This window comes from Pantoea sp. sgz302252 (genome assembly GCF_047713085.1).
In the GTDB taxonomy this organism is placed as follows: Bacteria; Pseudomonadota; Gammaproteobacteria; order Enterobacterales; family Enterobacteriaceae; genus Scandinavium.
In genome coordinates, this window is record NZ_JBLFJW010000024.1 from 1 (window position 1) to 57671 (window position 57671).

Annotated in this window: 46 protein-coding genes (1 of these 46 running past the window's edge); 29 read left to right on the forward strand and 17 right to left on the reverse strand. The window is 55.2% G+C overall.

The annotated features are described in order from the left end of the window. Nucleotides 1–36: 36 nt before the first annotated feature. Nucleotides 37–972, reverse strand: coding sequence for an IS110 family transposase (locus ACLW56_RS17245; protein ID WP_330984163.1), 936 nt, complete (start codon nt 970–972; stop codon nt 37–39). A gap of 383 nt (nt 973–1355) precedes the next feature. On the opposite strand from ACLW56_RS17245, the gene ACLW56_RS17250 reads away from it, so the two are divergent. The 5 genes from ACLW56_RS17250 to gntU all read left to right on the forward strand — a co-directional run bounded on the left by ACLW56_RS17250 (nt 1356) and on the right by gntU (nt 6307). After that, nucleotides 1356–2393 (forward strand): oxidoreductase, encoded by a 1038-nt coding sequence (locus tag ACLW56_RS17250; protein WP_330984967.1) that lies wholly within the window; start codon nt 1356–1358, stop codon nt 2391–2393. Nucleotides 2394–2516: 123 nt separating this feature from the next. Beyond that, nucleotides 2517–3212 carry a pirin family protein gene (locus tag ACLW56_RS17255; RefSeq protein WP_330984968.1) on the forward strand — a complete coding sequence of 232 codons (696 nt, stop codon included), beginning with the start codon at nt 2517–2519 and terminating at the stop codon, nt 3210–3212. Nucleotides 3213–3314: 102 nt separating this feature from the next. Beyond that, nucleotides 3315–4310: a gluconate operon transcriptional repressor GntR gene (gene gntR, locus ACLW56_RS17260; RefSeq protein WP_330984969.1), complete on the forward strand. Its 996-nt coding sequence runs from the start codon at nt 3315–3317 to the stop codon at nt 4308–4310. A gap of 126 nt (nt 4311–4436) precedes the next feature. After that, nucleotides 4437–4967 carry a gluconokinase gene (gntK, locus tag ACLW56_RS17265; protein ID WP_330984970.1) on the forward strand — a complete coding sequence of 177 codons (531 nt, stop codon included), beginning with the start codon at nt 4437–4439 and terminating at the stop codon, nt 4965–4967. Further along, nucleotides 4967–6307 carry a gluconate transporter gene (gene gntU / locus ACLW56_RS17270; RefSeq protein ID WP_330984971.1) on the forward strand — a complete coding sequence of 447 codons (1341 nt, stop codon included), beginning with the start codon at nt 4967–4969 and terminating at the stop codon, nt 6305–6307. Before gntK ends, gntU begins: the two co-directional genes overlap by 1 nt. A gap of 78 nt (nt 6308–6385) precedes the next feature. Here gntU and ACLW56_RS17275 read toward each other — a convergent pair whose 3' ends face one another. Then, nucleotides 6386–6979 carry a YhgN family NAAT transporter gene (locus ACLW56_RS17275; protein ID WP_330984972.1) on the reverse strand — a complete coding sequence of 198 codons (594 nt, stop codon included), beginning with the start codon at nt 6977–6979 and terminating at the stop codon, nt 6386–6388. A 198-nt stretch (nt 6980–7177) separates the two neighbouring features. Here ACLW56_RS17275 and asd point away from each other — a divergent pair, with 198 nt between their 5' ends. The 6 genes from asd to glgP all read left to right on the forward strand — a co-directional run bounded on the left by asd (nt 7178) and on the right by glgP (nt 17918). Next, complete coding sequence (gene asd, locus ACLW56_RS17280) at nt 7178–8284, forward strand: aspartate-semialdehyde dehydrogenase (RefSeq protein ID WP_330984973.1); 1107 nt, start codon at nt 7178–7180, stop codon at nt 8282–8284. A 248-nt stretch (nt 8285–8532) separates the two neighbouring features. Next, nucleotides 8533–10719: a 1,4-alpha-glucan branching enzyme gene (glgB, locus tag ACLW56_RS17285; RefSeq protein ID WP_330984974.1), complete on the forward strand. Its 2187-nt coding sequence runs from the start codon at nt 8533–8535 to the stop codon at nt 10717–10719. Continuing rightward, nucleotides 10716–12704: a glycogen debranching protein GlgX gene (gene glgX, locus ACLW56_RS17290; RefSeq protein WP_330984975.1), complete on the forward strand. Its 1989-nt coding sequence runs from the start codon at nt 10716–10718 to the stop codon at nt 12702–12704. The genes glgB and glgX overlap by 4 nt, the downstream gene beginning before the upstream one ends. Before the next feature lie 22 nt (nt 12705–12726). Beyond that, nucleotides 12727–14010 (forward strand): glucose-1-phosphate adenylyltransferase, encoded by a 1284-nt coding sequence (gene glgC, locus ACLW56_RS17295; protein ID WP_330984976.1) that lies wholly within the window; start codon nt 12727–12729, stop codon nt 14008–14010. 11 nt (nt 14011–14021) lie between these two features. Beyond that, entirely contained in the window at nt 14022–15455 is a 1434-nt protein-coding gene (glgA, locus tag ACLW56_RS17300) for a glycogen synthase GlgA (protein WP_330984977.1), read from the forward strand. Between the two features lie 15 nt (nt 15456–15470). Continuing rightward, nucleotides 15471–17918, forward strand: a complete 2448-nt coding sequence (glgP, locus tag ACLW56_RS17305) for a glycogen phosphorylase (RefSeq protein WP_330984978.1) — start codon at nt 15471–15473, stop codon at nt 17916–17918. Nucleotides 17919–18008: 90 nt separating this feature from the next. Here glgP and glpD read toward each other — a convergent pair whose 3' ends face one another. Next, on the reverse strand, nt 18009–19517 hold the full coding sequence (glpD, locus tag ACLW56_RS17310; protein ID WP_330985042.1) for a glycerol-3-phosphate dehydrogenase: 1509 nt from the start codon (nt 19515–19517) through the stop codon (nt 18009–18011). Nucleotides 19518–19850: 333 nt separating this feature from the next. On the opposite strand from glpD, the gene glpE reads away from it, so the two are divergent. The 3 genes from glpE to ACLW56_RS17325 are packed head-to-tail and all read left to right on the forward strand — an operon-like array spanning nt 19851 to nt 21829. Further along, nucleotides 19851–20177: a thiosulfate sulfurtransferase GlpE gene (gene glpE, locus ACLW56_RS17315; protein WP_330984979.1), complete on the forward strand. Its 327-nt coding sequence runs from the start codon at nt 19851–19853 to the stop codon at nt 20175–20177. Between the two features lie 44 nt (nt 20178–20221). Beyond that, nucleotides 20222–21052: a rhomboid family intramembrane serine protease GlpG gene (gene glpG / locus ACLW56_RS17320; protein WP_330984980.1), complete on the forward strand. Its 831-nt coding sequence runs from the start codon at nt 20222–20224 to the stop codon at nt 21050–21052. Nucleotides 21053–21070: 18 nt separating this feature from the next. Further along, nucleotides 21071–21829 carry a DeoR/GlpR family transcriptional regulator gene (locus tag ACLW56_RS17325; protein WP_330984981.1) on the forward strand — a complete coding sequence of 253 codons (759 nt, stop codon included), beginning with the start codon at nt 21071–21073 and terminating at the stop codon, nt 21827–21829. Between the two features lie 101 nt (nt 21830–21930). Here ACLW56_RS17325 and malT read toward each other — a convergent pair whose 3' ends face one another. Then, a complete protein-coding gene (gene malT, locus ACLW56_RS17330; RefSeq protein ID WP_330984982.1) occupies nt 21931–24636 on the reverse strand; it encodes an HTH-type transcriptional regulator MalT in 2706 nt (901 codons plus the stop codon). Nucleotides 24637–25208: 572 nt separating this feature from the next. Between malT and malP the strand changes: the two genes are divergently transcribed. Both malP and malQ read left to right on the forward strand, forming a co-directional pair. Beyond that, on the forward strand, nt 25209–27599 hold the full coding sequence (malP, locus tag ACLW56_RS17335) for a maltodextrin phosphorylase (RefSeq protein WP_330984983.1): 2391 nt from the start codon (nt 25209–25211) through the stop codon (nt 27597–27599). Nucleotides 27600–27608: 9 nt separating this feature from the next. Continuing rightward, on the forward strand, nt 27609–29690 hold the full coding sequence (gene malQ / locus ACLW56_RS17340) for a 4-alpha-glucanotransferase (protein ID WP_330984984.1): 2082 nt from the start codon (nt 27609–27611) through the stop codon (nt 29688–29690). A gap of 117 nt (nt 29691–29807) precedes the next feature. Here the strand turns inward: malQ and nfuA are convergent, their stop codons facing one another. Then, on the reverse strand, nt 29808–30383 hold the full coding sequence (gene nfuA, locus ACLW56_RS17345) for a Fe-S biogenesis protein NfuA (protein WP_330984985.1): 576 nt from the start codon (nt 30381–30383) through the stop codon (nt 29808–29810). 58 nt (nt 30384–30441) lie between these two features. Further along, nucleotides 30442–31110 (reverse strand): DNA utilization protein GntX, encoded by a 669-nt coding sequence (gntX, locus tag ACLW56_RS17350; RefSeq protein ID WP_330984986.1) that lies wholly within the window; start codon nt 31108–31110, stop codon nt 30442–30444. Nucleotides 31111–31152: 42 nt separating this feature from the next. Here gntX and bioH point away from each other — a divergent pair, with 42 nt between their 5' ends. Both bioH and ACLW56_RS17360 read left to right on the forward strand, forming a co-directional pair. Then, the gene (bioH, locus tag ACLW56_RS17355; protein ID WP_330984987.1) at nt 31153–31926 is read left to right on the forward strand and encodes a pimeloyl-ACP methyl ester esterase BioH; all 774 of its coding nucleotides are present in this window, start codon (nt 31153–31155) and stop codon (nt 31924–31926) included. Between the two features lie 103 nt (nt 31927–32029). Further along, nucleotides 32030–32299, forward strand: coding sequence for a YdgH/BhsA/McbA-like domain containing protein (locus tag ACLW56_RS17360; protein ID WP_330984988.1), 270 nt, complete (start codon nt 32030–32032; stop codon nt 32297–32299). A 36-nt stretch (nt 32300–32335) separates the two neighbouring features. Here the strand turns inward: ACLW56_RS17360 and feoC are convergent, their stop codons facing one another. The 5 genes from feoC to greB form a co-directional block, all read right to left on the reverse strand. After that, on the reverse strand, nt 32336–32575 hold the full coding sequence (feoC, locus tag ACLW56_RS17365) for a [Fe-S]-dependent transcriptional repressor FeoC (RefSeq protein WP_330984989.1): 240 nt from the start codon (nt 32573–32575) through the stop codon (nt 32336–32338). 10 nt (nt 32576–32585) lie between these two features. After that, nucleotides 32586–34904 (reverse strand): Fe(2+) transporter permease subunit FeoB, encoded by a 2319-nt coding sequence (gene feoB / locus ACLW56_RS17370; protein ID WP_330984990.1) that lies wholly within the window; start codon nt 34902–34904, stop codon nt 32586–32588. A gap of 29 nt (nt 34905–34933) precedes the next feature. Continuing rightward, nucleotides 34934–35161, reverse strand: a complete 228-nt coding sequence (gene feoA, locus ACLW56_RS17375; protein WP_330984991.1) for a ferrous iron transporter A — start codon at nt 35159–35161, stop codon at nt 34934–34936. Nucleotides 35162–35504: 343 nt separating this feature from the next. Beyond that, a complete protein-coding gene (locus tag ACLW56_RS17380) occupies nt 35505–37832 on the reverse strand; it encodes a Tex family protein (protein WP_330984992.1) in 2328 nt (775 codons plus the stop codon). Between the two features lie 102 nt (nt 37833–37934). Beyond that, nucleotides 37935–38408, reverse strand: coding sequence for a transcription elongation factor GreB (greB, locus tag ACLW56_RS17385; protein WP_330984993.1), 474 nt, complete (start codon nt 38406–38408; stop codon nt 37935–37937). Nucleotides 38409–38634: 226 nt separating this feature from the next. On the opposite strand from greB, the gene ompR reads away from it, so the two are divergent. Beyond that, the gene (gene ompR / locus ACLW56_RS17390; RefSeq protein WP_001157751.1) at nt 38635–39354 is read left to right on the forward strand and encodes a two-component system response regulator OmpR; all 720 of its coding nucleotides are present in this window, start codon (nt 38635–38637) and stop codon (nt 39352–39354) included. Beyond that, a complete protein-coding gene (envZ, locus tag ACLW56_RS17395) occupies nt 39351–40703 on the forward strand; it encodes a two-component system sensor histidine kinase EnvZ (protein ID WP_330984994.1) in 1353 nt (450 codons plus the stop codon). Before ompR ends, envZ begins: the two co-directional genes overlap by 4 nt. 132 nt (nt 40704–40835) lie before the next feature. Here envZ and pckA read toward each other — a convergent pair whose 3' ends face one another. Next, complete coding sequence (gene pckA / locus ACLW56_RS17400) at nt 40836–42452, reverse strand: phosphoenolpyruvate carboxykinase (ATP) (RefSeq protein ID WP_330984995.1); 1617 nt, start codon at nt 42450–42452, stop codon at nt 40836–40838. Between the two features lie 374 nt (nt 42453–42826). Between pckA and ACLW56_RS17405 the strand changes: the two genes are divergently transcribed. Further along, nucleotides 42827–44575, forward strand: a complete 1749-nt coding sequence (locus ACLW56_RS17405; protein ID WP_330984996.1) for a DUF4153 domain-containing protein — start codon at nt 42827–42829, stop codon at nt 44573–44575. Between the two features lie 135 nt (nt 44576–44710). Here the strand turns inward: ACLW56_RS17405 and hslO are convergent, their stop codons facing one another. The 4 genes from hslO to ACLW56_RS17425 form a co-directional block, all read right to left on the reverse strand. Further along, on the reverse strand, nt 44711–45589 hold the full coding sequence (hslO, locus tag ACLW56_RS17410; RefSeq protein WP_330984997.1) for an Hsp33 family molecular chaperone HslO: 879 nt from the start codon (nt 45587–45589) through the stop codon (nt 44711–44713). Between the two features lie 23 nt (nt 45590–45612). Next, nucleotides 45613–46014 carry a ribosome-associated heat shock protein Hsp15 gene (gene hslR, locus ACLW56_RS17415; protein WP_330984998.1) on the reverse strand — a complete coding sequence of 134 codons (402 nt, stop codon included), beginning with the start codon at nt 46012–46014 and terminating at the stop codon, nt 45613–45615. Between the two features lie 10 nt (nt 46015–46024). Further along, nucleotides 46025–46693 (reverse strand): GMP/IMP nucleotidase, encoded by a 669-nt coding sequence (yrfG, locus tag ACLW56_RS17420; RefSeq protein ID WP_330984999.1) that lies wholly within the window; start codon nt 46691–46693, stop codon nt 46025–46027. Nucleotides 46694–46761: 68 nt separating this feature from the next. Then, nucleotides 46762–48909, reverse strand: coding sequence for an intracellular growth attenuator family protein (locus ACLW56_RS17425; protein WP_330985000.1), 2148 nt, complete (start codon nt 48907–48909; stop codon nt 46762–46764). A gap of 319 nt (nt 48910–49228) precedes the next feature. On the opposite strand from ACLW56_RS17425, the gene nudE reads away from it, so the two are divergent. Further along, nucleotides 49229–49789, forward strand: a complete 561-nt coding sequence (gene nudE / locus ACLW56_RS17430; RefSeq protein ID WP_330985001.1) for an ADP compounds hydrolase NudE — start codon at nt 49229–49231, stop codon at nt 49787–49789. Nucleotides 49790–50038: 249 nt separating this feature from the next. On the opposite strand, the gene mrcA is transcribed toward nudE, so the two are convergent. Further along, nucleotides 50039–52591: a peptidoglycan glycosyltransferase/peptidoglycan DD-transpeptidase MrcA gene (gene mrcA, locus ACLW56_RS17435; protein ID WP_330985002.1), complete on the reverse strand. Its 2553-nt coding sequence runs from the start codon at nt 52589–52591 to the stop codon at nt 50039–50041. A gap of 118 nt (nt 52592–52709) precedes the next feature. Between mrcA and ACLW56_RS17440 the strand changes: the two genes are divergently transcribed. The 7 genes from ACLW56_RS17440 to aroB all read left to right on the forward strand — a co-directional run. Next, nucleotides 52710–53432: a pilus assembly protein gene (locus tag ACLW56_RS17440; RefSeq protein WP_330985003.1), complete on the forward strand. Its 723-nt coding sequence runs from the start codon at nt 52710–52712 to the stop codon at nt 53430–53432. Next, a complete protein-coding gene (locus ACLW56_RS17445; protein ID WP_330985004.1) occupies nt 53395–53973 on the forward strand; it encodes a PilN domain-containing protein in 579 nt (192 codons plus the stop codon). Before ACLW56_RS17440 ends, ACLW56_RS17445 begins: the two co-directional genes overlap by 38 nt. Further along, a complete protein-coding gene (locus tag ACLW56_RS17450; RefSeq protein ID WP_330985005.1) occupies nt 53957–54379 on the forward strand; it encodes a hypothetical protein in 423 nt (140 codons plus the stop codon). The genes ACLW56_RS17445 and ACLW56_RS17450 overlap by 17 nt, the downstream gene beginning before the upstream one ends. Continuing rightward, nucleotides 54372–54770, forward strand: coding sequence for a HofP DNA utilization family protein (locus tag ACLW56_RS17455; protein WP_330985006.1), 399 nt, complete (start codon nt 54372–54374; stop codon nt 54768–54770). The genes ACLW56_RS17450 and ACLW56_RS17455 overlap by 8 nt, the downstream gene beginning before the upstream one ends. Further along, nucleotides 54685–55920: a DNA uptake porin HofQ gene (gene hofQ / locus ACLW56_RS17460; protein ID WP_330985007.1), complete on the forward strand. Its 1236-nt coding sequence runs from the start codon at nt 54685–54687 to the stop codon at nt 55918–55920. The genes ACLW56_RS17455 and hofQ overlap by 86 nt, the downstream gene beginning before the upstream one ends. A gap of 270 nt (nt 55921–56190) precedes the next feature. Next, complete coding sequence (gene aroK / locus ACLW56_RS17465; RefSeq protein ID WP_297196781.1) at nt 56191–56712, forward strand: shikimate kinase AroK; 522 nt, start codon at nt 56191–56193, stop codon at nt 56710–56712. Between the two features lie 172 nt (nt 56713–56884). Further along, nucleotides 56885–57671, forward strand: the 5' portion of a protein-coding gene (gene aroB / locus ACLW56_RS17470; RefSeq protein ID WP_330985008.1) for a 3-dehydroquinate synthase. It continues 302 nt past the right edge of the window; 787 of the gene's 1089 nt are visible here — the first part of the coding sequence; it begins with the start codon at nt 56885–56887; the stop codon falls past the right edge of the window.

Sequence of the window (57671 nt, forward strand, 5' to 3'; positions counted from 1 at the left end):
GGGAGAGCAGCTGTGTTTAAAGTCAACCGGTGGCAGCTAACCTGCCACCCATTTTGCATTATCTCTCAGCATTGCGTTCAGGATTGTCACCAGTTTCCTCACACATGCCGTCATCGCGACTTTAAACGCTTTCCCTTTCGCTCTCAGTCTCTCAAAGAACGCCTTTATCACCGGGTTGTGACGCACCGCTGACAGCGTCGCCATATACAGCGCTGCCCTCACTGCACTTCGACCGCCCCAGATACATCGCTTTCCTTTCATCTTTCCGCTGTCATGCGCGTACGGACACACGCCCACCAGTGCACTGATTTTTCGACGGCTCAGTTGCCCCAGCTCCGGCAGCATCGACAACAGTACCGCCATCGTTGTCTTCCCTATTCCCTTGACCTCTTCCAGTAACTTCACTTTCTCCCGCCACAGCGGCATGACCCGTATCTGCCTGTCTATGTCGTCATCCGTGCCTTTTATCTCTCCGTTGAGCCAGTCTATGTGCCGCCTGATGCCCATCCGGATAAGCTCATCATCGCAGGTACCATAGCGGTTTTGCTCCATTGTCCGGTTATCCACTAACTGGCGGCGACGTGCCACCATCATGGCCAGGCGCTGAGTCTGCTCATCCGGTGCTGGCCGGATATCCGGCTCCATCCGGCGGCCGAACTCGCAGATGACTCGCGCATCATTCGGGTCTGTTTTGTACAGCGTCCCGAGGGCCCGGGCGAAGTTTTTAACCTGTCTGGGGTTCACAACAGCAACCGGGACACCCGCGAGTTCAAGGGTGACAGCCAGCAGGTTGTGGTAGCGACTGGTGGCTTCCATCACGACAAGTTTGATGTTCAGCGGCGTCAGTTGCGCAAGAAGTTGCTGATGTCCGGCAGGCGTGTTTTCCAGATGCAGGAACTGGCCTGACGGGCTGATAAATACGTCAAAAGTCTCTTTGGCGATATCGACGCCGACGAAAGAATATTCGGTCATTTTCATGTCTCCCGGCCTTGTAAGATACGGGCTGGCATCGGCCGCCCTGGCAGCTGTTCGGGTTTACAGGAAAGCTGATGTCACGCCAGAAGCTCTCCCGCGGGCTTACAGGCCCAGAGGGTGGACAGGCTGTGACATCAGGTCAAACACAGTGACAGTGTACCCGCCTGATGACGGGTAACTGAAGTGACTTTAAACATACAAGGGTTGGGGAGAGGGCATCAGGCCGCAGGGAACCAGATGCCGGGCGGCACTGCGTTTGCCCGGCCTACAGGGGAACGTAGGCCCGGTAAGCTTGCGCCACCGGGCAATGGGTTTCACGCGACACCCAACACAAACATGCGCTATGGTAGTCGGCAGCAACCTTCAATAAGGACTGAGCCATGACCCTACACTGTGCATTTATTGGTTTTGGAAAGAGCACCACGCGCTATCACCTTCCTTACGTGCTTAACCGCAAAGACACCTGGCATGTGGCGCATATCTACCGCCGCAGCGCTAAGCCGGAAGAGCAGCATCCTCAGTATCAACATATTCATTTCACCAGCGATCTCGACGAAGTGCTGAACGATCCGCAGGTCAAACTGGTGGTGGTGTGTACTCACGCCGACAGCCATTTCGACTATGCGAAGCGCGCGCTCGAAGCGGGTAAAAACGTGCTGGTGGAAAAGCCCTTCACCCCGACGCTTGCAGAAGCGAAAACGTTGTTCGAACTGGCTAAAGCCAAAGGGCTGACGGTCATGCCGTATCAGAATCGTCGCTTTGACTCCTGCTTCCTGACGGCGAAAAAAGTGATTGAGAGCGGCAAGCTCGGCGATATCGTGGAAATCGAAAGCCATTTCGATATGTACCGTCCGGTGGCGGAAACGAAACCTGGTTTACCGCAGGATGGTGCGTTTTACGGTCTTGGCGTGCACACCATGGACCAGATTATTTCGCTGTTTGGTCGCCCTGATCATGTGTCGTATGACATTCGCAGCGTGCGCAACCCGGCCAACCCGGACGATACCTTCGAGGCGCAGCTTTTCTACGGCAACCTGAAGGCGATTGTGAAAACCAGCCATCTGGTGAAAATCGATTATCCGAAGTTTATTGTGCACGGCACCAAAGGCTCTTACTTCAAATACGGCATCGATCAGCAGGAAACCAGCCTGAAGGCCAACATCATGCCGGGTGAAGCGGGCTTTGGCGCGGATGACAGTATCGGCCAGCTGGAATATATGAACGCCGAAGGCGTTAGCGTACGTGAAGAAGTGAAACCGGAAGCGGGCGATTACGGCCGCGTGTACGATGCGCTGTACGCCACGTTCACCACTGGTGCGCCGTATTACATCAAGGAATCTGAAGTTCTGACCAATATGGAGATCCTCGAACGGGGCTTCGAACAGGCTCCTCCTGCCACCATAACCCTCGCAAAATAAGCGGATTTGGCTCCTCTGTACTTGTTCATAAATTTTGAACAGAGGAGTCAATTTTCACCCACTATCATCCTGAACGGTTCGGGTCCACACTAAGTCCATCGAAACGAACACGGGGTGAACATCATGATCTACTTACGCAAAGCAAACGAACGCGGCCACGCTAATCACGGCTGGCTGGACTCCTGGCATACTTTCTCTTTCGCCGATTACTATGACCCGAATTTCATGGGGTTTTCGGCACTGCGAGTGATTAACGATGATGTGATTGATGCCGGACAAGGCTTCGGTACTCACCCGCACAAAGACATGGAAATTCTGACCTATGTGCTGGAAGGCGCCGTTGAGCATCAGGACAGCATGGGCAACAAAGAGCAGGTGCCTGCCGGTGAATTCCAGATTATGAGCGCCGGTACCGGTGTTCGTCACTCGGAGTACAATCCGAGCAAGACGGAGAAACTGCACCTGTATCAAATCTGGATCATTCCAGAAGAAACCGGCATCACGCCTCGCTACGAACAGCGTCGCTTTGACGCCGCTCAGGGCAAACAGCTGGTGCTGTCGCCGGATGCGCGTGACGGTTCACTGAAAGTATACCAGGACATGGAGCTGTACCGCTGGGCGCTGGCAAAAGGCGAACAGTCTGTGCATCAGATTGCCGCTGACCGCCGCGTGTGGATTCAGGTGGTGAAAGGCGAAGTCTCTATCAACGGCACCAAAGCCACCACGGCCGATGGTTTGGCCATCTGGGATGAGCAGGCACTTTCTGTTCATGCTGACAGCGAAGCGGAAATTCTGCTGTTTGACCTGCCACCAGTATGATCCTGATTAAATAAATCGCGGAACCTTCCCACTAACCGGGAAGGTTCTGTCACGTCCATGATAAACTGGTGAAATGTCTCCCCCTTTATCACTCTCTGGACGATGAAAAAGAAAAGACCCGTACTTCAGGATGTGGCCGATCGCGTCGGTGTGACCAAAATGACGGTCAGCCGTTTTTTGCGTAACCCGGAACAGGTTTCCGTGGCGCTGCGTGGCAAGATTGCCGCCGCCCTTGATGAACTGGGTTATATTCCCAATCGCGCCCCCGACATTCTCTCTAATTCCACCAGTCGTGCAATTGGCGTGCTTCTCCCGTCCTTAACCAACCAGGTGTTCGCTGAAGTGCTCAAAGGCATTGAAAGCGTGACCGACGCTTACGGCTATCAGGCGATGCTCGCTCACTACGGTTATAAACCGGAGATGGAAGAAGAGCGTCTGGAATCGATGCTCTCCTGGAATATCGACGGCCTGATCCTTTCTGAACGCACGCACACTGCGCGTACCCGCAAGATGATTGAAGTCTCGGGCATTCCGGTGGTGGAGCTGATGGACAGTCAGACGCCGTGCATCGATATCGCCGTGGGTTTTGATAACTTCGAAGCCGCCCGCCAGATGACCGCCACCATTATTTCGCGCGGTCACCAGCACATCGCCTATCTCGGCGCACGTCTTGATGAACGTACCATCATCAAACAGCAGGGCTATGAGCAGGCGATGCGTGATGCTGGCCTAACGCCTTACAGCATGATGGTTGAACAATCCTCGTCTTACTCTTCCGGTATCGAGCTGATGCGTCAGGCGCGTCGTGAATATCCGCAGCTTGATGGCATCTTCTGTACCAACGATGACCTCGCGGTCGGCGCGGCGTTTGAGTGCCAGCGTCTGGGGTTAAAAATCCCGGATGATATGGCGATTGCCGGTTTCCACGGTCATGACATCGGTCAGGTCATGGAGCCCCGTCTGGCGAGCGTGCTAACGCCGCGTGAACGCATGGGGCGAATTGGTGCCGAGCGCCTGCTGGCGCGCATCCGTGGTGAAATAGTTACGCCGAAAATGTTAGATTTAGGTTTCACATTGTCACCGGGCGGATCAATCTAGACCGACAAGTTTGAAGTAGATCACACAACACAGTTTATCGTCCCACCGGTTATTGCTTATCCAGGGGCTCAGCAGGACAATGTTACCGATAACAGTTACCCGTAACAAACTCTGAGGAGCAACGCGTTGAGCACGACTAACCATGAAAACCATGTCTACGTTCTGATGGGCGTTTCTGGCAGTGGCAAATCCGCCGTTGCCAGCGAAGTGGCGTATCGGCTGCATGCCGCGTTTCTTGACGGCGACTTCCTCCATCCGCGCAGCAACATTGTCAAAATGTCTTCCGGCGAACCGCTGAATGACGACGACCGTAAACCGTGGCTGCAGGCGCTGAACGATGCCGCCTTCGCCATGCAGCGCACCAACAAAGTGTCGCTGATCGTCTGTTCTGCCCTGAAAAAAAGCTATCGCGACCTGCTGCGTGAAGGCAACCCGAACCTCTCTTTCATCTATATGAAAGGCGATTTTGAGGTTATCGAAAACCGCCTGAAAGCCCGCAAAGGCCACTTCTTCAAAACCCAAATGCTGGTCACCCAGTTCGAAACGCTGGAAGAGCCGGGCACAAATGAGCCTGACGTTCTGGTGGTCGATATCGATCAGCCGCTGGACGGCGTGGTCGCCAGCACCATTGAGTTAATCAACAAAGGCAGTCAGTAGTGAGTACATTAACGCTTGTTTTGACGGCAGTCGGCTCCGTATTGCTGCTGCTGTTTTTAGTCATGAAGGCACGTATGCACGCCTTTGTGGCTTTGATGGTGGTGTCTATTGGTGCAGGGCTGTTCTCCGGTATGCCGCTCGATAAGATTGCGGCAACCATGGAAAAAGGGATGGGTGGTACGCTGGGCTTCCTGGCGATCGTGGTCGCATTGGGCGCAATGTTCGGCAAAATTCTGCATGAAACCGGCGCTGTCGATCAGATTGCCGTGAAGATGCTGAAGTCCTTCGGCCACAGCCGTGCGCATTATGCGATTGGCCTCGCAGGGCTGATTTGTGCGCTGCCGCTGTTCTTCGAAGTGGCGATTGTGCTGCTGATTAGCGTCGCTTTCTCCATGGCACGTCACACCGGAACGAACCTGGTGAAACTGGTTATTCCTCTGTTTGCGGGCGTTGCAGCCGCCGCGGCGTTCCTGCTGCCAGGGCCTGCGCCGATGCTGTTGGCTTCGCAAATGCACGCAGACTTTGGCTGGATGATCTTGATTGGCCTGTGCGCAGCCATTCCGGGGATGATCATCGCCGGGCCGCTGTGGGGGAATTTCATCAGCCGTTACGTTGAACTGCATATTCCTGACGACGTCACCGAGCCGCATCTGGGCGAGGGCAAAATGCCGTCCTTCGGTTTCAGCCTGGCGCTGATCCTGCTGCCGCTGGTGCTGGTGGGGCTGAAAACTATCGCCGCACGTTTTGTGGCGCAAGGTTCTCCGGCGTACGAATGGTTTGAGTTTATCGGTCACCCGTTCACCGCGATTCTGGTGGCGTGTCTGGTAGCGATTTACGGCCTTGCTGTGCGTCAGGGTATGCCGAAAGACCGCGTGATGGAAATCTGCGGCGCGGCGCTGCAACCCGCGGGGATTATTCTGTTGGTGATCGGCGCGGGCGGTGTGTTCAAACAAGTGCTGGTGGATTCCGGCGTTGGCCCGGCATTGGGCGAAGCGCTGACCGGCATGGGCCTGCCAATCGCGATTACCTGTTTCGTGCTGGCTGCGGCGGTACGCATTATTCAGGGTTCCGCAACGGTTGCCTGTCTGACAGCAGTCGGTCTGGTGATGCCAGTGATTGAACAGCTGCATTACAGCGGCGCACAGATGGCAGCACTGTCAATTTGTATCGCGGGCGGGTCTATCGTGGTCAGCCACGTGAATGACGCCGGTTTCTGGCTGTTCGGTAAGTTTACCGGGGCAACAGAAGCGCAGACGCTGAAGACCTGGACGCTGATGGAAACCATTCTGGGGACCGTGGGCGCGATTGTTGGGATGATTGCGTTTTCGCTATTGAGCTAGCTTGTTGCCCGGCGGCGCAAGCTTGCCGGGCCTACAAAAAAATGTAGGCCGGGTAAGCGTCAGCGCCACCCGGCTTTTTCATCCCTTCATCCACACCCGAATTCCATCCAGGAACATTTGGGTGGCGAGCATCACCAGAATCAACCCCATCAGCCGTTCCAGCGCATTCACCCCTTTCTCCCCCAGCAGGCGTAAAAACAGCCCTGACTGCAGCAAAATCACGAATGTGCCACCCCAGGCGAGCATCAGCGCAATAATCAAATGCCCCATCTGATTCGGATACTGATGCGACAATAACATCAGCGTCGCCAATAATGACGGCCCGGCAACCAGTGGGATCGCCAGCGGCACAATAAACGGTTCTTCACCGACCGGTAAACCACTGCTGCTGCCTTCGGCACTCGGGAAAATCATCTTAATGGCAATCAGGAATAAAATGATCCCCCCGGAGATAGAAACGGTCTCCGCACTCAGGTTGAGGAACGCCAATATTTTCTCTCCGGCGAAGAGAAAAATGAGCATTATCAGCAGTGCGATAAACAGCTCACGTATCATGATCGCCCTGCGGCGCTTGGGTTCCGTGTGTTTTAACACCGACATGAAAATCGGTAAATTTCCCAGTGGATCCATAATCAGGATCAATAAAACCGCAGCAGAAAGGATGTCGCTCATTACGTTGTTCCCTGATAATTGCCCTTCAAGCTCTGCACAGACGCAGAGGGTAAATAAGTTGCTTTACTGAGTGATGACGAATCATTGAATTTTTTCACTTGCGACTTTGGCTGCATTTTGTAATGTGAGTGATGTCCCGGCTTCAAGGTTGAAAACCGGCTCAGCACAACAGCACACACCTCTGCAGGAATACACGTTATGAAAAATGTTGGTTTTATCGGCTGGCGCGGTATGGTCGGCTCTGTACTCATGCAACGCATGGTAGAAGAGCGCGATTTTGACGCCATTCGCCCCGTTTTCTTCTCCACCTCTCAGCTGGGTCAGGCTGCGCCTGCGTTCGGCACCCATAGCGGTGGCACGCTTCAGGATGCCTTTGATCTTGAGGCGTTGAAGGCACTCGACATTATTGTCACCTGTCAGGGCGGCGATTATACCAACGAAATCTATCCGAAGCTGCGTGAAAGCGGCTGGCAGGGTTACTGGATTGACGCGGCCTCTTCGCTGCGCATGAAAGATGATGCGATCATTATTCTGGACCCGGTGAATCAGGATGTCATCACCGCGGGCCTGAACAACGGCATTAAAACGTTTGTCGGCGGTAACTGTACTGTCAGCCTGATGCTGATGTCACTGGGCGGCCTGTTCGCTAACGATCTCGTTGAGTGGGTGTCTGTGGCGACCTATCAGGCAGCCTCTGGCGGCGGTGCGCGTCATATGCGTGAACTGTTAAGCCAGATGGGTGGCCTGCACAACTACGTGGCGGGCGAGCTGGCGAACCCGGCTTCCGCCATTCTCGATATCGAACGCAAAGTGACTCAACTGACTCGCAGCGGCGACCTGCCGGTCGACAACTTTGGCGTACCGCTGGCAGGCAGTCTGATCCCGTGGATCGACAAGCAGCTCGATAACGGTCAAAGCCGCGAAGAGTGGAAAGGCCAGGCGGAGACCAACAAAATTCTCGCCACTCAGAACGTTATCCCGGTGGATGGCCTCTGCGTGCGTATCGGTGCCCTGCGCTGCCACAGCCAGGCGTTCACCATTAAACTGAAGAAAGATGTGTCTATCCCGACCGTGGAAGAGCTGCTGGCAGCACACAACCCGTGGGCCAAAGTGGTGCCAAACGACAGGGATATCACCGTGCGTGAACTGACCCCTGCGGCGGTGACCGGCACGTTGAGCACGCCAGTCGGGCGTTTGCGTAAGCTGAATATGGGGCCGGAGTACCTCTCCGCCTTCACCGTTGGCGATCAGCTCCTCTGGGGCGCCGCCGAGCCGCTACGTCGCATATTGCGACAACTAGCGTAACAAAATGAAAAAAGGGGTGCTGAGTCACCCCTTTTTTACGCCTGTCGCTTTATACGTAGAATAAGGAATTAACACGTATGCAGCAATTTTACCGGGAGTCAGATAAAGCCTTGGCTATGCTTTAAGGGAGAGGTTTTTCCTGACGGTGGGATGGCGCAAAAAGGAAGCTCAATTTTGCCGCGCCATTCAGGTCATAAAAAGTCGCTACCCAGAACAGACACAGCGACACTTACAACAGGATGAATAGCATGTCCGATCGTATCGATAGAGACGTGATTAATGCTTTGATAGCCGGCCATTTTGCGGACCCGTTTTCCGTGCTTGGCATGCATAGCACCGACGCAGGACTGGAAGTCCGCGCACTGTTACCTGACGCGACCGAAGTGTGGGTCATCGAACCCAAGACCGGGCGTAAAGTGGGCATGCTCGATTGCCTCGACTCACGCGGTTTCTTCAGCGGCGTGATGCCACGCCGTAAAAATCCTTTCCGTTACCAGTTGGCGGTGCTGTGGCACGGTCAACAGAATCTGATTGATGACCCTTATCGTTTTGGCCCGCTGTTGCAGGAAATGGATGCCTGGCTGTTATCGGAAGGTACGCATTTGCGTCCTTACGAAACGTTGGGTGCGCATGCCGATACCATGGACGGCGTGACCGGCACTCGCTTTTCTGTCTGGGCACCGAACGCTCGTCGCGTGTCGGTTGTCGGGCAGTTCAACTATTGGGATGGCCGCCGTCATCCGATGCGCCTGCGTGCAGAATCAGGCATCTGGGAACTCTTTGTGCCTGGCGCGCACAACGGTCAGCTCTATAAATTTGAGATGATCGACGCACAGGGGCATTTGCGCATCAAGTCAGACCCTTATGCCTTTGAAGCGCAGATGCGCCCTGAAACGGCCTCACTGATTTGCGGCCTGCCAGAGAAAGTCGAACAGCCGGAATCCCGCAAACAGGCCAACCGTTTTGACGCGCCGATTGCTATCTATGAAGTGCATCTCGGCTCCTGGCGGCGTCATACCGATAACAACTTCTGGCTGAGCTATCGCGAACTGGCCGATCAGCTGGTGCCTTACGCCAAATGGATGGGCTTCACCCATCTTGAATTGCTGCCTATCAACGAGCATCCGTTTGACGGGAGCTGGGGTTATCAGCCAACAGGGTTGTACGCGCCTACGCGCCGATTCGGTACGCGTGACGACTTCCGCTACTTCATCAACGCGGCACACAACGCCGGGCTGAACGTGATCCTCGACTGGGTGCCGGGCCACTTCCCATCGGACGATTTCTCGCTGGCGAAATTCGATGGCACTGAACTCTATGAGCACAGCGATCCGCGTGAAGGCTTCCATCAGGACTGGAACACCCTGATTTACAACTACGGCCGCCGTGAAGTGCAGAATTTCCTGGTGGGTAACGCGCTGTACTGGATTGAGCGCTTCGGCATTGACGCGCTGCGTGTGGATGCAGTTGCCTCAATGATTTACCGCGACTACAGCCGCAAACCGGGGGAGTGGATCCCGAACGAACACGGCGGTCGTGAAAATCTCGAAGCCATCGAATTCTTGCGTAGCACCAACCGCATTATGGGCGAACAGGTGCCAGGTGCGGTGAGCATGGCGGAAGAATCGACCGACTTCGCGGGTGTCTCGCGCCCGCCGGATATGGGCGGCCTGGGCTTCTGGTACAAGTGGAATCTTGGCTGGATGCATGACACCCTGGACTATTTCAAGCTCGACCCGGTTTATCGCAAGCATCACCACGACAAGCTGACATTTGGCATGCTTTACAACAGCACCGAAAACTTCGTGCTGCCGCTCTCGCACGATGAAGTGGTGCACGGCAAGAAATCGATTCTCGACCGTATGCCGGGTGATGCGTGGCAGAAATTCGCCAACCTGCGCGCCTATTACGGCTGGCTGTATGCCTTCCCGGGTAAAAAGCTGCTGTTTATGGGCAACGAGTTTGCACAGGGGCGCGAGTGGAACCACGACAGCAGCCTCGACTGGCATCTGCTGGAAGGGGGCGACAACTGGCATCACGGCGTACAACGTCTGGTGCGGGACCTCAACCTGACCTATCGCCACCACAAAGCGATGCACGAACTGGATTACGACTCGTATGGCTTTGAGTGGCTGGTGGTGGATGACCACGAGCGTTCCGTGTTCGTGTTTGTGCGCCGCGACAAGCAAGGCAATGAAATCATTGTCGCCAGCAATTTTACGCCGGTGCCGCGCACGCACTACCGCTTTGGTATCAACCAGCCAGGGCGCTGGCGTGAAATCCTGAATACCGATTCGATGCATTATCACGGCAGCAATGCCGGGAATGGTGGAGCCGTACACAGCGATGACATCGCGAGTCACGGGCGTCCGAACTCACTGTCTGTCACGCTGCCGCCGCTGTCCACTATCTGGCTGGTTCGGGAGGGGGAATGAGCAAACTCACGGCAGGTAAACCTACACCGCTTGGCGCAAGCTATGACGGGCAGGGCGTGAACTTCACGCTCTTCTCTGCGCATGCGGAACGGGTCGAGCTGTGTGTGTTTGACAAGGAGGGCAATGAGCACCGCGAAGATTTACCAGGCCGCACGCAGGATGTGTGGCATGGTTATCTGCCCAACGCGCGGCCGGGGCTGCGCTACGGATTCCGCGTGCACGGTCCGTGGGAGCCACATCACGGGCACCGTTTCAACCCTGCGAAGTTGCTGATCGACCCTTGCGCTCTCCGCGTAGAGGGCGAAGCAAAAGACGATCCGATCCTGCACAGTGGACATGATCAACCCGACAGCCGCGATAGCGCGTCGGTAGCGCCGCGTTCCGTGGTCGTCGATCTCCATTACGACTGGGAAAACGACACGCCACCGCGGACGCCGTGGGGCAGCACCATCGTTTACGAAGCGCATGTGAAAGGGCTGACGTATCTGCATCCGGGTATCCCGAAAGAGATTGCCGGCACGTACCGCGCCCTCGCACATCCGCTGATGATTGCGTATTTCCAGAAGCTCGGCATTACCGCGCTGGAACTGCTGCCTGTCGCGCAGTTTGCCAGTGAACCGCGCCTGCAACGGCTTGGGCTCTCCAATTATTGGGGCTACAACCCGCTGGCGATGTTTGCGGTTGAACCGCGTTATGCCACGTCGCCGGAACTGGCGATTAACGAGTTTCGCGATGCGGTGAAGGCGCTGCATGCGGCGGGAATTGAAGTGATCCTCGACATTGTGCTCAACCACAGTGCGGAGATCGATCTCGACGGGCCGACCTTCTCCCTGCGCGGAATCGACAACCGTAGCTATTATTGGATAAGGGACGATGGTGATTATCACAACTGGACGGGCTGCGGAAACACCCTGAATCTCAGCTCGCCGGGTACGGTGGACTATGCCCTTCAGTGCCTGCGGTTTTGGGTCGATGAGTGCCATGTGGACGGCTTCCGTTTTGATCTGGCTTCTGTGCTGGGCAGAACCCCGGATTTCCGTCAGGACGCACCGCTGTTTGAAGCCATCAAAAACGACCCGCAGCTTTCAGCCGTGAAGCTTATCGCCGAGCCGTGGGATATCGGTGACGGCGGGTATCAGGTCGGAAATTTCCCACCGCTGTTTGCTGAATGGAACGATCACTTCCGTGACGCGGTAAGAAGCTTTTGGTTGCAGCAAAATCTGTCTCTCGGCGACTTTGCCAACCGTTTTGCGGCATCCAGCGATGTGTTTAAACGCAACGGGCGACGACCGTCTGCGTCGGTCAATCTGGTGACGGCGCACGACGGATTTACCCTGCGCGACTGCGTCTGTTTCAATCAGAAACACAATGAGGCGAACGGCGAAGAGAACCGCGACGGGACTAACAACAATCACAGTAATAACCATGGTATAGAGGGGTTAGGCGGCAGTCTTGACGTGATTGAGCGGCGGCGAGCCAGTGTTCATGCCCTGATGGCCACACTGCTTTTATCACAAGGGACACCGATGCTGCTGGCGGGCGATGAACACGGCCACAGTCAGCACGGAAACAACAATGCTTACTGTCAGGACAACGCGCTCACCTGGCTTGACTGGGAAAAAGCCAATGCTGGCCTGACGACATTTACCGCTGCACTGATTCATCTTCGCAAGCAGATCCCGGCCCTGACTGAGGATCGCTGGTGGGAAGAGGGAGACGGCAGCGTTAGCTGGTTCAACAAGGACGCGCATCCCCTGAGTGCAGAAGAGTGGCAGCACGGCAGCCCGCAGATGCAAATCCTGCTGGCAGACACGTGGCTTATCACCCTCAACGCGTCACAGGACGTTGCCGACATGGTTTTACCTGAAGGGGAGTGGCGCGCCATTCCTCCATTCGCCGGAGAGGATAATCCGGTCACCCTGGCTGTCTGGCATGGGCCCGCGCACGGAGTGTGCGCATTCGAAAAGGTCCGCTCGAACAGATAACGAGCGAAAAAAGGAGTTAATCATGGTTAGACTTGAAAAGAACGATCCTCTGATGTTAGCGCGTCAATTGCCGATCAAATCGGTGGCGCTGATCCTCGCCGGTGGGCGCGGAACCCGACTTAAAGATTTGACCACCACCCGCGCCAAACCCGCGGTGCATTTCGGTGGTAAGTTCCGCATCATCGACTTTGCTCTCTCTAACTGCATTAACTCTGGTATTCGCCGTATCGGCGTGATTACCCAGTATCAGTCGCACACGCTGGTGCAGCACATTCAGCGCGGCTGGTCTTTCTTCAGCGAAGAGATGAACGAGTTTGTTGACCTGCTGCCTGCACAGCAGCGCGTCAGCGGTGAAAACTGGTATCGCGGCACGGCGGATGCGGTGACGCAAAACCTGGATGTTATTCGTCGTTATAAGGCCGAATATATCGTTATCCTCGCCGGTGACCATATCTACAAGCAGGACTACTCACGCATGCTTATCGACCACGTCGAAAAAGGCGCGCGTTGCACCGTAGCCTGCATGCCAGTGCCCGTTGCTGAGGCAACAGCGTTCGGCGTAATGGACGTCGATAACGAAGACAAGATTATCGAGTTCGTCGAAAAACCGGCCAAGCCGCCAACCATGCCGGGTGACGACAGCAAATCACTCGCCAGCATGGGTATCTATATCTTTGATGCAGATTACCTTTATGGGCTGCTGGCGGAAGACGACGAAGATGCCAATTCCAGCCACGACTTCGGCAAAGATATCATCCCGAAAATCGTTAAAGCTGGCATGGCATATGCACATCCTTTCCCACTGTCTTGCGTGCAGTCAGATCCGGAAGCAGAACCGTACTGGCGTGATGTCGGGACGCTGGAAGCGTACTGGAAGGCGAACCTCGACCTCGCCTCCGTCACGCCTGAACTGGATATGTACGACCAGAACTGGCCGATACGTACACACATGGAATCGCTGCCGCCCGCGAAGTTTGTGCAAGACCGTTCGGGCAGCCACGGCATGACGCTGAACTCGCTGGTTTCCGGCGGGTGCATCATCTCCGGCTCCGTGGTGGTGCAATCGGTGTTGTTCCCGCGAGTGCGGATAAACTCGTTTTGTAACATTGATTCGGCAGTGTTATTGCCGGATGTCTGGGTCGGGCGTTCATGTCGCCTGCGCCGCTGTGTTATCGACCGCGCCTGCGTTATCCCGGAAGGCATGGTGATTGGAGAAAATGCGGAAGAGGACGCACGTCGTTTCTACCGTTCAGAGGAAGGCATAGTGCTGGTGACGCGTGAAATGCTGCGCAAACTGCAGGGCTGACAGGAGCGATAATGCAGGTTTTACATGTATGTTCAGAGATGTTCCCGCTGCTGAAAACGGGCGGTCTGGCGGATGTGCTTGGCGCGTTACCGGCGGCGCAAATTGCCGATGGGGTTGATACACGCGTTCTGTTGCCAGCCTTCCCGGACATTCGCCGCGGCGTGACGGATGCACAGGTAGTGACCCGTCGCGACACCTTTGCCGGACGCATTACGCTGCTGTTCGGCCATTATAACGGCGTGGGCATCTATCTGATTGATGCGCCACATTTATACGACCGCCCCGGGAGCCCGTATCACGACACCAATCAGTTTGCGTATACCGACAACGTGCAGCGTTTTGCGCTGCTGGGTTGGGTTGGCGCTGAAATGGCGAGTGGGCTGGATCCGTTCTGGCGACCTGAGATTGTCCATGCGCACGACTGGCATGCGGGGCTGGCTCCGGCGTATCTCGCCGCACGCGGTCACCCGGCAAAGTCAGTCTTCACGGTGCACAACCTGGCTTATCAGGGGATGTTTTATGCGCATCATATGAATGACATCGGCTTGCCATGGTCGTTCTACAACATGCACGGACTGGAGTTTAACGGGCAGATTTCGTTCCTGAAAGCCGGGCTGTATTACGCCGATCACATCACGGCGGTCAGCCCGACTTATGCGCGTGAAATCACCGAGCCGCAGTTTGCCTACGGGATGGAAGGGCTGCTGCGTCAGCGCCATCAGGAAGGGCGGCTGTCGGGCATTCTCAATGGCGTAGATGCCCAAATCTGGAGCCCGGAAAACGACCTGCTGCTGGCGGCGCGCTACAACCGCGATCAGCTTGAAGAGAAAGCCGAAAACAAGCGCCAGCTGCAAATTGCGATGGGCCTGAAGGTGAATGACAAAGTGCCACTGTTTGCGGTGGTCAGCCGTCTCACCAGCCAGAAAGGGCTGGATTTGGTGCTCGAAGCGCTGCCGGGTCTGCTGGAACAAGGCGGGCAACTGGCCCTGCTGGGGGCTGGCGATCCGGTGTTGCAGGAAGGTTTCCTCGCCGCCGCAGCTGAACATCCAGGGCAAGTTGGCGTGCAAATTGGTTATCACGAAGCATTCTCGCACCGCATCATGGGCGGCGCGGACGTGATTCTGGTGCCGTCGCGCTTTGAGCCTTGCGGCTTAACGCAGCTTTACGGTTTGAAATACGGCACGCTGCCGCTGGTGCGTCGCACTGGCGGGTTGGCTGATACGGTGTCCGACAGTTCGCTGGAAAACCTGGCGGACGGCATCGCCAGTGGATTTGTGTTCGAAGACAGTAATGCCTGGTCGCTGCTAAGAGCCATCAGGCGTGCTTTCGTGTTGTGGTCGCGCCCTTCGCTCTGGCGCTATGTCCAGCGCCAGGCGATGAGCATGGATTTTAGCTGGCAAGTCGCGGCGACGTCTTACCGCGAGCTTTATCAACGCTTGATGTAATCACAGGACCCTCTTATGAATGCACCTTTTACTTACGCATCGCCAACCCTCAGCGTTGAGGCACTGAAGCACTCCATTGCCTATAAGCTGATGTTCACCATCGGGAAAGATCCGGCGATAGCCAACAAACACGAATGGCTGAACGCCACGTTGTTTGCGGTTCGTGACCGTCTGGTCGAACGCTGGCTGCGCTCTAACCGCGCACAGCTTTCACAGGAAGGCCGTCAGGTTTATTACCTGTCGATGGAGTTCCTGATTGGTCGCACCCTTTCCAATGCGCTGTTGTCGCTCGGTATTTATGAGGACGTGAAAAACGCGCTGGAAGGGATGGGGCTCGATCTCGAAGAGCTGATTGGCGAAGAGAATGACCCGGGGCTGGGTAACGGTGGCCTCGGTCGTCTGGCGGCCTGTTTCCTCGATTCTCTCGCCACGTTAGGCTTGCCGGGCCGCGGCTACGGTATTCGCTACGACTACGGCATGTTCAAACAGAACATTGTCGATGGCCGACAGAAAGAATCGCCGGATTACTGGCTGGAGTACGGCAACCCTTGGGAATTCAAACGCCACAACACCCGCTATGCGGTGCGTTTCGGCGGACGTATTCAGCAGGAAGGCAAGAAATCCCGCTGGGTCGAAACCGAAGAGATTCTGGCGGTGGCCTACGACCAAATCATTCCTGGCTATGACACCGACGCGACTAACACGCTGCGCCTGTGGAACGCGCAGGCGAGCAGCGAAATTAACCTCGGTAAGTTCAACCAGGGTGACTACTTCGCGGCGGTGGAAGATAAAAACCACTCCGAGAACGTGTCTCGCGTGCTGTACCCGGATGACTCAACGTATTCCGGGCGAGAGCTGCGTCTGCGTCAGGAATATTTCCTTGTTTCGGCAACGGTGCAGGATATTCTCAGCCGCCATTATCAGTTGCACAGAACCTACAACAACCTGTCCGAAAAAATCGCCATTCACCTGAACGACACCCATCCGGTGCTGTCGATTCCGGAGCTGATGCGTCTGCTGATTGACGAGCATAAGTTCAGCTGGGATGACGCTTTCAACGTGACGTGCCAGGTGTTCTCCTACACCAACCACACGCTGATGAGCGAAGCGCTGGAAACCTGGCCGGTTGAGATGCTCGGCAAAATTCTGCCGCGCCACCTGCAAATCATCTTCGAAATTAACGACTACTTCCTGAAGACCTTGCAGGAGCAGTACCCGAACGACACCGGGCTGCTGAGCCGCACGTCTATCATCGATGAATCCAATGGCCGACGTGTCCGCATGGCGTGGCTGGCGGTGGTTATCAGCCACAAGGTTAACGGTGTGTCAGAGCTGCACTCTAACCTGATGGTGCAATCGCTGTTTGCCGACTTTGCGAAGATTTTCCCGATGCGCTTTACCAACGTCACCAATGGCGTCACACCGCGTCGCTGGCTGGCGCTGGCGAACCCGTCGCTGTCTGAAGTGCTTGATGAAAATATTGGCCGCACCTGGCGTACGGACCTGAGCCAGTTGACGGAACTGGAACAACACCTGGATTACCCGCTGGTGAATCAGGCGGTGCATCACGCCAAGCACGAGAACAAAAAGCGTTTAGCCGAGTACATCGCCCAACAGCTGAACGTTGTGGTCAGCCCGAAATCGCTGTTCGATGTGCAAATTAAGCGTATCCACGAGTACAAACGTCAGTTGATGAACGTGCTGCACGTCATTACCCGCTACAACCGCATCAAGGCCGATCCGAAGGCCGAGTGGGTGCCGCGGGTAAACATCTTCGCCGGTAAAGCGGCCTCGGCGTATTACATGGCGAAGCACATCATTCATCTGATTAACGATGTAGCGAAGGTTATCAACAACGACCCGCAGATTGGTGACAAGCTGAAGGTGGTGTTTATCCCGAACTACAGCGTCAGCCTGGCGCAGCTGATCATCCCGGCGGCCGATCTTTCCGAACAGATTTCGCTGGCGGGAACGGAAGCGTCGGGCACCAGTAATATGAAGTTTGCGCTCAACGGCGCGCTGACCATCGGCACGCTCGACGGAGCGAACGTCGAAATGCTGGAGCACGTCGGCGATGAAAACATCTTTATCTTTGGTAACACGGCGGAGGAGGTTGAAGCGCTGCGCGCCAAAGGCTACAAGCCACGTGATTACTACGATCAGGATGAAGAGTTGCATCAGGTGCTGACGCAAATCGCGACAGGTTTGTTCAGCCCTGAAGAGCCGGGCCGCTACCGTGATCTGGTGGATTCGCTGATTAACTTTGGCGATCACTATCAGGTGCTGGCGGATTTCCGCAGCTACGTGGACTGTCAGGATAAAGTGGATGAGCTGTATAAAAATCCGGAAGAGTGGACCACCAAAGCGATGCGCAACATCGCCAACATGGGCTACTTCTCGTCAGACAGAACCATTCAGGAGTATGCAGAGACTATCTGGCATATTGATCCGGTGAGGCTTTAATAAACATGCCGGGTGGCGGCTTCGCCTGACCCGGCCTACGATTTTGTAGGCCGGATAAGCGTTAGCGCCATCCGGCATTATTTTCCTCGACTACGATGCCAACGACAGTTCACGCTTTCCCACGTGTTGTACCAGCCATTGTGCTACGCGAGACTGCTCTTCGGCATTCAGCCACATCCCTTGCTTCGTGCGACGCCAGATAGCGTCATCCAGACGGCGTACCCACTCGTGTTCCACCAGGTAGCGCAGTTCCGCTTCATAGAACTCGTGCCCAAAGTGCTCGCCTAGCTCGGCGATCTCTTTGGCTTCACCCAAAATCCATTCGCTGTTGCTGCCATAGGTGCGGGCAAAATGGCGTGCCATGCCTTCGCTGATAAACGGATAACGACGGCGAAGTTTCGCGGCGTAATCATCGCGATCGCCTTCGATTTCACCGCCAGGCAGCACCGAGCCTTTGGTCCACGCCGGGCCGATGCCTTTATAGTACGGCGTCAGTTTTTCCAGCGCGTGTTCTGCCAGCTTGCGATAGGTCGTCAGTTTGCCGCCAAAGACAGACAGCAGCGGTGCCTGACCGTCGACGTCGTGGATGTCCAGCGTGTAGTCGCGGGTAATTGCCTGCGGAGAATCTGACTCGTCATCACACAGCGGACGCACGCCGGAATAAGTCCAGACAATGTCGTCGCGACCAAGCTGTTTTTTGAAGTGCGCGTTATGCACCTTCAGCAGGTAATTGATTTCACTTTCGTCAATTTCGACGTTTTTCGGATCGCCTTTGTATTCCACGTCGGTGGTGCCGATGATCGAGAACTCATCCATCCACGGAATGACAAACACGATACGCTTATCTTCGTTTTGCAGAATGTACGCCTGCTTCTGCGTATGCACGCGTGGCACCACGATGTGGCTGCCTTTGATCAGACGAATCCCGTACGGAGAAGGCAGGTGCATGCCGTCGTCGAAGAATTGTTTTACCCACGGGCCCGTCGCATTGACCAGACCACGCGTCTGCCAGCTGAATTTCTCGCCGGTATCGATATCTTCTGCTTCAACAATCCACAGACCATTTTCGCGGCGAGCAGAGGTCGCGCGGGTGCGGGTGAGCACTTCGCCGCCTTTCTTCACCACCATTTGCGCGTTGGCTAACACCAGACGAGCATCGTCTACCCAGCAGTCGGAATATTCGAAACCGCGCACGATTTCCGGCTTAAGCACGGAGTCTGCGCCAAAACGCAACCCGGTGGAACTCGGCAGGCTGGTGCGTTTACCGAGATTGTCGTACATAAACAGACCGATGCGAATCATCCACGCCGGGCGAAGATGCGGGCGATGCGGTAAACGAAAACGCATCGGGAACGCGATGTGAGGCGCCATTTTTAACAGCACCTCACGTTCAGCCAACGCTTCGCTGACCAGGCGGAATTCGTAGTGTTCCAGGTAGCGCAGGCCACCGTGAATCAGTTTGGAGCTGGCGCTCGATGTGGCACAGGCTAAATCCTGTGCTTCCAGCATCAGCACGGATAAACCGCGTCCTGCGGCATCTGCCGCGATACCGGCACCGTTGATGCCACCGCCTATCACAATCAGATCTTTGGTTTCCATGCTGCGCCCTCTCGCACTTTCGTTAAAGCTCATAAATGTTCGTTATCGCTCAATATAGCAAACAAACGAGCAATTGGTAACATCAAAAAAACATTTCAGAGTGATGCGTGTAACAAATTAGCGTTTCCCTGCCGCCAGGACGTACACTACGGGGTAACATAATGTGGATATCTTTGCCCCTCACCCTAACCCTCTCCCCAAAGGGGCGAGGGGATGATTTGCACCCTCTTCCGGAAGGGCGCGAAGGCATGCTTTTCCCCCTCTCCCTTTTAGGGAGAGGGCCGGGGTGAGGGTATAAACACCGCACAACTTCAGAGAACAAAAGAGAGCACCATGGATCAGTTTGAATGTATCAACGTAGAAGAAGCGCACCAGAAACTGCATCAGGGACTGGCGGTGATGGTGGATATTCGTGACCCGCAGAGCTATGCAATGGGCCACACCCCGGAAGCGATTCATCTGACTAACGACACGCTGGGCGCGTTTATGCGCGATACCGATTTCGAGACGCCGGTGATGGTGATGTGCTACCACGGCAACAGCAGCAAAGGGGCGGCGCAGTATCTGCTGCAACAGGGCTATGACCAGGTTTACAGCGTTGACGGGGGCTTTGACGCCTGGCATCGCCATTTCCCGGCTGAAGTGGCGCACGGTAGCTAAGACGGTATACTGTCCTCTTTTGTGTGGAATAAGCGACGCCCCGTATGTTGATGATTACCTCTTTTACTAACCCGCGCGTGGCCCAGGCGTTCGTCGACTACATGGCGACGCAGGGCGTTATCCTGACGATTCAGCAGCATACTCAAACCGATGTCTGGCTGGCGGATGAAAGCCAGGCCGCACTGGTGCAAAACGAGCTGGCGCGCTTTCTGGAAAACCCTGCCGACCCACGCTATTTAGCGGCGAGCTGGCAATCAGGCCATACCAACAGCGGATTGCACTACCGTCGCTTCCCTTTTCTTGCCACGCTGAAAAGCAATGCCGGGCCTTTGACCTGGCTCATCGCCTGCGCCTGCATTCTGGTGTTTATTGCGATGAACGTGATGGGCGATCAGGCCGTGATGGTGTGGCTGGCATGGCCGTACGACGCTTCCCTGCAGTTTGAGTTGTGGCGTTACTTCACCCACGCGTTTATGCACTTCTCGCTGATGCATATCCTCTTCAACCTGTTATGGTGGTGGTATCTCGGCGGGATGATTGAAAAGCGCATCGGCAGCGGAAAACTGCTGGTGATTACGGTGATCAGCGCCCTGTTGAGCGGCTTTATCCAGCACAAATTTAGCGGGCCGTGGTTTGGTGGCTTGTCCGGCGTGGTGTATGCGCTGATGGGGTATGCCTGGCTGCGCGGTGAGCGCGATCCACAAAGCGGGATCTTCCTGCAACGTGGGCTTATTATTTTCTCGCTGCTGTGGCTGGTGGCCGGCTGGTTTAATCTTTTCGGGATGTCGATTGCCAATGGTGCCCATGTGACCGGGCTGGTGGTTGGCCTGGCGATGGCGTTTGCCGATACGCAGAATGTGCGAAAACGAACATAATAATTCCAGGGATCTTGCATGAAACAAACACAACGTCATGACGCGATTATCGAGCTGGTAAAAAAGCAGGGTTATGTCAGCACAGAAGAGCTGGTGGAGCAGTTTGCCGTCAGCCCGCAAACCATTCGTCGCGACCTGAACGACCTGGCAGAGCAACAGATGATTTTGCGTCACCACGGTGGCGCGGCGCTGCCGTCCAGTTCGGTCAACACCTCATGGCAAGACCGAAAAGCCACCCAGGCGGCGGAAAAAGAGCGCATTGCCCGGAAAGTGGCCAGCCAGATCCCGAACGGTTCCGCGTTGTTTATCGATATCGGTACCACGCCAGAAGCGGTGGCGCACGCGCTGCTCAATCACTCTGATTTACGCATTGTCACCAACAACCTCAACGTGGCGAACACGCTGATGGCAAAAGAAGACTTTCGGGTGATTCTGGCGGGCGGTGAGTTACGTAGTCGCGACGGAGGGATCATCGGTGAAGCCACCCTCGATTTTATCTCTCAGTTCCGTCTGGATTACGGCATCCTGGGGATCAGCGGCATCGACAGCGACGGTTCGCTGCTGGAGTTCGATTACCACGAAGTGCGCACCAAACGGGCGATCATTGAAAACTCTCGCCATGTGATGCTGGTCGTCGACCACTCGAAGTTTGGCCGCAATGCAATGGTGAACATGGGCAGTATCAGCCTGGTCGACGCGGTGTATACCGATGTGATGCCGCCAGCGGGCGTGATGCAGGTGATTGCGGAGAATAATATTCAGCTGGAGTTGTGCTGATTCTCCTCACCCTAACCCTCTCCTCAGAGAGGAGAGGGGACTGATCGGAGCTGTCTTTTCTCCCTCGTCCCTTTGGGGAGAGGGTCGGGGTGAGGGGAAACTTAAACCCCATACCCCATCATTTTCAGCAACTGCTGGGCATGCTGCACCGCCGCCTGGCGGTGTGCCACGCCGAGCTTTTGATACAAATTGCGAATATGCGTTTTGATGGTCGTGGCCGCCACGTCCAGCTCTCCGGCAATCTGCTCATTGCTGTAGCCTGAATAAATCAGCCCTAACACCTGCCACTCGCGTTGCGTGAGGGGGCTGGTGCGGATCAGTTCCGGCACTTCAGGATGATTCAGCAGACGTTCAACGAAGTTCTCGTCAAAATGCGCAAATTTGTGCCGATGATGCTGGTTAATCTCACGCAGAATGCGCTGCGCACGATGCTGCTCCAGCTCCGGTAGCGTGTTGAGCTGAATCAACTGGCGCAACTGCTGCGCCATGGCTTCACCTTCAATCACGAAGTGGCTGATAAAACCGGTGCGGTTGGCGAGCGTCAGCGCTTCCATCAGCACGCGTTGGGCATCGTTCTTCCGATTTGCCTGCCAGTAAAGCTGATTGAGCAGCAGCAGGTTGCGGTTGAGATCGCTCATCAGGCGCAGGCTGCGGGCATTTTCATTGAGTTCTTCCAGCACGATTTCGGCGGGTTCAAATTCACCCAGCAGAATCTGCGCACGAGCGATATTGCGCCACTGGCTTTGCAGGAAGTGGTTATTGGCAAACTCCGGTTTTGGCGTGTGGCGCAGCCAGTTGGCGGCGGATTTCTTATCGCCAATCATCTGCCAGTAAATCACGCGCACTTTATCGGCGTTCGACACCCAGTCGCTGTGATACTGCCCATTGCCGAGCAGGTTTTCCAGACGGTTGAGATGATTGCGGGCGTTATCCAGATCGCCACGCGCCAGCGAACTTTGTACCAGCAGCGCCAGGCATTGTAACTGTTGCTGAGGCTGGAAATTCGCCAGCACTTCCATCCCGTGACGGGCACTCAGTTCCGCTTCATCCAGACGTGCCCAGGCCCACAGCAGTTGCGCGCGAATGCGCAACAGGAACTCGTGCATCGGCAGCTGTTCAAGATGTTGCTCGCGAATCAGCTGGAAGGCTTTTTCCTGAGTTTCCCACGCGGCTTGTAAAAAGCCCTGCGCGAACAGGATTTCGCCTTGTTGGATCAGGCTCCATAGCGCGTAGTGCCAGACCTCATGGCGACGCGCCATCTGTTCGGTTTGCTGCATCACCGCCAGCGACTTGCTGAGTTTCCCCTGGCAATGCAGCACTTCGCCGTGCACCGAGGTGGCAACGATACGACTGTAATAACTGGCGATCGGCAATTCGTCGAGAGCAACCATCGCCAGACGCTCGGCTTCATCAGGATTGCCATCGTTGATAGCAACCTGTGCCCTTAGGGCGTTGAAATCGGCGTGCATCGTCGCATCCATTTCACCGCTCATCTCTGCTTCCGCTCGGGCCAGCAGCGTGTTCACTTCGCTGTAGCGATGCTGGCTCTGCATCAGCCAGGCTTGCAACAACACCAGGCGCGGATTTTCCAGCAGGCTTTCCCACGGAAGGGCCGCCAAAGACTCTTCCAGCAAAGACAGTTCGCTGTGATGGAACAAGCCCCAGGCGTGGTTGAGCAGAATGTCACGCAGCATTTTCGCATCACCCGCGGACAGCGCGTGATGGATGGCCTCGCCAGGGAAGCCTTGCGCCATCCAGCTTTCGGCGGCGGCGCGGTGGATCTCTGGCAGTTCGGTAGCCAGTTCCCACTGGCAACGCTGACGCAGGAAGCTGCCGAACAGCGGGTGGAAGCTGAACCACTCGCCGGAGTTGTCCATGCGTTGCAGGAACAAACCCTGGCGTTCGACCTCTTCCAGCCGCATTTGGCCGTTTTCTTCCCCGGTGACGCGCACAATCAGCGCATCGTTCATCGAGCGCAGAAGGGAGCTTTTCAGCAGGAAATGACGGGTCGGCAAATCCACATTATCCAGCACTTCATCCACCAGATAATCGGACAAATGGCTGGCGTTGATGCCTGCCAGGCGGCGCGCCGAGTGATGAACCGCGCTGTTATTCTGACGGGCGGATAACGCAATAAGCTGTAATGCCGTTGCCCAACCGGCAACGTCATCGCACATGCGGCTGCTTTCTGCGGCTTCAATCGGGGAGGTCAGACGGCAGTCGAAAAACTGCTTCGCTTCCTGATGATTGAACGCCAGTTGCTGACTGCCAATTTCGAGCAGCTGATCGCGCACGCGCAAATTGGCGATACCCAACTGCGGCAGGTTTCGCGACAGCACGACCAGAGTCATGTTTTCCGGTTGATGGCGCAGGAAAAAGCGCATCGCATCATGGATAACCGGGTTGGTTATCAGATGATAATCGTCAATCACCAGCAGCAGAGGTTTCTGCCAGGCATTGAGTTCAATAAAAAGCTGCGCAAACAGCGAGGTCAGGCTGGCATATTGCCGTTTCTGCACCATGGTCTCACTGGCAGCACAATGGCCGCCGGTCGCCTGCTGAATGGCCGCAATCAGATAGCTGGCAAAACGTTCCTGCTGATTGTCTCCGTCATCCAGAGAGAACCAGCCCAGTTCGCTTTTCCCTGCCGCCCACTGTGAAATGAGAGTGGTTTTTCCGTATCCTGCCGGACTTGTTATCAGCGCAAGACGGTAATTGTTCGCGCCGGAAAGTTTCGCCAGTAACCGCTCACGAACCACTGTGTGTTCGAGGCGGACAGGGCGACTTAATTTTGACGGAATCAACATAGGGTTATCACTTCACTGTGAGAGTAAGAGGTTTGTTTTTTTCGCGCTTCGTAATTAATGTCTATTAAGGTCGGCCAATCGCTTAATTATTGCAAGTTATGTCCGGATTTTATGCTTATGATTTTGCACTCTGTCACAATTCTTAATGAAGGGTAAACGAAGACACTGAAACCGGTGCCAGTGCACGTCGTTACTGGTTTTGCTAATTCGACGGAAATTTATTGAACCCCGGTTTTAATCAATAAGGTCATTCTTAAGCATTTATAATTCAGGGGCGGGATAGTCAGAAAATAAAACATGAATCCGGTGGGTTAATGCGGAATTATTATTACACGTAAGTAATCATTTCCAGCATTTACCCTATTTAGCCAAACGATCTTTCACCGTTTGCAACAATCCTGGAGTAAAACTGAGCAGAACCAGTGTGAGAAGCTAACGTTATAGTGGCGGCGATCACACTTCTCGCTCATCCCTGCTACTCCTCCCTGGCTAATGCCTGCCAGGATGAGGACGTTGGCAGGGGAGCCTGGCACACTAGCGCCAACGTTTTAGCTAACAGGATTGGATCCCTTATGTCACAGCTAACCTTCAATAAAGAACAGTTTCAGGCTGCGCTGACGCGTCAGTGGCAGCGATATGGCCTCCAGAGTGCGAATGAAATGACGCAGCGCCAGTGGTGGCACGCCGTGAGCGGTGCCCTGGCGGAAATGCTGGCGGCGCAACCCGCGGCGAAACCTGAGAAGAACCAGCGCCACGTGAACTACATTTCGATGGAGTTCCTGATTGGTCGTTTGACGGGCAACAATCTGCTGAACCTCGGCTGGTATCAGGAAGTCACTGACGTGCTGAAAGGGCACGATATTTCGCTGACCGACCTGCTGGAAGAAGAAATTGACCCGGGTCTGGGCAACGGCGGGCTGGGGCGTCTGGCCGCGTGTTTCCTGGATTCGATGGCGACAGTGGGCCAGTCCGGTACGGGCTATGGCCTCAACTATCAGTACGGTCTGTTCCGTCAGTCTTTTGCCGACGGGCAGCAGATGGAAGCGCCGGACGACTGGCACCGTAACAGCTACCCGTGGTTCCGCCACAACGAAGCGCTGGACGTGCAGGTTGGCATTGGCGGTAAAGTGGTGAAAGGCCACTGGGAACCCGCATTTACGATGGTCGGCCAGGCGTGGGATTTGCCTGTTCTGGGCTACCGTAATGGCGTGGCGCAGCCGCTGCGTCTGTGGCAGGCCACGCATGCACACCCGTTTAACCTGACGAAATTCAACGATGGCGATTTCCTGCGTGCTGAGCAGCAGGGTATCGACGCCGAAAAACTGACGAAAGTCCTCTACCCGAACGACAACCATCTGGCGGGCAAAAAGCTGCGCCTGATGCAGCAGTACTTCCAGTGTGCTTGCTCTGTGGCTGATATTCTGCGCCGCCATCATCTGGCGGGGCGCAAGCTGGCGGAACTGCCGAAGTTTGAAGTTATTCAGCTGAACGACACTCACCCGACTATCGCCATCCCTGAACTGCTGCGCGTGCTGATTGATGAGCATCAGCTGAGCTGGGATGACGCCTGGGCTATCACCAGCAAAACCTTCGCCTACACCAACCATACTTTGATGCCAGAAGCGCTGGAGTGCTGGGATGAGAAGCTGGTGAAAGCGCTGCTGCCGCGTCACATGCAAATCATCAACGACATCAACAAGCGCTTTAAAGTGCTGGTCGAGAAAACCTGGCCGGGCGACGACGCGGTTTGGGCGAAGCTGGCAGTGGTGCATGACAAACAGGTTCGCATGGCGAACATGTGCGTGGTGAGCGGCTTCGCGGTCAACGGTGTGGCGGCGCTACACTCTGATTTGGTGGTGAAAGACTTGTTCCCGGAATATCACAAGCTTTGGCCGAACAAATTCCATAACGTGACCAACGGCATCACGCCGCGTCGCTGGATTAAACAGTGCAACCCGGCGCTGGCGGCGCTGCTCGATAAGAGCCTGAAAAAAGAGTGGGCCAACGATTTAGACCAGTTGATCAAGCTGGAAAAATACGCCGACGACGCGAAGTTCCGCAAAACGTATCGCGACATCAAGCTGGCGAATAAACAGCGCCTGGCGGAGTTCGTGAAGCACCGTACCGGGATTGAAATTAACCCTGCGGCGATTTTCGATATTCAGATTAAACGCCTGCACGAATACAAGCGTCAGCACCTGAACCTGCTGCACATTCTTGCGCTCTATAAAGAGATCCGCGAGAACCCGAAAGCCGACCGCGTGCCGCGCGTGTTCCTGTTCGGTGCTAAAGCCGCTCCGGGTTACTACCTGGCGAAGAACATCATTTTCGCCATCAATAAAGTGGCTGAAGCGGTCAACAACGACCCGAAAGTCGGCGACAAGCTGAAAGTCGTGTTCCTGCCGGATTACTGCGTGTCGGCGGCTGAAATGCTGATCCCGGCGGCGGATGTTTCCGAGCAGATTTCCACGGCGGGCAAAGAAGCTTCGGGTACCGGCAACATGAAGCTGGCGCTGAATGGCGCGTTAACCGTCGGTACGCTGGACGGCGCGAACGTTGAAATCGCGGAGAAAGTCGGCGAAGAAAACATCTTCATTTTCGGCCATACCGTGGAAGAGGTGAAAGCCCTCAAGGCCAAAGGCTATGACCCGCTGAAGTGGCGCAAGAAAGACAAAGTGCTGGATGCGGTGCTCAAAGAGCTGGAAAGCGGCAAGTACAGCGGCGGCGACAAACATGCGTTTGACCAGATGCTGCACAGCATGGGCAAGCAGGGCGGCGACCCGTATCTGGTGATGGCCGATTTCGCGGCTTACGTGGAAGCGCAGAAGAAAGTCGATGAACTGTATCGTGACCCGGAAGCCTGGACGCGTGCGGCGATCCTCAATACCGCGCGTTGCGGCATGTTCAGTTCGGATCGTTCTATCCGTGATTATCAGAGCCGTATCTGGCAGGCGAAACGTTAAGGGAGCGCTATGGAGAGCAAACGTCTGGACAATGCCGCGCAGGCGGCGGGCATCAGCCCAAGTTACATCAATGCCCACGGCAAACCTCAGTCAATTGGTGCCGACACCAAGCGACGTTTGCTCGACGCAATGCATCACAGCTCAACGGCCACCAAAGTGGCCGTCACACCGGTGCCGAACGTGCTGGTCTTTACCCACGGCAAGAAAATGTCGTTAGCGGTGGAAGGCAACGGTGATTATCACTGGATGCTGACCACGGAAGAGGGTGCGCAGCATCAGGGCAACGCCAGTGCGGGTAAAGCGCTGACGCTGCTGGCCCGTTTGCCTGAGGGCTATCACACGCTGACATTAACCCAGAGCGAAAGCCGCTGGCACTGCCGGGTGATTGTTGCCCCTGAACGCTGCTATGAGCCTCAGGCGTTGAAGCAGGGCAAAAAGCTGTGGGGCAGCTGCGTGCAGCTCTACACCTTACGTTCTGAAAACAACTGGGGAATCGGCGATTTCGGCGATCTGAAAGTGATGTTGCCGGAAATCGCCCGTCGCGGCGGCTCGTTCATCGGCCTCAACCCGATTCATGCGCTTTATCCTGCGAACCCGGAAAGCGCCAGCCCTTACAGCCCTTCTTCACGCCGTTGGCTGAACGTGATTTATATCGACGTGAATGCGGTAGAAGATTTCCGCCAAAGCAAAGAAGCGCAGGAGTGGTGGAAACTGCCGACCACCCAGCAGACGCTGAAATCTGCCCGTGATGCCGAGTGGGTGGATTACGCCACCGTCACCGCGCTGAAAATTACTGCTCTGCGCATGGCATGGAAAGGTTTCTCAAAGCGCGACGACGACCAGATGGCGGCCTTCCGTCAGTTCGCGCTCAATGAAGGGGAAAGCCTGTACTGGCAAGCGGCGTTTGATGCGCTGCACGCTTATCAGGTTAAAGAAGACGAGATGCGCTGGGGCTGGCCAGCCTGGCCGGAAGCCTATCAGAATATCGAAAGCCCGGAAGTGAAAGCGTTCTGCGAGAAACATGCCGACGAAGTGGATTTCTTCCTGTGGCTGCAATGGCTGGCCTGGTGCCAGTTCGCCGCCTGCTGGAATGAATGCCAACAGTACGAAATGCCGATTGGCCTGTACCGTGACCTTGCGGTAGGCGTGGCGGAAGGCGGTTCGGAAACCTGGTGTGACCGCGAGTTGTATTGCCTGAAAGCCTCCGTTGGTGCACCACCGGATATCCTCGGGCCGCTTGGGCAGAACTGGGGTTTACCGCCGATGGACCCGCATATCATCACTGCCCGCGCCTATGAGCCGTTTATCGATTTGCTGCGGGCCAATATGCAAAACTGCGGCGCACTGCGTATCGACCATGTGATGTCTGTCCTGCGTTTGTGGTGGATACCTTATGGCGAAACCGCTGACCACGGCGCGTATGTGCATTATCCGGTGGACGATTTGCTGTCAATTCTGGCGTTGGAAAGCAAACGTCATCAGTGCATGGTTATCGGGGAAGATCTCGGCACAGTTCCGGTGGAAATCGTCGGTAAACTGCGTAAGAGCGGCGTCTACTCCTACAAAGTGCTCTATTTCGAAAGCGACCACGAGAAGACATTCCGCGCGCCAAAAGCGTATCCGGAGCAGTCGATGGCCGTGGCAACGACGCACGATTTGCCAACGCTCAGAGGCTACTGGGAAAGCGGGGATTTAACGCTGGGCAAAACGCTGGGCTTATATCCGGATGAAGTTATCCTGCGCGGCCTGTATCAGGACCGTGAACTGGCGAAACAAGGTTTGCTGGAAGCGCTGCATAAATACGGCTGTTTGCCTAAACGCGCCGGGCATAAAGCAACGCTGATGAGCATGACCAGCACGCTGAATCGCGGCATGCAGCGTTATATCGCAGACAGCAACAGTGCGCTGCTGGGCCTTCAGCCGGAAGACTGGCTGGACATGGCCGGGCCAGTCAATATTCCGGGCACCAGTTACCAGTATAAAAACTGGCGACGCAAGCTTTCCACCACGATCGAAGCGATGTTCGCCGATGAGTCGGTGAACAAGTTGATTAAGGATTTGGATAAGCGTCGGAAGGCTGCGGGGAAATAAAAGAATCAGCGGGCTGCGAAGATTTCACAGGCCCGCGCAAGCGAAGCGCCGCCGGGCGAAAATGCCTGATGGCGCTGCGCTTATCAGGCCTACGTGAATGCAGGCCAGCACGCGAAATCAGTAGTAAGAGTGCTCACCACGCTGGTGTTCGGTCAGATCGCGAACGCCTTTCAGCTCAGGGAATTCGTTCAGCAGCTGCTTCTCGATCCCTTCTTTCAGCGTCACATCCACCATTGAACAACCGTTACAACCGCCGCCGAATTGCAGAATCGCAAACCCTTCATCGGTGATTTCCATCAGCGATACGCGACCGCCATGGCCGGCAAGCTGCGGGTTAACCGTTGCCTGCAGCATGTACTCAACGCGCTCCATCAGCGGGGCATCGTCGGAGACTTTACGCATTTTCGCGTTCGGTGCTTTCAGCGTCAGCTGAGACCCTAACTGATCGGTCACGAAGTCGATGTCCGCATCTTCAAGATACGGCGCGCTCAGCTCATCAACGTACGCGGTCAGCAGGTCAAATTTCAGGGCAGTGTCGGTGGCTTCCACCGCATCCGGCGGGCAGTAAGAAACACCGCATTCAGCGTTTGGGGTACCAGGATTGATCACAAATACACGGATTTGTGTCCCTTCTTCCTGATTCGCCAGCAGTTTGGCAAAGTGCGCTTGTGCAGCATCGGAAATACGGATCATAGCTTTGGCCTAATAGTTGACTACTTTAGTCGGTTATAATACGCCCATCACAGAGGGTCTACAAGGTGCGACACAGGCACCATACCTGAACTGACGCGGCGCCGTTTTGCAAAAGCTGGCGGGAAAGCTCGGCTACGGTGGTACCGGTCGTGACGACATCGTCCACAAGGGCGATATGGAGACCCGCGACAGCAAATTCAAGCTGAAAGGCATTTTTCAGGTTCTGCCTCCGCAGTCTGGCGGAAAGCTGATGCTGCGTGGCTGTCGGCCGTATTCGGCGTATCGCTTCTGGCTGATAACGAATACCAAGCCAGCGGGAAAGGGGTTGGCACAGCAAGTCTGCCTGGTTGTAGCCTCGTCGCCAGTGGCGGCGTTGCCATAAAGGGACGGCGACCAGCAAATCCGCGGCCTGCTGTTGCTGTTTTATCCTCAGCAACAATAACCTCGCCAGCGCTCTTGTGAGTTCGGGCTTGTTACTGAACTTCCAGCGCTTAATCAATGTGGAAAGCGGGGCAACATAATCGTTGACCGTCACCAGCGTTTGCCAGGGCGGTTCGTGGCGCAAGCAGCGTCCACACACCACCGTTTTGCTGGTGGCGGGCAATCCACACTGCGGGCAAAGTGGGAGGTTTGAACTCACCGCGCGTGTGCAGCGAGAGCAGATGCCCCAGTTCGCCAGCGCCAACGGCATTTGGCATAGCCAGCACGAGCCGTGGACTGATAGCATATCTCTTCCTCCTTTTAGAACAGTGAACGGGAACAGTAACGGATGAACGACATCGGGTGGCAAACCAAAGGCGAAGGAAATACGCATCTTGTGCTGCTGCACGGATGGGGGCTGAGCGCGGAAGTGTGGGATTGCATAACCTCTGAACTCAGCTCGCATTTCACGCTTCATTTGGTCGACCTGCCGGGGTTTGGTCGCAGTCAGGGTTTCGGGGCGATGTCACTGGAAGCGATGACGGAGACGGTGCTGGCAAAAGCGCCGGAAAAAGCCGTCTGGCTCGGCTGGAGTTTGGGGGGGCTGGTGGCAAGCCTCGCTGCACTTACGGCACCTGAGCGAGTGCAGGCGCTGGTCACGGTAGCGTCCTCGCCTTGCTTCTGTGCCCAAACGGATTGGCCGGGAATCAAACCGGAAGTGCTTTCCGGTTTTCAGCAACAGTTAAGTGAGGATTTCCAGCGCACGGTCGAGCGTTTTCTTGCCTTGCAAACGATGGGGACAGAGAGTGCGCGTCAGGATGCTCGAAAATTGAAAAGCGCGGTACTGGCGCTGCCAATGCCTTCGACAGAAGTGCTAAACAGTGGCCTCGAAATCCTGAAAACGGCTGATCTGCGCGACGCGCTGACTACCCTAAAAATGCCGTTCCTGCGGCTGTATGGCCATCTCGATGGTCTGGTGCCGCGCAAAGTGGTGCCGCTGCTTGATGCGCAGTGGCCGCAAAGCCAGTCCTTCGTTTTCCCCAAAGCGGCACATGCGCCGTTCATCTCGCATCTGGCCGAATTTTGTCAGCAGTTGCTGGCGCTCAGGCAGGTGATTCTCTGATTTTTAAGGCAAACTGGCGAAAATTCCATTAGCGACAATACTTAGGGAACGCTGCGTTTTCACCGCAGCGTTCACATAAAATGGTCCTATGGAGAGTACGGCTATGAAATTTGCTTCAGGTATTGTTGCGGCACTGGTTATGGGTTCACTCTCTTTTGGCGCTTTTGCGGCTAAAGAAATTTCTAAAGAAGATGCGGCGAAAATGAACCTGACCAAAATTGGTTCGGTGACCACTTCGCGTACGACTTCGCCGATGGACGCTAAGCGCGATCTGTCGAAGAAAGCCGACGAAAAAGGCGGGACGTATTTTGTGGTGATTGCGGGTGAGAAGAACGAGAAAAACGTTCACGCTAACGCAGACGTCTACAAGTAAAAGCAAAAAGCGGGCTTGCGGCCCGCATCTTCTTTTCTACGACTGAAGAACCCACCACTCCCGAACGCAGGCTTTCCCTTCCGGACAACTTTTACAGCTTCCGCTCAGACAATCAGAGACATCGTCCGTTACGCGCTTCGCTTTGCCCATCGCTTCCAGACGCAGCAACATGGCTTCAATCATCGGCTGCGGCGTGTGCAGGACATGGCTGAGCTGTTGCACTTCCATTCGTCCTTGTAGTGCCAGCAGATCTCGCAGTTCAATCATCGAAGCCATGGTGCATTCCTTAGTGGCAGTCGCCAGCCGGGCTGTTACAGCAGCTTTCTACCGTTTTGCGAGTCGCCAGCAAATTCACATTCACCCGGCTACGAGCGCGGCGTAACAGGCCAATCACCACAACGTTGAACAGCACCACGGCCAGAATACAGACCAGGCTGTAACGCGGATGCTGCTGGAAGCTGCTGACCTGATAGAACACAGTAGAGAGCGAATACGCGATATTAAGCCCCCACAATACCGAGAAGCCCATCCAGCCACGGCTCGACTCACGGGAAATCGCGCCCATCACTGAAATGCAGGGGATATAAAGCAGAACGAAAATCAGGTAGCTGTAGGCCGCCGCGGCGCTGCCAAATTTGCTGCTCATCACGCCCATTGCGCCGGTCGCCATTTCACCATCGCCTTTGCTGGCTTCAATCGGGTTAGCCAGCACGCTCAGGCTGAAGGTGTCTTTCAGGCTCTGCCAGGTTTCCCCTGCGGCGGCACCCAGTTCATCCAGCACGTTAAACGTTGCCGGGTCGAACGCTTCCTGCTGGATATTTTCGGCGGTGTACAGCGTGTTCAGCGTACCGACCACCACTTCTTTAGCCATCGCGCCCGTGAACAGGCCAACTGTTGCCTGCCAGTTATCTTCATGCACGCCAATCGGCTTGAACAGCGGGGTTATCACGCGGCTGACCGAGGCCAGTGCGGAATCGTTGATATTGTCCGCCGCTTTACCGCTCAGCGTGAAGCTGTTCAATGCGCTGAGGAAGATGCTGACAATCACAATTACTTTACCTGCACGCAGGACAAAGCCTTTCAGGCGCTGCCAGGTTTGAATAATCAGGCTTTTCAGATGCGGAACGTGATAGACCGGCAACTCCATCACAAACGGTGAGGCTTCCCCGCGCATGATGGTGTGCTTGAGCATCAGGCCCGTCAGGATAGCCATCACGATGCCCAACACATACAGCGAGAAGACCGTCAGCGCGCCTTGCTGCCCAAAAAAGGCCGCTGCAAAAACAGCGAAGATGGCCAGGCGTGCGCCACAGGACATAAACGGCGCCATCATGATGGTCATCAGACGCTCACGCGGGGCATCCAGCGTGCGTGCGCCCATCACAGACGGCACGTTACAGCCAAAGCCGACAATCAGCGGCACGAAGGATTTGCCCGGCAACCCCAGCGACTGCATCAGGCGGTCCATCACGAACGCCGCACGCGCCATATAACCGGAATCTTCAAGGAACGAGAGGAACAGGTACATCATGCCGATTTGTGGCACCAGCGGCAGCACGGTGTTGATCCCGCCGCCAATCCCCTGAGCGAGGAAAATAGTCAGCCATTGCGGGAAGTGCAGGATGGCGCCAATCCACTGAATGCCGTGAATAAAGATAGCGACCGAACCGCCGTCAAAAATCGGCTGCAGCGCCCCGCCAATGTTGATCGCCAGCAGGAACATTAAGTACATGACGAACAGGAAAATCGGCAGACCGAGGAAACGGTTAAGAATGATTTTATCCACCGCCGTGGTGAACCGGCTCGGTTCGGCGGTAAGGGTGTTGCTGACCACGTCGCACACGGCGGCGATGGTTTGATAACGGGCATCGGCGATGTGCAGCGCCGGATCGTCCATTTCGGTTTTCAGCCGAGCTTCTGCCACTTCGAGTTGCTGCGCGGCTTCACCGGCGTAATTGCGGCTATAAATATCGCCTTCCAGCATTTGCAGGCCTAACCAGCGGCGCTGCTTTAACGGCATTTCCGGGCTGATGGCCTGCGCCAGCCAGTCGGCTTCACGCAGCAGCGGTTTGGCGTAATGCACCAGCTCGATATCGTCGTTGGCCTGATGGCGGTCGATGCTCATCTTCAGGGCTTCAATGCCGCGGCCACGGGTCGACACCAGCGGAATAACAGGGCAGCCAAGACGTGCAGCCAACGCATCCACTTCAATGCGAATGTGTTGCTTCTCGGCGATATCCAGCATGTTCAGCGCCACGATGCAGGGAATGCCCAGCTCCAGCAGTTGCAGCGTCAGATACAGGTTGCGCTCAAGGTTGGAAGCATCCACCACGTTAATCAGCAAATCGGCATCGCCACTGAGGATGTAGTGGCAGGCAATTTGCTCATCCAGCGAGGTTTGTGAAGAAATTGTGGTCAGCGAATAGGTGCCGGGCAGGTCAACCAGCGTCACCTGATGGTCGGTGGTGCTGAACTGGCCTTCTTTACGCTCAACGGTGACACCCGCCCAATTCCCGACTCGCTGGCGCGCGCCCGTTAACTGATTAAATAAAGTCGTCTTTCCTGAGTTGGGGTTGCCAATTAAGCCAAGGGTTAATTTTTTCATAGGAATAAACTCGCTGTCTCTGGCAGGCATTAACGGCTAAGCGCTTCTGTTTCAATCAGCGCCAGGTCTTTTTTGCGTAATACGAGGCTGACTCGGCGAGTTTCAATATGGACAGGATCGCCAAGAGGGGCGACGCGAACCACATGAAAAGAAGACCCAGGCAACATGCCAAGGGAAAGTAATTTTTGCCGGTAAGCCGGGCTAATCTCTGCTGAGAACCCGGTAATTTTCCACATACTGTCTGGAGTGAATTGCATAAGACCTGCTTTGTTTGCTAGCCGATTAACTCTTCATTCGCGCACAGTGGCGGATGAAACCAACGATGATGCCAACAGGGAAAGGATAAAATATCAACAATGACGATGATAATGAGAATGGTTTCCGTCTTCAATCCATAAACTGTGACCGAATGTTGAAACGGGGCTTAATTCACAGGACTTTTGACATGGCTCAATATTTAGCGCGCTTGCGGGTGTTTACGGAAGAGTGCAGTTGTTACCAGAATGAAAATAAGTGCGAGCAGAATTCGGGAAAGGGTAAAAATATCTGTCTTGCGACTAAAAAGGCCCCCGGAAATAAGAGGGCCTGAACAGAGAAAAATTATTTCTTCTTAAGGGCGGCAGCCAGCGCGTCCATCATGGCGCTGTTGCCTGCTGGCTGAGTTTCACGTCCGCGTGGTTTTGCCGCTTTCGCGGCTGGACGGTTGTTTTGCTCACGTCCGCCACCGCTGCCACGACGGGAATTCGTGTCGCCAGGTTGTTCGTCCAGACGCATGGTCAACGCGATACGCTTACGTTGCAAATCCACTTCCAGTACTTTCACTTTGACGATATCGCCCGCTTTCACCACGGTGTGCGGGTCTTCAACGAACTTGTCCGCCAGTGAAGAGATGTGCACCAGACCATCCTGATGCACGCCGATATCGACAAACGCGCCAAAGTTAGTGACGTTGGTCACCGCACCTTCCAGCACCATGCCCGGCAGCAGGTCGTTCATGGTTTCCACGCCGTCGGCAAACTTCGCGGTTTTGAACTCCGGACGCGGGTCACGGCCCGGTTTTTCCAGCTCTTTGATGATGTCGGTCACGGTCGGCAGGCCGAAGCGCTCATCGGTGAAATCTACCGCTTTGATGTTGCGCAGTTCGTTGCCGTTGCCCATCAGGTCTTTCAGCGCCTGCTGAGTGGCTGCCAGAATGCGCTCCACAACAGGATACGCTTCCGGGTGAACCGTGGAGGCATCGAGCGGGTTATCGCCGTGGTTGATACGCAGGAAGCCCGCACACTGTTCAAACGCTTTTGGCCCCAGACGGCTGACTTTCAGCAACTGCTGACGGTTCTGGAACTGACCGTTCTCGTCACGCCAGGACACGATATTCTGCGCCATCATGCGAGTCAGGCCTGCGACGCGTGTCAGCAGCGGAACGGAAGCCGTATTGAGGTCAACGCCGACGGCGTTCACACAGTCTTCTACCACCGCGTCCAGCTTACGTGCGAGCTGAGTCTGGCTGACATCGTGTTGATACTGGCCCACACCGATGGATTTCGGATCGATTTTCACCAGCTCTGCCAGTGGATCTTGCAAGCGGCGTGCGATAGAGACCGCACCACGAATAGACACGTCGAGATCCGGGAATTCCAGCGCCGCCAGTTCAGAGGCGGAATAAACTGACGCGCCTGCTTCACTGACGATAACTTTCTGCGCGGTGACTTTCGGGAACTGCTTCTGCAGGTCGAGGAAGAAACGCTCGGTTTCACGCGAAGCCGTGCCGTTACCAATCGCTACCAGTTCAACATTGTGCTTTTCGCACAGTGCGGCAACCGCGACAGCGGCTTTTGCTGCCTGGCCGGTGTGAGGATAAATGGTGTCCGTCGCCACCAGTTTGCCGGTGCCATCCACAACGGCGACTTTTACGCCGGTACGCAGGCCGGGATCGAGGCCCATGGTGGCTTTCAGGCCAGCAGGGGCAGCCATCAGCAAGTCGTGCAGGTTACGGGCGAAGACGTTAATCGCTTCGTCTTCCGCACGTTCGCGCACGGTGCCCATCAGTTCGGTTTCGAGGTGCATCAGCACCTTGATGCGCCACGTCCAGCTCACCACGCCTTTACGCCAGCTGTCTGCCGGAGCATTGTTCAGACGCAGACCCAGATGGTCGGTGATGATTTGTTCGCAGTAGCTCTCTTTCGGCGGCTCATCAAACTGCGGATCGGCGTTCAGGGAAAGCTGCAAAATCCCTTCGTTGCGACCGCGGAACATCGCCAGCGCGCGGTGAGAGGGCACGCCGGAAATCGGTTCGTGATGATCGAAGTAATCGCGGAATTTCGCGCCTTCTTCCTCTTTGCCGCTGACGACCACGGCCACCAGATGGGCGTTCTTCCAAAGATATTCACGAACTTTCGCCAGCAGCTGCGCGTCTTCAGCAAAGCGCTCCATCAGAATGTAGCGTGCGCCATCCAGCGCGGCTTTGGTGTCGGCCACGCCGTTATCGGCATTGATAAATTTGGCGGCTTCCGTTTCCGGATCGTGCGACGGCTCGTTCCACAGCAGATCGGCCAGCGGCTCAAGGCCTGCTTCAATCGCAATCTGCCCGCGGGTGCGGCGCTTCGGTTTGTACGGAAGATATAGGTCTTCCAGCTCGGTTTTGCTCAGCGTGCCGTTAATGGCTTTTGCCAGTTCGTCCGTCAGCTTGCCCTGATCGTCAATCGACTTAAGAATCGACTGGCGACGCTCTTCCAGTTCGCGAAGATAGCCAAGACGAGTCTCCAGATTACGCAGCTGGGTATCGTCCAGCCCGCCGGTGACTTCCTTACGATAACGTGCAATAAACGGCACGGTGTTCCCTTCATCAAGCAGACGAACGGCAGCTTCTACCTGTTCGTTTCTGGCCTGAAGTTCACCCGCAATAATGCGGCAGAGCGAATCATTCATCATGGCTTTTATCATCTGGTTGTTCGAAAAACAGGGGGATAGTTATACGGATTGACTGATGAAAATGCCAGTTATCCGTGCGCCTATCAGAGTGTTCCAGGCGAGTTATTTGACGTACTCGATCTCGTTGACATACCAGGTCGCCTCGCCGCCAGGCGTCTGCACCAGCGCCAGATCGCCGACTTCTTTTTTCAGCAGCGCGCGGGCCATTGGAGAATCGATCGAGATGTAATCTTTGCGACCAAAAATCTCGTCATAACCGACAATGCGAAAGCGCTTCACATCGCCGTCGTCATTTTCAATTTCGACCCACGCGCCGAAGAACACTTTGCCTTCCTGCTGCGGGGAATAATCGACAATCTTCAGATTTTCCAGGCACTTTGTGAGATAACGTACCCGACGGTCAATTTCACGCAGACGCTTTTTGTTGTACTGATAGTCAGCGTTTTCACTGCGATCGCCCAGGCTCGCGGCCCAGGTCACCTTTTTGGTGACTTCAGGACGCTCTTCACGCCAGAGGGTGTCCAGCTCTTTTTTTAACTTCTCATACCCTTCTCGGGTGATTAGCGGCGTTTTCATAGTAATGCTACCTTGTGACTACCTGCTCTTGCGCACATTTTGCCTCAAAGTCTCAGTGAATTGGCTAAAAAATAGTTTTCTGTGATGAAATGTACAGATAAGCTGCTGTTAAATATGCTTTGTAACAATTTAGGCTAGAATTTATACCAGATTTAACTGGAGCGTAGCGTAGGCTTTTTTGAGAATACGCACTCTGATTGTTGCGAATCTTCTGGGAGTAAAACCAATGCAAGAGAATTATAAGATTCTTGTTGTGGATGACGACATGCGCCTGCGTGCGCTGCTCGAACGTTATCTGACCGAGCAAGGCTTCCAGGTTCGAAGCGTAGCCAACGCCGAACAGATGGACAGGCTGTTAACCCGTGAATCCTTCCACCTGATGGTGCTGGATTTGATGCTGCCTGGCGAAGATGGCCTGTCTATTTGCCGCCGCCTGCGTAGCCAGAGCAACCCGATGCCGATCATCATGGTGACGGCGAAAGGGGAAGAAGTTGACCGTATCGTGGGCCTGGAAATCGGTGCCGACGACTACATTCCTAAGCCCTTCAACCCTCGTGAACTGTTGGCGCGTATCCGTGCCGTGCTGCGTCGTCAGGCGAACGAACTGCCAGGCGCACCTTCGCAGGAAGAAGCGGTTATCGCCTTCGGTAAATTCAAACTGAACCTCGGCACGCGTGAGATGTTCCGTGAAGATGAGCCAATGCCATTGACCAGCGGTGAGTTCGCGGTCCTCAAGGCGCTGGTCAGCCATCCGCGTGAACCGCTGTCTCGCGACAAGCTGATGAACCTGGCGCGTGGCCGTGAATATTCGGCCATGGAGCGTTCCATCGACGTACAAATTTCCCGTCTGCGCCGCATGGTGGAAGAAGATCCTGCGCATCCGCGTTACATTCAGACCGTTTGGGGTCTGGGCTACGTGTTCGTGCCGGACGGTTCTAAAGCATGAGGCGAATGCGCTTCTCACCACGAAGTTCATTTGCCCGCACGCTGCTTCTCATCGTCACCCTGCTGTTCGTCAGCCTGGTGACGACCTATCTTGTGGTGCTGAACTTCGCGATTTTGCCGAGCCTTCAGCAGTTCAATAAGGTTCTGGCCTACGAAGTTCGTATGCTGATGACCGACAAGTTGCAGCTTGAAGACGGCACCCAGTTAGTGGTGCCGCCGGCTTTTCGTCGTGAGATTTACCGCGAGCTGGGCATTTCGCTCTACTCCGATGAAGCAGCGGAAGACGCAGGCTTACGCTGGGCGCAACATTACGAATTCCTTAGCCAGCAGATGGCGCAGCAGCTGGGTGGCCCAACCGAAGTTCGCGTTGAGGTTAACAAAAGCTCGCCGGTGGTGTGGCTGAAAACCTGGTTGTCACCCAACATCTGGGTGCGCGTTCCGCTGACAGAAATCCATCAGGGCGACTTCTCGCCGCTGTTCCGCTATACCCTGGCGATTATGCTGTTGGCGATAGGCGGCGCGTGGCTGTTTATCCGAATACAAAACCGACCCCTTGTCGATCTCGAACATGCTGCCTTGCAGGTCGGGAAAGGCATCATTCCGCCGCCGCTGCGTGAGTATGGCGCGTCGGAGGTGCGGTCGGTCACGCGAGCCTTTAACCATATGGCGGCAGGCGTGAAACAGCTTGCCGATGACCGTACGTTGTTAATGGCGGGTGTGAGCCATGATTTGCGTACGCCGCTGACCCGCATTCGTCTGGCGACAGAGATGATGGGTGAAGAGGACGGCTATCTCGCGGAATCCATCAACAAGGATATCGAAGAGTGTAACGCTATCATCGAGCAGTTCATCGACTACCTGCGCACAGGCCAGGAGATGCCAATGGAACTGGCAGACCTCAATGCCGTGCTGGGTGAAGTGGTGGCTGCGGAAAGCGGTTACGAGCGTGAGATTGAAACCGAAATGCAGGCAGGTGAAATTCCTGTGCGGATGCATCCGTTGTCGATCAAACGTGCCGTTGCCAACATGGTGGTGAACGCCGCTCGCTACGGCAATGGCTGGATAAAAGTCAGCAGCGGCAGCGAACCGAACCGCGTGTGGTTCCAGGTGGAAGACGACGGTCCAGGCATTAAACCTGAACAGCGCAAACACCTGTTCCAGCCGTTCGTTCGCGGTGACAGCGCACGCAGCACCAGCGGCACAGGCCTGGGTCTGGCGATTGTGCAACGTATTATCGACAACCATAACGGCCTGCTGGAAATTGATACCAGCGAGCGTGGTGGGCTATTGATTCGTGCGTGGTTGCCGGTGCCGGTTGTACGTACGTCCAGCGGCACCAAAGAGAGTTAAAAAAATGCCCGTTGCAGAGAATGATGCAACGGGCTTTTTGTTTTGTGCGGTCTGATGCCCTCACCCCGACCCTCTCCCACAGGGCGAGGGAGCAAACACTAAAAACCTTCTCCGAAGAGAAGGTTTTGCAGTTTACCTCGGTCCAGCCTCAACCAATGCCGCACCCGCAGGGGTGTCGGTGTACTTCTCAAAGTTTTCCACAAACAGTTTTGCCAGCGTTTCTGCTTTTTCCTGCCACTGTTCTGGGGATGCGTAGGTGTTACGCGGGTCCAGAATGTGTGTGTCCACGCCCGGCAATTCGGTCGGGATTTGCAGGTCAAACATCGGCAGGGTGAAGGTTTCGGCTTCATCCAGCGAACCGTCAAGGATAGCGTCGATAATCGCACGGGTATCTTTGATAGAGATGCGCTTGCCAGTTCCGTTCCAGCCAGTGTTCACCAGATAAGCCTGCGCGCCAGAAGCCTGCATGCGTTTCACCAGCACCTCAGCGTACTGGGTTGGGTGCAGCGACAGGAACGCCGCGCCGAAACAAGCAGAGAAGGTTGGCGTTGGCTCGGTGACGCCGCGCTCGGTGCCTGCCAGTTTCGCTGTGAAGCCAGAAAGGAAGTGATACTGCGTCTGGTTCGCCGTCAGGCGGGAAACCGGCGGCAACACACCGAAGGCGTCAGCGGTCAGGAAAATCACCTTCGTAGCATGACCGGCTTTCGACACTGGCTTAACGATGTTGTCGATGTGGTAAATCGGGTAGGAGACACGGGTGTTTTCGGTCTTCGACGCATCGTCAAAATCGATGCTGCCATCGGCACGTACGGTGACGTTTTCCAGCAGCGCATCACGACGGATCGCGTGGAAGATGTCCGGTTCGGCTTCTTCAGACAGACGAATCGTCTTCGCGTAGCAGCCGCCTTCAAAGTTAAACACGCCGTCATCATCCCAACCGTGTTCGTCATCGCCAATTAAGCGGCGTTTCGGGTCGGTGGACAGGGTGGTTTTGCCGGTACCCGACAGGCCGAAGAACACCGCCACATCGCCTTTTTCGCCGACGTTCGCTGAACAGTGCATCGAAGCAATGCCTTTCAGCGGCAGCAGGTAGTTCATGATGGAGAACATCCCTTTCTTCATTTCGCCGCCGTACCAGGTGCCGCCAATCAGCTGGACACGCTCGGTCAGGTTAAACGCCACGAAGTTTTCAGAGTTCAGGCCCTGTTCTTTCCACTGCGGGTTGGTGCACTTCGCGCCGTTCATCACCACGAAATCAGGCTTGAAGGTCGCCAGCTCTTCGTCGGTTGGGCGAATGAACATATTTTTCACGAAGTGGGCCTGCCATGCCACTTCAGTGATAAAGCGCACGCACAGGCGGGTGTCGGCGTTGGCGCCGCAGTAAGCGTCGATAATAAACAGGCGCTTACCAGAAAGTTGATGGGTAACGAGTTTCTTCAGATGCTGCCAGGTTTCGGGGGAGAGCGCTTTATTGTCGTTCTTACCCTTACCTTTATCTGCCCACCACACGGTGTCGCGGGTGGTGTCGTCACGGACAATGTACTTATCTTTCGGCGAACGGCCGGTAAAGATACCGGTGTTGACATTGATAGCACCAAGATTCGTCAACACGCCTCGCTCGTACCCTTCCAGATTGGGGTTGAGCTCTTCCTGATACAGAGTGTCGTAATCGGGGTTGTAGACGATATCCTGAACGTCATTGATACCATAAGCCTTGAGATCCTGCGGGGTAATACCATTAACACGCATATCACTGCTCCTTAGCCAAATGTTCTGCTAATGATTGTAGGGTTTTTCAGAGGTTTCTTACCGCGACGAGGCTCATAGAATTGCGTATCCGGACTGATGTCAAACTAACGGAAAACACGGTGACTCCTGTCACGAGGCGAGACAGATTATGGCAGGAAACGTTTTTGAATGGGGGGAAATGTTCTTAAACGGTTAACGAATGGTTTAATGAACTGATGGAATGTGAATGTAATCGCATTCCTGAAAGAAAATGACGAAAGCGTTACAGCAAAAATCGATTCACTTCGCGGCTGGTATTCTGAAAAGCGTGATCAAGGCGTGCGCATTTTTTAAGCGTGAACGACAATACGGCTTTCTCTGACAGGGTGGTTGCTATGGAAAACAGGATTTCGCAGGTGGCCCGCGCGAGCGTGGTGGGAGTGGGTGCGTTGCTGGGTGGGCTTTTTTACTTTATTGCCCGCTATTACCAGTTCCCGCACGGTATTGACGATAACTTGTGGTATTTGGCTATGACCGTGATGGCGGTGCCTCCGGTGGTGATGGTGGCGACCGTTTTCACCGCGACTCGCCGTTCGCTTGTACAACGACTGACGGGAGTGATGAGCGTTGCGGTGTTACTGCTGTTGTTCACGGTTGTCGCCAGCTGGTACGACAATCTGGCAGGGTTGGAAAAGTGGGATTTGCAGCCGTGGTGGCTTGGCTTTGGCGCACAGTTGATGCTGATTGGCTTGCTGGCCTTACCCTGGCTGCAATGGCGGTTTGAATCCTCAGACGAACCGGCGTTCTATCACGCATTTTATCGCCGCTGTTGGGACAACGGGTTAACGATGCTGATGGTTGGCATCGCGGTGGGTCTGTTCTGGCTCATCATGCTGCTCTGGGCGAAGCTGTTCCAGATGATCAATATTGAACTGTTTTACAAAGCCTTTTTTGAAACGGGCTGGTTTTTTGCCGTGACAACGGGTGTGATTGCCTCCGCCATCGTGCTGCTTGCCCGCAGTCAGGAGAAGAAAGTGAAGGCGGTGCAAAATCTGCTGACACTGGTCGCCAGTGGCTTCCTGCCGCTCATCTCACTGCTGGTTTTGCTCTTCCTGCTGGCGTTGCCGTTTGTTGGCCTGAGCACACTGTCACACCGGATCTCTGCGGCAGGGCTGCTCAACTGCCTGGCGCTGGTTTCGCTGATGCTCATCGTGGTGGTCTGGCGCCCTGAACGCGCTCAACTGCGTTACCCGGCGGCACTGCGTTATCTGGTATCAGCGGCGATAGTCGTTCTGCCTGTTTATGGCTTTATCGCAGCCTGGGCGCTGTGGCTTCGCATCGATCAGTATGGCTGGACACCGGAGCGCCTGTACGGCGTGATGGTCACAGGGATCACGGTTATCTGGTCGCTCGGCTACTGCGCTAGCCTGCTGTTCAGCCGTCAGGAGCCGCTTCGCCTGCAAGGCAAAGTGACGCCCACTGTTTTTTTGGTCGTCCTTGCGCTGTTGGTTTTGCTGCGCACGCCACTGCTGGATGTCTCGAAGATTAGCGTGGACGATCAGATGGCTCGCTATCAGGCCGGAACGATCACTGCGGATCAGGTGAGCTTGTATCTCTTCAGTCAGGCTGGGGAACCAGGGCGTAAGGCGCTCATCGCCTTGCAAAAAGACGAGAAGTTTATGGCGGACCTGCAACGCAAACGTGAGCTCACCATGCTGCTTACCCCACGCGGGCAAGACAATGCGGTGCTCGATAAAGCCGAGTTAAAAGAAATGATTGCCGTCGCACCGGGCATGCCATTACCGGACGATGGTTTCTGGAAGGCACTGGGCGCTGATAACTACTCTGCACAGGGCTGCCTGGTGACGAAAGACGATTGTCTGCTGGTGGCGCAGGATCTCAACGGAGATGGAAAACCAGAGTGGATCTTGTTCCAGTTTACCGAGAACAACGCTGGCGTTTATTCCCGAGATGAACAAAGTGCCTGGAAACGGGTTGGCTACTCGCGACAATGGCCTAAAGCCTTAACGAAGGCGGAAGTGCTCAGGGCGCTGGATCAGAAAAAAGTCATGCCACTGAAGAAAGACTGGGACGATATGTCGATATTTGGCGAACGGCTCGGGATTGATTACATGAGCAATTAATGGTTCTACACTAAGCTCCCCAATGAACCGGGGAGCTTTTTTGTATTGCCCGGCGGCGCTATGCTTGCCAGGCCTACAAGCCCAAAGCGTGTGGTAGGCCGGATCAGCGCTAGCGCCATCCGGCATTTCGCCCAATCAATGAATCTGCGGGTCTGCCGGAGAAGCGTTGTTACGAATTTCCGCAATGTCCATGGCGTTGAAGACGTAATGACTGCTGCAATAATCGCAGTGCATGTCGATTTCACCGTCATCGGCCAGGATGCTATCGACCTCTTCATCCGGAAGGGTTCTTAACGCATCGGCACAGCGTTCACGGGAGCAGGTGCATTTGAACTCCACCTTTTGCGGATCGTAGACCGTCACTTCTTCTTCATGGAACAGACGCCACAACACATCATTTGCTGGCAGGGTGAACAGCTCTTCTGCTTTGATGGTGTCGGCCAGGGTTGCCAGGTGTTCAAAGTCCTGGACCTGAGCGTTTTGCGCAGGCATCACCTGCAGCAGAATACCGCCTGCGGCTATTTTGCCTTCGTGCTCACCGGTACGGATGATCAGACGCGTTGGCAGCTGTTCAGAACGCAGGAAGTAATCTTCCAGGCAGGCCGCCAGGGTGTCCCCTTCCAGACCGACCACGCCCTGATAACGCTCGCCTTCTTCTGGCGCAATGGTGATCACCAGATAGCCGTTACCGACCAGCGTTTTTAAATCGGCATCTGCCGGAATATCACCCTGGACACGAGCCACACCGCGCAGCTGCTGATTGTTGTTACCGTTAATCACCGCCAGCGACATTGGGCCATCGCCCTGAAGCTGCACCGTGATATCCCCGGCAAACTTCAGCGTGGCAGTCAGCAGGCTGGTGGCAACCAGCAGCTCGGCCAGCACGTTCTTCACGGGCTGCGGGTAGTTGTGGTTTTCCAGCACCTGGTCCAGCGTTTCGGTGACGGTGACCAGTTCGCCGCGTACGGCCACGTTTTCAAACAGATAGCGGTGTAATTGATCGTGTTGAATCATCGTTTTCTCTCTTAAGGGGACGGTTACTCGCGGTCCCCATGTTTAAATCTCATCAGGTCGCGGCGCTCTTTTTTATCAGGGCGACGGTCCGGGTGCGGCATGGTCAGCGCATTCAGCTTACGGGCGACGGCCATTTTTTCCCGTTTCTCGATGCTTTCCGCGGTCTCTTCATACATCAGAACCGCTTCAGAGGCTGGGCGACGCTGCTCGGAAATGCTTTTAACCATCACCGTGCGTTCGTCATTACCCTGACGAAGCGTCAGCGTGGCGTTCAGTTCCATCACTTTGCCCGGCTTGCTACGCTGGCCGTTGTAGTGAACTTTGCCGCCTTCAACCATCTCACGCGCCATGGCGCGAGTTTTATAAAAGCGGGCCGCCCAGAGCCATTTATCCAGCCGGACGGCTTCTGTGGGCTTCTCTTTCATGGTTTCTCCTTCACCGAATCGCGGGGATCAGCCGACGATAATCGTTCAGTGCCGGGTGACGCTGATACTGCTTTTCCGCCACGCCAGAATCCGGATTGGTGACGCCCAGGCAATAACGAATGCCAAATAACGCCGCGGCATCCAGAATGGGCTCGCTGTCGTCAATGAACACCGTTTTGTGAGCGTCTAACGCTGTCTCTTTTGCGACGGCACGCCACAGGCGCTGATCTTCTTTCGGATAACCAAATGTGTGGGTGGAAAGTAATAAATCAAGGTGTGAAGCCAGGCCGGTATGTTCCAGCTTCACCGCCAGATTGTGTGGATGCGCATTGGTGAGCAGCACTCGACGCTTCCCGCTGGCCTTCAGAGCATCCAGAAAAGGTACCGTGTCTTCGCGAAGCACGGCATTTGGGCCTTGCGCAGTGGTCATGGCGCAGATATCCAGCCCAAGACGGTCGCTCCAGTAATCCAGACAGTACCAGTTTAGCGTATGCTGCACGGCGTGATATTCCTGACTTATCCGCAGCTTCGCTTCCTCAACGCTGAGGCCGTTTTGCGCGCCATAGGTTTCAGGAACCAGCTTTTGCCAGAAATGGGTGTCGAAGGCGAGGTCGAGAAGGGTACCGTCCATGTCCAGCAAAACGGTATCCACCTCTTGCCAGGCGATATCAAAATGCATGTTGCGTCTCCAGCCGAAGAATGCGCGACAGGGTATCACACCGGTCGCGCTTGCGGGAGCAGGGCGGGTTAGCTGTCTGAGCTTTCCTGGCGCAGGGCATCCGTGGGCGGGATTAACACCGGATTGATGCAGCTATCGTAATACTTCTGTATTTCCGCCCTGCGCATGCGGTGACGCTGGTAGCGTCGAAGTGCCTGAAGGGCGTTCCAGACAAAGCACACCAGCATTGCCAGCATCAGCAGCGTGGTGCTGATGTAACGCCACAGCCCGGAACTGTCCGGAATGTGGTGCAGGTTAAGATGGCGAGTGCCGTTAGCATCGGTAAACAGATTGGTGACAATACCTTCTGCCACGAAAGGGGTGTGCATGAGCATTCCGGCCAGGCGCTGAAACTCAGCCCATTGCTCGTGCGCCGGATAATCATAGAGAGAAACGGACGGCCAGGGCTGCGAGACCAGGTCGCTGCCTTCGTCACTGGAAATCAAAAAGCCGCCCGGAGCCGGGCTGTTTAACGCTTGTGCCGCTCGTGCCGTTTCCCGCATCACAAACGGCGCGGTGGACGTGGTGACCAGATTATCCAGCGATTCCGCGCTAACCGGGCGAAGCAGAACGTTAACGCCGTCGAGCTTGCCGGAGCTGGCTCGTTTGGTCAGCGTTTCCCAGTCACGGGTATTACCGAGGTTAACCAGCGCATTCTTCAGGCGCGCACAGTCATCTTCAGCGGAACACAAATCTTTTGTTTTCAGCACGATGTCGGCGAAATCATCCAGCAGCACCATGCCTGATTTCTGAATGGCGGATCGCAACGCCGGGCTCACGCGGGAGCTGTCATCCGGAGTAGGATGCAACTGACGGTTCACCGCCTGCATCAGTGCCGTGGCCTTGGTAACCACTTCGGATTCCGGCAGTGGCAGCGGAGGCGCATCGTTCCAGATAATCTGAGAGCAATCGAACGGCATGAACGGCGAGTTTTCCTGCGCCGTCCAGGTGCCAGGCGAATGAATATTGCACATGCCGATGCCGGTGATATGCAGCGTATCGCCAACACGAACGCCCGCTTTATCGAGCTGGCTCACGGTGGTAGCTTCAATCGTCTGCGCGCCTTTCAGCCACGACAGCGTGAATTTAAATGGCATCCCCAGCGGAACGCTAATCCACAGCATCAGCACAATCAGCAAGGCGCCGCCCGCGATAATGGCGCTACGCAGCCAGTGCTGAAGCGGGAAATGTTTTACTTCTTCGTGCAGGGACAAAAAACGGCCCTGACGAACGACATGCCGATCGAGGTAAATATCGATATCCGTTTGCTGGCCTAAATCCTGGCCGATATACGGCTGCCAGTGGCGCGGATAAATCAGGTCAATAATGCCCAGCGAGATATTGTTGATCTGTTCCTGATCGTTTTCCCCAAACAGGCCCCAGCGCTTTGGTGTGCCGCGCAGGCAGTGAATTTCCCGCAGCGATGTTTTGGACGGCGGCGCAAAAAGCCCCCAAAGCCCGAAGGCCAGCAGCAACACTGCACCGCCAGCCACCCAAGGCACAAAGACCTCTGGCACCATCAAGGCGCAGAAGAACAACAGGAAAGCGCTGACGATAAGCAACGCTTCACGTAAACCGTCCGGACGACTCAGCGCGTACTCTTCGCGGCTTTCCTGGCGAATATTCAGCAGTTCAATTTGCTCGCTTTCTTCACCGCGAATGGAAGCCTGAGTGGCAGGGCGTTGTTCAAGGGCGTAACCACGTGCTTCCTGCTTGTGGTCCTGAAGAGTATGCCCGTTGAGCGAGATGACCAGCGGCAGCGAATCGGTATGGATAAGCTCCACCGTGTTTTCATCGTTAATATGCTGTTCCCAGAACGGCGGGAGGTGAATTTCAACGGAATCGAGGAAGTAGCGCCATTTGTTCGGATCGTCGGTGGTGATCCCGTAGCGAGTGATCGATCGGGTGACGCAGTAGACGGTATTGCTTTGGGCATTGAGGGTTAACGCTGTCGGCGCGACAGTGGCACCGGAAGCGGGCACTTCCAGCGTGCGGCTCAGGCCTTCGAGATAACTTTCGGCGGCAGCACGTTCGTCCGCGCTCAGTTTACGCGTGGTCGCGCCCACAAAAGCATGCAGTCGGGGAAGTCTTCCGTGTTGTAAGCGCTGTCGATAATACCACCCTGCAAGCAATGCGCAGACCAGCATAGCAGCGAGGAGAATCAAAAAGGTGCCCATGCTTTTCCCATCATACTTATTCTTACAGGTTTCGTCGGTTGCCCATTAACACAGAACGTGAGCCCGTAGTTAGCTATCGGCACGCATCACCCAGAACTTGAAAGATTAATTACGTTCTGACGCAACATTTGAGGATATCAGAGGTCAGTAAATGCGAATATCAGCAAATTCTCAAATTCATTGCAACCTCTTGACTTTTTGATCAAAAAAGTGACCCATGCAAAAAGTTATGCGAATGTAAATACATAGCGCCAGGAATTGCCTAAACTGTGCGGCATGTCGCACAATTACCCTGTTATCACCCAAAACTCAGGTCACCATGGATAAACCATTAACAAAACCCACCCTGCATAAAGTTGAAACCGTTGCTCGTTCACGGCTGTTTACTGTGGAAAGTGTGGACCTGGAATTCAGCAATGGCGAACGCCGTGTGTACGAAAGAATGCGTCCTTCTACGCGCGAAGCCGTGATGATAGTGCCGATTGTTGACGATCACCTGATCCTTATCCGCGAATATGCCGTGGGCACAGAATCGTACGAACTGGGCTTCTCTAAAGGGCTGATTGACCCCGGCGAAAGCGCCATGGAAGCGGCAAATCGCGAGCTGAAAGAGGAAGTGGGCTTCGGGGCGAATCAGTTGACGTTCCTGAAAAAGCTCAGCATGGCACCGTCCTACTTTTCCAGCAAAATGAACATCATCGTTGCTGAAGACCTCTACCCTGAATCATTGCCGGGCGATGAGCCAGAACCGCTGCCTCAGGTTCGCTGGCCGTTAGCAAATCTGATGAGCCTGCTGGATGAGCCGGACTTTAACGAAGCCCGCAATGTCAGCGCGTTGTTCCTTGTGCGCGAATGGCTGAAAGGGCAAGGGCGTTTGTAGCGACCTGATATCCTCTCCTGTAGGGCGAGGATGCAAACATAAAAAAACGGCGACCTCAGGGCCGCCGTTCAGACTGCTGACAAAGAAGGAAAAAGCGTGGTTTTTCCTTCTTTGTGGTTATCAGCCGAAAATCAATAAATTGATTTTCCTTGTTTCTTATTAGGCACCCTATGACAAATCTTCATTCGTTAGAGGTTTGTCATCACTCTCAACGGCGACCTCAGGGTCGCCGTTTTGCTTTTATCAGGGTCAGAACAGCTCGTGCGCTTCACCGTTATCGATGAGCGTTGTACCCACTTCATGAACGGCCTGTTGGTTAGGTTGCGTCCCTTCAATAAAGTATTCTTCACGGCTGTTGCCGCCATTAGCCAGTTGACCAGTACCCCGATCGATATTGATGGTGACCACGCCTGCTGGCGGCGTCAGCGGCTGCTCTGGCACACCTTCCAGCACGGTTTTCATAAAGGCATCCCAGGCGGGCTGTGCACTTTTAGCACCGCCCTCATAACCTGAAATCTGATCTTTAATCGCCCCGGAGGCCGTGGTGCGGCCAAGGTCACGACGATGATCGTCAAAGCCAATCCACACGGAAGTCACAACGCCTGGGCCATAACCGGAGAACCAGGCATCTTTCGAGCTGTTGGTCGTCCCTGTTTTACCGCCGATGTCATGACGTTTAAGATCACGGCCTGCACGCCAGCCCGTTCCCTGCCAGCCTGGCTCACCGAAGATATTGGTGTTCAGGGCGCTCTTGATCAGGAACGACAGCGGGGTGCTGATCACGTGCGGGGCGTATTCCTGACCGCCGCTGCGTGCAACCAGCGCCTGGTTCGCTTGTTCAAGGCTTGGCATCGGTACAGAGGAGTTCTGAGGTTCCTGTGAGGTGGCGACATCTTCAACGTTCTGATTTTCCAGCACGTTGGATTTCGGCGTATCGCCGTAAATCACCGGGATATCGCAGTCTGCACACGCCACTTTCGGTTTGGCTTCAAAAATCACGCCGCCCATATCATTCTCAATCTTGCTGATGAAATACGGGTCAATCAGGAAACCGCCGTTAGCCATCACGGAATAGCCGCGAGCTACCTGCAGTGGCGTAAAGGAAGCGGAACCGAGCGCCAGTGATTCGGTGCGAACAATGTTATCCGACGGGAAGCCAAAGCGTTGCAGGTATTCTGCGGCGTAATCCACGCCCATCGCACGCATCGCGCGAACCATCACCACGTTTTTGGACTGACCCAGCCCCTGACGCAGACGAATTGGACCCGCATATTCTGGCGGTGAGTTCTTAGGACTCCAGTCTGAACCGGCACCGGCATCCCAGCGGGAGATGGGCACGTCGTTCAGCATGCTGGCCAGCGTCAGGCCTTTATCCATCGCGGCGGTGTACAGGAAGGGTTTGATGTTGGAACCAACCTGACGCAGCGCCTGAGTCGCGCGGTTAAATTTGCTCTGGTTGAAATCAAACCCACCGACCAGCGCAATGATGGCGCCGTTTTGTGGATTGAGGGACACCAGCGCGGAGTTCACATCCGGGACTTGCGCCAGCCACCAGGTTTCATCCACCTGACGAACCCAAATTTGTTGCCCTGTCTGCACGACATCGGTGACTTTGCGCGGTGTTGGGCCTTGCTGAGTATCTGAACGATACTGACGCGCCCAGCGCATGCCGTCCATGTTCAGCGCGATGGAGGTACCGTCCGCCATCATCACCGTAGCTTCCTGAGGATTTGCAGCTGTCACCACGGCAGGCTCAAGCGGCCCATAGGTTGGCAGGCTCTTCAGGACGTCGGTGATTTTCTTGCTGTCCCACGGAGTCTCGCCAATTTTCCACAGCACGTTGGCCGGGCCGCGATAACCATGGCGCATGTCGTAATCCATCACGTTATTACGCAAAGCGGTTTGTGCGGCTAACTGATCTTTGCGGGTGATGGTGGTGTAGATGCGATAACCGTCTTCATACGCCTTTTCACCGTAACGGTGATACATCTCCTGACGCACCATTTCCGTGAGGTAAGGAGCAGAGAAGGCGATTTCCGGCGCATGGTAGCTGGCATCAATCGGCTGGCCGACGGCTTCGTTGTATTGAGCCTGAGCAATGTAATTCTCGCTCAGCATGCGCGACAGGACGACGTTACGACGGGCTGTTGCTCTGTCCATCGAATACAGCGGGTTGAAGGTCGATGGCGCTTTGGGCAGACCGGCAATCACGGCCATTTCGCTAAGCGTCAGCTGATCGACCGACTTACCAAAATAGACCTGCGCTGCTGCACCCACGCCATAGGCTCGGTAGCCGAGGTAAATCTTGTTCAGGTAGAGCTCAAGAATTTCGTCTTTGTTCAGCAACTGCTCAATGCGAATCGCCAGAAAGACTTCTTTGATCTTACGCGTCAGGGTCTTTTCTGGGCTGAGGAAGAAGTTACGCGCGAGCTGCTGAGTAATGGTACTCGCCCCTTGCGAAGCGTGGCCGGAGAACAGGGCTACGCTTGCCGCACGGAAAATCCCTACCGGGTCGACGCCGTGGTGCTCGTAGAAGCGGCTGTCTTCTGTCGCAATGAAGGCTTTGACCAGTTCAGGCGGCATTTGACTGAGCGTGACGGGAATACGGCGTTTTTCACCGTACTGCGCGATGAGCTCGCCATCAGCACTGTAGATCTGCATCGGGATTTGCAGGCGCACGTCTCTGAGCGTGGCAACGTCAGGCAGCTGCGGCTCAATGAATTTGTAGAGGCCGTATATCGAGCCTGCTCCCAGCAGAATGCAACAGACTGCAAGGATGAATAAATACTTTACGAACTTCACCGGAGATTTCCCATTAAGTGGCAATTGGGCAGTTTATAAACAAACGCGCAGTAGTATAAAGGCAAGCCTGAAGCATTGATATAGCCGGAATGGTTTGAAGGATAAGGAGATCGTAAGAATGACTTACAGTCACTGGCAAGCAGGGTTGCACTTTCAGCAAGATAGCGTGGTCTGTGTTGCGCTACAAAGAACACGGTTTGGGCTGGCATTACGCCGCTGGTGGCAAATTCCCCTCGCGGGGGAGGTAACGGAGCCAAAAGTGATCGCGGCGTTATGCAAAATTCGGCGTGAAATGCCGCGTTATCACAGGATAGCCGTTGCGCTTCCCGCAGCCGATACGCTGCAAAAACAGTTACCTCCGCCACAAATGCACCTGCGGGAAAGCGAGCAGGTTCAGTGGATAGTGAACACGGTCTCGCAGCAGCTTGAGGTGCCCGCCAACACGCTGGCTTTTGATTTCCACGATACGGACGCCAACAGCTATAGCGTGACCGCTGCGCGCAGAAGAGACATCAGCCTTCTGCAACAGCGATTACGCGCTGCCAGGTTGAATCTGTTTGCTATTACGCCGGATGCCTGCGCGCTGCAAAACTTCCTGCCCTGGATTTCAGAGGCGGTGCCGGGCTTGTGCTGGCGCGACGGGGATCACTGGCTTTGGGCGACGCGCGAAAGCTGGGGAAGAAGTCCTGAGCAGTTCGAGGAGTTTTTGCCTTGCACTACGCAGACTCAGGTTGGGGAGACGTTCAATCCATGGTTCCCGTTAAACCAGCTCCAGCCGCCTCTGCCCGAAAGCGGAGACGCTTTTGCCATCGCGTTGGCGCTGGCTGTGGGAGCGAGCTGAGATGCGGCGTCCGGTGAATTTGCTGAGCTGGCGGGAAGCGAGACGCCGCCGCTGCGTGCGGTTTTGGCTGATGATGTTTTCCGGCCTCTGGCTGGTGGCAATTTTCCAGATTGCTACGGGGCGGCTGGCGCACAGCCAGTTCTTAGCCTGGCAGGAAGTGTATCGCACGAATGAACGGGAGTTGTCAGCGGAATTGGCTAATAAGGAGAAAGCGCTTCGCGAACAACACCAGCGTTGGGCGGCAGCGCAGACCCATGAACTCAGGCGAAAACAGACCGCGAACTGGGAAGCCATGTTGCTCACTCTGGCCGAAAAGCTGCCCGATCAGGCATGGCTTACCGCGCTGCAGTGGCAGGACAATCAGTTCGCGTTGACAGGCATGGCGATGCGTTTCCCTGCGCTTTCGTCCGTCGATCAAATGGTAAAAAGCTTGCCCGGCTTTGCTTCCGTCATACCGGGGCCCACCCGCCAGGATAAGCAGGGACGATGGCAATTCAGTTACCAGCTGCGAGTGAGGGAAGCGGATGTTGGCGCTCGCTGATCGCTGGTGCGACTTGCCTGCATCTGCACGCCCTGGAAGCTGGGTACTGATGCTTTCGGTGTCGGCCATCATCTGTGTGATTTGCTATCAGTCTCCTGATCAGCCGCCGTCTGACCACAGCTTGCAGGCGCAATGGCGCAAAGTGATGCCATTACGGTTAGAGCAAAATCCATTCCCTCTCTCGAAAACGGTGCCGTTTTCCGCTCTGGCTTTTCAGCGCAGCCTGGTGAGCTGGCAGCCAGCGGCTTCCGGAGGGGAACTGGTGCTGGAAGGAGAGTGGTCGACGCTAATGGGGGCGTTTAGCCAACTTGCCGCAAGTGACAGAGCCATTAAAGCCTTCAGCCTCCAGCCTGAAAAAGGAAGGTTAAGGATAACGCTGCAGCTGGAGTCCATCGGCAATGAATAGCTGGCGCGTACTGCTTTTGGTTCTTATTCCCGGGTTATTAGGGATGCGCGATCCTTTCCAGATCCCGGAGGATAAGTGTTCTGCCTCTCAGCTAGCGATGTGGCATTACCGCGGCATGGCTGACTTTGGCGGGCAAGTCACCGGCATTGTGCAGGATGCCGATGGGAAATGGCACCGTCTGCGACCAGGGCAACAGTTGGAGAACCGGTGGACAGTCTCAGGGATCACTCGGGAACAGATTGATCTCACCCTTAATGCAGAGTGCGAACCCTCGCAGTGGCGTTGGGTTAAAGAAGGAACGAACCATGATTCGAAGGATACTGCTGGGGCTGCTGTGCCTGACGACAGCCGCCGTAGCGAAAGAAAAAACCGTCACGCTGGTGGTCGATGAGGTGCCCGTTGTGCAGTTGCTTCAGAGTTTAGCCGGGCTCGGCGAGCGTAACATTGTGATAGCGCCGGACGTGAACGGACAAATTTCGCTGCAGCTCAACAACGTGCCGTGGAAACAGGCCTTACAGACGGTGCTCAACAGTGCGGAACTGGTGCTTGAAACCCGAAGCAACATTCTGTTTGTTCATACTCGGGGCTGGCTGGCAGAGAAACAGGCCCAAAACGAAGCCGAACGCCAGAAGCAGCAACTTGCCTTGCCGCTGAAAGGCCAAAGCGTTGCGGTGCATTACGCGGATGCAACAGAACTCGCGAAAGCCGGAGAGAAACTGCTGAGCAGCAGAGGAACGCTAACAGTAGATAAAAGAACCAACCGCTTGCTTATCAAAGACGACGAGGCGCACCTGACAGATCTGCTAGCCTGGGCCGCAGAGATGGATGAGCCCGTCGGCCAGGTGGAGCTCACGGCGCATATCGTCACCATGACCGAAAAAAGCCTGCGTGAGCTTGGCGTGAAGTGGAGCCTTGCCGAGGCGGAGGGCGGGGGCGGTTCAGGCAAGGTGACGACGTTGTCTGCCGATCTCTCTGTGGCGGATGCCACAACGCATGCCGGGTTTAACATTGGCAAAATCAGCGGGCGTCTGCTGGAGCTTGAACTCTCGGCGCTGGAACAAAAGCAGCAAGTTGAGATTATCGCCAGCCCTCATCTATTAGCTTCACATCTGCAACCGGCGAGCATAAAGCAGGGCAGCGAAATTCCTTATCAGGTATCCAGCGGCGACAGTGGAGCGACATCGGTCGAATTTAAGGAAGCGGTATTAGGGATGGAAGTGACGCCAACGGTCTTACAGAAGAACCGGGTGCGTCTCAAACTGAAGATAACGGAAGATATGCCAGGTCAGGTACTGCAACAGGCCGATGGCGAAGTGTTGGCGATAGATAAGCAGGAAATTGAAACGCAGGTGGAAGTGAAAAGCGGTGAGACGCTGGCATTAGGCGGCATTTTCTCGCAGAAGAACAAGTCCGCACGAGACAGTGTGCCGCTGCTTGGGGATATCCCGTGGTTGGGGCAATTGTTCCGTCATGATGGCAAAGATAGCGAGCGACGCGAACTGGTCGTCTTCATCACACCGCGTATTATTTCTGTGCAATAAACGTTTTCAGGCAACGCTTTTTCTTACTGAACACGTTTCAGGTGTTTGACGTGAGACCGGATTTAGCATACAAGGAGTACCGATTTGAGAGTCGGCGCCCTGCAATATCCGGTAATGATTAGAGTTGCCAAACCTGCCGGAGTATTGAGATAATTTTCGGTCTGACTCTCGCACTATCGCTTATGAGGTTTCAGTTCATGTCCAGCGTCGTCCAAGGTGTTCACGGCGCGGGTTTATTATTAACGAAATAGTCTTAGTAGTACCGAAAAAATGGCAGAGAAACGCAATATCTTTCTGGTTGGGCCTATGGGTGCCGGCAAAAGCACTATTGGGCGCCAGTTAGCTCAACAGCTCAACATGGAATTCTACGATTCTGATCAAGAGATTGAGAAACGCACAGGCGCTGACGTGGGCTGGGTCTTCGATGTCGAAGGCGAAGACGGTTTCCGTGATCGTGAAGAAAAAATCATCAACGAGTTAACGGAAAAACAGGGTATTGTGCTGGCTACTGGCGGCGGCTCTGTGAAATCTCGTGAAACACGAAATCGCCTCTCCGCCCGTGGCGTCGTTGTGTATCTTGAAACAACGATCGAAAAACAACTGGCACGCACTCAGCGCGATAAAAAGCGTCCGTTGCTGCAGGTTGAAACGCCTCCGCGTGAAGTTCTGGAAGCCCTGGCGGGCGAGCGCAATCCTCTGTATGAAGAGATTGCTGATGTCACCATTCGCACTGACGATCAGAGCGCGAAAGTGGTGGCGAACCAAATCATTCATATGCTGGAAAGTAACTGATTCTGGTTAGCGCTATACGGCATCGTTCAAGCTGCATCATGGCGGCAACGGCGTGAACTCTTGCTGGCATAGGCCAGCAACCGGGGCGCAAAAAGCCAGTGATAAAAAAGCAGCCTGAAGGATAGCGTGTAACTCGCCAGCGAATTCAAGTAACTAAGGTGGACGTCGCGTTATGGAGAGGCTCACTGTAACTCTCGGGGAACGTAGTTACCCGATTACCATCGCGGCTGGTTTGTTTAACGATCCAGCTTCCTTTCTGCCACTGAAATCCGGCGACCAGGCTATGCTGGTCACCAATGAAACACTGGCGCCTGTCTATCTGGACAAGGTGCGATCGGTGCTTGAGCAGGCTGGCGTGAAAGTCGACAGCGTCATCATTCCTGACGGCGAGCAGTACAAAACGCTGGCGGTGATGGACACCGTTTTCACCGCATTGCTGCAGAAACCGCACGGTCGCGATACTACGCTTATCGCGCTGGGTGGTGGGGTTGTGGGCGATCTGACAGGATTTGCTGCTGCCAGTTATCAGCGCGGCGTGCGCTTTATTCAGGTGCCGACCACGCTCCTCTCTCAGGTTGATTCCTCCGTTGGAGGCAAAACAGCCGTTAACCATCCTCTCGGTAAGAACATGATTGGCGCCTTCTGGCAGCCAGTGAATGTTGTTGTCGATCTCGATTGCCTGAAAACGCTGCCTGCACGCGAGCTCTCTTCGGGTCTGGCTGAAGTTATCAAGTACGGCATCATTCTGGATTCAGAATTCTTCTTCTGGCTTGAAAACAATATCGATGCTTTGCTGGCGCTGGATGAAAAAGCAATGGCTTACTGCATTCGTCGTTGTTGTGAGCTGAAAGCCGAAGTTGTTGCGGCAGACGAGCGAGAAACAGGCTTACGTGCTTTACTGAATCTGGGGCATACCTTTGGTCATGCTATCGAAGCCGAAATGGGCTACGGTAACTGGC

Coding starts and splice junctions, on each gene's coding strand:
- ACLW56_RS17245 (WP_330984163.1), bottom strand. CDS start 972: ATGACCGAATATTCTTTCGTCGGCGTCGATATCGCCAAAGAGACTTTT.
- ACLW56_RS17250 (WP_330984967.1), top strand. CDS start 1,356: ATGACCCTACACTGTGCATTTATTGGTTTTGGAAAGAGCACCACGCGC.
- ACLW56_RS17255 (WP_330984968.1), top strand. CDS start 2,517: ATGATCTACTTACGCAAAGCAAACGAACGCGGCCACGCTAATCACGGC.
- gntR (WP_330984969.1), top strand. CDS start 3,315: ATGAAAAAGAAAAGACCCGTACTTCAGGATGTGGCCGATCGCGTCGGT.
- ACLW56_RS17275 (WP_330984972.1), bottom strand. CDS start 6,979: ATGAGCGACATCCTTTCTGCTGCGGTTTTATTGATCCTGATTATGGAT.
- asd (WP_330984973.1), top strand. CDS start 7,178: ATGAAAAATGTTGGTTTTATCGGCTGGCGCGGTATGGTCGGCTCTGTA.
- glgB (WP_330984974.1), top strand. CDS start 8,533: ATGTCCGATCGTATCGATAGAGACGTGATTAATGCTTTGATAGCCGGC.
- glgX (WP_330984975.1), top strand. CDS start 10,716: ATGAGCAAACTCACGGCAGGTAAACCTACACCGCTTGGCGCAAGCTAT.
- glgC (WP_330984976.1), top strand. CDS start 12,727: ATGGTTAGACTTGAAAAGAACGATCCTCTGATGTTAGCGCGTCAATTG.
- glgA (WP_330984977.1), top strand. CDS start 14,022: ATGCAGGTTTTACATGTATGTTCAGAGATGTTCCCGCTGCTGAAAACG.
- glgP (WP_330984978.1), top strand. CDS start 15,471: ATGAATGCACCTTTTACTTACGCATCGCCAACCCTCAGCGTTGAGGCA.
- glpD (WP_330985042.1), bottom strand. CDS start 19,517: ATGGAAACCAAAGATCTGATTGTGATAGGCGGTGGCATCAACGGTGCC.
- glpE (WP_330984979.1), top strand. CDS start 19,851: ATGGATCAGTTTGAATGTATCAACGTAGAAGAAGCGCACCAGAAACTG.
- glpG (WP_330984980.1), top strand. CDS start 20,222: ATGTTGATGATTACCTCTTTTACTAACCCGCGCGTGGCCCAGGCGTTC.
- ACLW56_RS17325 (WP_330984981.1), top strand. CDS start 21,071: ATGAAACAAACACAACGTCATGACGCGATTATCGAGCTGGTAAAAAAG.
- malT (WP_330984982.1), bottom strand. CDS start 24,636: ATGTTGATTCCGTCAAAATTAAGTCGCCCTGTCCGCCTCGAACACACA.
- malP (WP_330984983.1), top strand. CDS start 25,209: ATGTCACAGCTAACCTTCAATAAAGAACAGTTTCAGGCTGCGCTGACG.
- malQ (WP_330984984.1), top strand. CDS start 27,609: ATGGAGAGCAAACGTCTGGACAATGCCGCGCAGGCGGCGGGCATCAGC.
- nfuA (WP_330984985.1), bottom strand. CDS start 30,383: ATGATCCGTATTTCCGATGCTGCACAAGCGCACTTTGCCAAACTGCTG.
- gntX (WP_330984986.1), bottom strand. CDS start 31,110: ATGCTATCAGTCCACGGCTCGTGCTGGCTATGCCAAATGCCGTTGGCG.
- bioH (WP_330984987.1), top strand. CDS start 31,153: ATGAACGACATCGGGTGGCAAACCAAAGGCGAAGGAAATACGCATCTT.
- ACLW56_RS17360 (WP_330984988.1), top strand. CDS start 32,030: ATGAAATTTGCTTCAGGTATTGTTGCGGCACTGGTTATGGGTTCACTC.
- feoC (WP_330984989.1), bottom strand. CDS start 32,575: ATGGCTTCGATGATTGAACTGCGAGATCTGCTGGCACTACAAGGACGA.
- feoB (WP_330984990.1), bottom strand. CDS start 34,904: ATGAAAAAATTAACCCTTGGCTTAATTGGCAACCCCAACTCAGGAAAG.
- feoA (WP_330984991.1), bottom strand. CDS start 35,161: ATGCAATTCACTCCAGACAGTATGTGGAAAATTACCGGGTTCTCAGCA.
- ACLW56_RS17380 (WP_330984992.1), bottom strand. CDS start 37,832: ATGATGAATGATTCGCTCTGCCGCATTATTGCGGGTGAACTTCAGGCC.
- greB (WP_330984993.1), bottom strand. CDS start 38,408: ATGAAAACGCCGCTAATCACCCGAGAAGGGTATGAGAAGTTAAAAAAA.
- ompR (WP_001157751.1), top strand. CDS start 38,635: ATGCAAGAGAATTATAAGATTCTTGTTGTGGATGACGACATGCGCCTG.
- envZ (WP_330984994.1), top strand. CDS start 39,351: ATGAGGCGAATGCGCTTCTCACCACGAAGTTCATTTGCCCGCACGCTG.
- pckA (WP_330984995.1), bottom strand. CDS start 42,452: ATGCGTGTTAATGGTATTACCCCGCAGGATCTCAAGGCTTATGGTATC.
- ACLW56_RS17405 (WP_330984996.1), top strand. CDS start 42,827: ATGGAAAACAGGATTTCGCAGGTGGCCCGCGCGAGCGTGGTGGGAGTG.
- hslO (WP_330984997.1), bottom strand. CDS start 45,589: ATGATTCAACACGATCAATTACACCGCTATCTGTTTGAAAACGTGGCC.
- hslR (WP_330984998.1), bottom strand. CDS start 46,014: ATGAAAGAGAAGCCCACAGAAGCCGTCCGGCTGGATAAATGGCTCTGG.
- yrfG (WP_330984999.1), bottom strand. CDS start 46,693: ATGCATTTTGATATCGCCTGGCAAGAGGTGGATACCGTTTTGCTGGAC.
- ACLW56_RS17425 (WP_330985000.1), bottom strand. CDS start 48,909: ATGGGCACCTTTTTGATTCTCCTCGCTGCTATGCTGGTCTGCGCATTG.
- nudE (WP_330985001.1), top strand. CDS start 49,229: ATGGATAAACCATTAACAAAACCCACCCTGCATAAAGTTGAAACCGTT.
- ACLW56_RS17440 (WP_330985003.1), top strand. CDS start 52,710: ATGACTTACAGTCACTGGCAAGCAGGGTTGCACTTTCAGCAAGATAGC.
- ACLW56_RS17450 (WP_330985005.1), top strand. CDS start 53,957: ATGTTGGCGCTCGCTGATCGCTGGTGCGACTTGCCTGCATCTGCACGC.
- ACLW56_RS17455 (WP_330985006.1), top strand. CDS start 54,372: ATGAATAGCTGGCGCGTACTGCTTTTGGTTCTTATTCCCGGGTTATTA.
- hofQ (WP_330985007.1), top strand. CDS start 54,685: ATGATTCGAAGGATACTGCTGGGGCTGCTGTGCCTGACGACAGCCGCC.
- aroK (WP_297196781.1), top strand. CDS start 56,191: ATGGCAGAGAAACGCAATATCTTTCTGGTTGGGCCTATGGGTGCCGGC.